The sequence below is a fragment of the Neorhizobium galegae genome, assembly GCF_021391675.1.
GTDB lineage: Bacteria > Pseudomonadota > Alphaproteobacteria > Rhizobiales > Rhizobiaceae > Neorhizobium > Neorhizobium galegae_B.
This window is the reverse complement of sequence record NZ_CP090095.1, coordinates 2,818,229-2,874,028: the sequence shown is the minus strand read 5'-3', so window position 1 is coordinate 2,874,028 and position 55,800 is coordinate 2,818,229. Positions and strand designations below refer to the sequence as shown.

Here is a 55,800-nt window from a genome sequence, read left to right as displayed (position 1 = left end):
CCTGGGCGGCAGCCGTCTTGGTGAGCGCATTGAAGAGAGTGGACTTGCCGACATTCGGCAGGCCCACGATACCGCATTTGAAACCCATGGGTCCGGACCCTGTATCTGAAGAAATTTCGTTGCTGTGGCTATGGGGGAAAGTGCCGGAGCGGTCAAGGCTTGGTCGGGATATTGCAAGGCGAGAGGGCCGGAGCCGTTGCCTTGCGGGCAGGGCCGTTTGGCCTTATTTTAGCGGAGAAGGAGTTCCGGCCATGACCGTTTTCACCGTGACGAAAGAGGGCGAGGTAACGCTGACGAGCGATGTGCTGAAAGGTCTCGGCATTCATCCGGGCGACCGGGTCGCCGTCGTCGAGCGACCGGGCGGACGGCTCGAATTGTCGCCGGTGAAGGAAGCCGTTGCGACGGCGGGTCAGGAGACCGGCGGTTTGGAGAAGTTCTTCGGCAGTTTGAAGAACGAACACAACATTCACGCCACGCTGGAAGAAATCCAGGAAGCCATCGAGGCCGGTTGGGCCGGGGAAGTACGGTTCGACGATGATCGTTGATACGAACGTGCTCGTTCGGGCATGGGCTGACGATCAGGAGCGGCAATCCCTGGAGGCGCGCTCGCAGTTTGCGACAGCCGAAAAGGTTTTCGTTTCGAATGTCGCACTCTGCGAATTCGTCTGGGTCGCCCGGCAAGTCTATCGGCGGAAGTGCATGGAGATCGCACAAGCCATCCGCCTGCTGATTGCGGACGAACATATCGTCATCGATCGCGAGGCAGTCGAGGCAGGCCTCGCCTTTCTCGATGCCGGCGGGGATTTCGCTGATGGCGTGATTGAGTTCGAAGGCCGGAGACTGGGTGGCGATACGTTTGTGAGTTTCGACAAGCGTGCGGTAGCGCTCATCCAGGCAAAGGGTCGCAAGGGCATATTGCTTGACGCCGATTGATCCGCCATTCACCGAGCAGTTGCTTGAAAAACCTCGGTTGCGGTGCGATATAGCCGGCATGTTCTCCCGATAGGATTGCATTGTCAGGAGAGGCCGATGGCCGAAGACACCACCGTAAAACCGAAGACGAAAACCAAGACCAAGCTGGAGCGGCCGAAGCTCTACAAGGTCCTGCTGGTCAACGACGACTATACGCCGCGCGAATTCGTGACCATGGTGCTGAAGGCCGTGTTCCGGATGAGCGAGGAAACGGGTTACCGCGTGATGCTGACCGCGCACCGGATGGGGCTGGCGGTCGTCGTCGTCTGTACCAAGGACATCGCCGAGACCAAGGCTAAGGAAGCGGTCGACCTTGCCAAGGAGGCAGGCTTCCCGCTGATGTTCATCACCGAGCCCGAGGAATAGGTTATTTCCTCTTTTTCCCGGCCTTCACGCCGAGCGCTTCGGCGCTGATCCAGAACACCGCATCCTGCGATTCTGCCGTCTCCAGCCACAGGAAGTCGAGGTCGGGGAATTCCTCTTCGAGGATTTCGCGGCCCGAGCCGATTTCGCAGATCATCCCGCCCTCGGGATTGAGATGCGCCGGCGCTTCCGCCAGCAGCCGGCGGACGAGGTCGAGACCGTCGACGCCGCCGTCGAAGGCCATGGCCGGTTCAGAGCGGAATTCCTCCGGAAAACCTTCCATCGCCTGGTGGTCGACATAGGGCGGATTGGTGATGATCAGGTCGTATTTTTTGCTTCCGATCGGCGCGAAGAGGTCGCCGTTGAAAAGCGTGAGCTGATCTTCGACGGCATGTTCCGTAACGTTGAGCTTGGCCACTTCGAGCGCATCGGGGGAGAGGTCCACCGCATCAACTGCCGCATTCGGGAAGAATTTCGCGGCGAGGATGGCAAGGCAGCCGGAGCCGGTGCAGATGTCGACGGCGCTTTCGACGCTTAGCGGATCGGGCAGGAAGGTGGAGCCGTTTTCACCCAGATATTCACTGAACAGGATTTCGCCGATATGGGAGCGGGGCACGATGACCCGTTCATCGACCAGGAAGCGGACGCCTTGGATATAGGCGTGGCCAGTCAGGTAGGATGTGGGTTTGCGGGTCGTCACGCGGGCGTCGATCCGCTGGGCCAGCAGCCGCCGTTCGGCCGGCAGCAGGCGTGCGTCGAGAAACGGATCGAGCGCGTCGATCGGCAGGTCGAGTGAGTCGAGGACCAGGAAGGCGGCGTCGTCGCTTGCCGTCGTCGTGCCGTGGCCGTAGCTGAGGTTTGCGGCGCTGAACCGGGAGATGGCATAACGCCAGTAGTCGCGAAGGGTGACGAGTTCGCCGGTGATGTCATCCATGTTCGGGGCTTGGTTCATGTGAGCTTCCCTTTTCGATCGGCCTCCCATAGCCGCTCCGAAAGCGGTGCGCCACCCCCTTGACCGGAGCGATACCGGGCTATCTAGGTGCGGCGGATCTGGAAGCCGGTCTTGTTTTGAAGAAAACCGCAGCCTTCGTAGAAGCGCAGCGTTGCCGGGTCCGTCGAGCCGGTCAGGAGCATGACCTTGTAGCAGCCGTCATTCCAGGCCTGGTCGATGGCCCTGCGGATGAGGGCGCCGGCATAACCGCGCTTGCGGTGTTCCGCATGGGTGACGACGTTTTCGATCAGCGCATAGGGCGCGCCCTTGCGGGTGAGGTTCGGTAGGACGATCAGCGTCACCGTGGCCGCAGCTCGCCCGTCTGCGAAGCCGATCAACACGGTCATGCCGGGCTGGGCGAGAATTGCGGCGAAACGCTCCCGGGCCAGCGACGGCTCCGGGTCCGGATCGTGGTTCAGGTGGTGATAGAGTTCGATCAGGTCGGCAAGGTCGCCATCGCGGGCCGGGCGAATGACGAAGTCGGCAGAGGGCATCGACACTATTCGCCCTTGCCGCCGAACATCTTCTTGAGCATTTCGGCCATCGGGCCTGACGTCGGAAGGTTCGGCTTGCCGCCGCTGCGGGCCTGATGGATATGCGATTGCCCGGTCGGTTTGGCGACGGGCTTCTTTTCAGGCTTCGGCCCATCCTTTGAGGGCTTTTCCTCGTCCGGCTTGCCGCCGACGGCGAGCGCCAGCTTGTTCATCAGCTGCGAATCTTCCGCCTTCACCAGCATTTCGGCATTGTCGGCGAGCGCGTCGAGAAGAGGGGCGAGCCAGGTCTGGTCGACCTTGGCGAAATCGCCCAGCACATGGTTGTGAACGAGCTCCTTCGATCCCGGATGGCCGATGCCGAGGCGAAGCCTGCGGTATTCGCGACCGCAATGGGCGTCGAGCGACTTGACGCCGTTATGGCCGCCATGGCCGCCGCCGGTCTTGATGCGGGCCCTGGCCGCAGGCAGATCGAGTTCGTCGTAGATGGCGATGAGGTTTTCCGGCCCGAGCTTGTAGAAGCGCATGGCCTCGCCGACCGCTTCGCCCGAGAGGTTCATGAAGGTCTGCGGCTTGATCAGCAGCACCTTTTCGCCGGCGAGCTCGCCTTCCGAGATGAGCGCCTTGAACTTCTTCGACCAGGGCGAAAAGCCGGGACGGCGCTGGATCGCGTCCACCGCCATGAAGCCGATATTGTGGCGGTTGCCCGCATATTGGGAACCGGGATTGCCGAGGCCGGCGATGATGAGCATGGAGACGTCCATCCTTGACTGCTGGCTTTCACCACCGCGAAACGCCGCCAAAGTCAACCGGTTTCAACGCCCAAACCTCTATTGAGGCTCGCCGATGCCATAGCGCTTCAGAATTACAGTCTGGATGCCGTCCTTGATGAGGCGGTCGAGGCCCGCCTGCATCCTGGCGATCAGTTCGTCGGGCACATCCGGATTGCACGCAATGCCGAGATGCTGTTCGGTGAACAGGATGACCTTTTCGATCGGCGTTCCGTCCGTCTTCAGCTTCTGATAGACGCCTTCCGACATGGGCATCATGTCGATACGGTCCTGCAGCAGTTTTCGGAGCGTCGTATCGACGTTGGCGCTGAGATCGATCTTCGGGAAACCGGAACTCTTCAGAAGTCCCTCGGTATAGTCGGCGCGATGGGTGCCGACCGTGTACTGCTTGGCCTCCTCCAGGGTGGTCGCCGCGACCTTCGAACCCGCATGGCGCACGAGAACGCTGCGGTCGACGAAAAGAGGCACGACCCATTTGAAACGCGGCTCGCGTTCCGGCGTGCGGGCGGCGGCGAAGACGCAGTGCATGGATTGCGTCTCGGCCATGGCGATGGCGCGGGCCCATGGCATGATCTCCAGCGTGTAGGGCGTGCCCGCGTCCTGCATGATGATGTCTACCTGGTCGATGCCGGCGCCGCGGTAGTTGCCGCCGGGCTCCTGGTAGCTGAAGGGCGGGTAGGACTCGGTCGAAAAGACGACGGTCTGCTGGGCATGGGCGCCACAAGCGAGGCTGAGGCTGGCAAGAAGCGGCACTGCGATTTTCATCTGTCCACCTTCCAAACGCGCATGTTGTCATTTCTGACCCAGCATCTGGTCCCGCGGTGAGGGCTTGTCAGCTCGCCATGGACTCGATTTCGGCCTGCCGGGCGGATAGGGCCGAGAGCAGTTCGGAGATTTCGCGTGGCTTCGAGAAGAGGTAGCCCTGGGCGTAGTCGATGCCCATTTGCTGCAGCAATAAGCGCTGTTCTTCCGTCTCGACGCCTTCCGCGACGACCTTGCAGTTCATCTTGTGAGAAATAGCACTGATGCCTTCGACAAGCATCCTGTTCTTGCTGCCTATGTCACCTGTCTGTTCGGTGAGCGAGCGGATGAAGGACTGGTCGATCTTGACGATATCGACCGGAAAGCGGCTCATATAGCTCAGCGACGAATAACCGGTACCGAAATCGTCAAGCGCGATGCGGCAGCCGAAGCGATGGATCTCGTTGAGGATGGTGCGGATCTCGGGATTGTCGTGCATCAGCACGGCTTCGGTGATTTCCACCACGAAGCGCGACGGATCGATGCCGTAGCGGCCGAGCAGACCGGCAAGGCGGGCCGGCAGGCCGGGCTCGAATTGCAGCGGCGAGAAATTGACCGCGACATAGGTCTCGCCCATGCCGGGCAGGCGTGAGACGCGGGCAAGGTTGGCCATCGCGTCTTCCAGGATGAGGTTGCCGATCTGGCCGATCGAGCCGGTCTCCTCGGCAACGCAGATGATGCCGGCCGGCGACATCAGCCCCTTGCGGGGATGGCGCATCCGCATCAGCGCTTCGAAGCCTGAGGGAATGCCGGTCTCGATGTCGACGATCGGCTGGAAATGTGCCTCGAACCAGCTTGCGGCGATGGCGACTTCGATATCGCTCTCGATCTCGGCCCGTTCCCGCGTCTGGTCCAGAATCGCGGGATCGTAGACCTGCGCGCCGTTCTTGCCGTCGCGCTTGCGGGCGTACATCGCCATGTCCGATTTCTGCAGCAGTTCGGCGGCACTGGTGGCATGGCTCGGATAGAAGGCAAGCCCGATACTGGCGCTCAACCGCACGCCGGTGCCCTGAATGCGGAAGGGAACCTCGAACATGTCGACGATCTTCTGGCTGAGTTCGGTCGCGCGGCGCTCGGCGCCGTCCCCGGTGATCAGGATGGCGAATTCGTCGCCGCCGAGGCGGGAGGCGGTATCGGTATCCTGCAGCATCGGCTTCGTCCGTTCGACGAACTGGCAGAGCACGGCGTCGCCGGCGGCATGGCCGAGATTGTCGTTGATCGCCTTGAAGCGGTCGAGGTCGACGAATAGGCAGGCGACCTCGGTGCGCGCCTTGTCGGCCTCGGCGATCTTCTGGTCGAGCGTCGCCTCGAAACCCTGACGGTTCAGGAGCCCGGTCAGATGGTCGGAGATGGCCTGCTGACGGTTGCGCAGTTCCGATTGCCTCAGTTCCGTGACGTCCGTCATGACGCTCAGCGAGCCGGGAATGCTGCCGGCGGCCATGCCGAGTTCGATTTCGACGATCAGCACGTCCATCAGGCGGCCGTCGGCGCAGAGGAACCGGACGGTGGCTTCGATCGCGAGGCCGGTCAATTTCGCCTGCTGCTTGCGCCTTGCATAGATCTGGCGGTCCGCAGGCGCGACGAGCTCGGAAAAGGGATGGCCGATGACGTCGTCACGGCGATAGCCGGTCGCGAGCAGCCAATAGTCGCTGACGGCGGCGATCTGGTCGCCTGAGGTCAGCGAGAACAGCATGGCCGGCGTCAGGTTGTAGATTTCCGTGGTCTGCTGGTGGGCACGCTTCAGTTCGCGCTCTTCGCGCTCCAGCAGCGTCTGCATTTCGTTGAAGCTCTTCGCCAGCCGCCCCATTTCATCGTTCGAGCGCCAGTCGACATGGTGGCGCGAACCCAGCCTGCGGGTCGCCTCGATGGCTGCGGTCAACCGCATCAGCGGCTTGATGACCATGACGCGGTTGCCGAGTATCGCTGCGCCGAAGACCGTCAGGATGGTGATGATGAAGATGGAGATGAAAGCCATTTCCATCTGGTGCAAGGCGGAGAACCAACCGAGCTTCGGCACATAGACGGTGATGCTGCCGACATTGCGGGTGCCCTGCTGTGATTTGTAGAAGATCGGCTCGGAGATGGCTTCAAGGCCGCGGAAATCGGCCGGATTGACGTCGACTTCGGAAATATTCAGCTTGCCCGTATTGTCGCTGATCTGCACGCCGTTGATAGCCGGATCGGCGACGAGCATCGATGCGACCTGATGGATGCTGTCGGTGTCGAGATCCCAGAGCGGCTTGCCGAGCGCCTGGGAGTTGGTCACCAGTACGACATTGACGTGTTCGCTGAGGTTCTTGGCGGCCTGCTGGGAGGAAAGCGCCAGAAACAGCGTGAACAAGGGCGCGACGACGACCAGAAGGGCGCCTGAAATAATCGCAATAAAACGACTCTCAACGGAATGAGTCATCCGTCTTCCCCGCATTCATCGTCTGGCTGACGCCGGACTTTCCCCGTCATGCTGAAGTAGCGTCCATCGTTTCACCTATTCATTAAACTTCACTGAAACGACAATGCCAAGATTCGAACGAATTACGGAAGCAGCGTTACTAAACTGTATTCGACAAGCAATAAAAAAACCCGCTTTCTTGCGAAAGCGGGTCCCATTTCAAGAATTTCGGCCTGGTTATTCAGCAGAAGCCGGTTCTTCCTCGGTAACGCCTGCAGCCGGGGCGACGATCGTCGCGATGGTGAAGTCGCGGTCGCCGATGACCGGACGTGCGCCAGCCGGCAGCTTGACGGCGGAGATGTGGAGGCTGTCGCCGATCTTCGCGCCCGTCAGGTCGACGGTCAGGAATTCCGGAATGTCGTTGGCCGGGCAAAGCAGCTCGACTGCGTGACGGACGATGTTGAGAACGCCGCCGACCTTGATGCCCGGGGACTTCTCTTCGTTGACGAAGTGAACCGGAACTTCAACGGAAACTTCCGTGTTGCCCGAGACGCGCAGAAAATCCACGTGCATGGTGAAGTCGCGGACCGGATCGAGCTGATAGTCCTTCGGCAGGACCTGGATCTTCTCGCCGTTGACTTCGATCGTGGCAACCGTGGTCATGAAACCGCCGGCATGGATGCGCTTCGTCACTTCGTTGGTCGACAGAGCGATCGCGAGGGGGGACTGCTTGTCACCATAGATGACAGCAGGAATGAAACCGTTGCGGCGAAGTTCACGGGAGGACCCCTTACCTACCCGTTCGCGCGCCTCGGCCTTGAGCTCGTATGATGCGTGGCTCATGGCATATCCTTTCGAGGTTGTTTGGAGAGTTTTCCGCAAGCGATGTCGGCTCGCGTCAAACTGAAGGGCATCATCCGATGCGCTTCATCCGCGTTGCCTCCAAGGGTGTCTACGCGGACCGGCGCGCTATAATACAACGAGCAAGGATGTGCAAGCTTTTCGGCCTGGAAACAAAGGGCCTGCGCTTGACTTAGCCGGTTCGTCTTCCACATTGGTGCCGGTTGAACGAGGGAAGGGCTTGATTCATGAAACGAACTTTGATCGCGGCCAGCCTGATGGCTGCGTCCTGCGTATATCCGGTTGCGGCGGCTGAGATCAACGACAAGGGTGCCCGCACCCTCAAGGAAAGCCTCATCCACTTCCTGCCGGATACGGTCAAGTCCACGGGCTTCCTGACCGTCAAGCCGGCCGGCGAACGCTACGAGATCAGCTACGATTTCGCCAAACTCCTCAAGTCCATCAACAAGAAAGACTTCACTGTTTCCGGCCTGAGGCCGTATTCGGTCTTCGCCGCGCCGCTCGACAACGGCCAGTGGAAATTCAACAGCGACAGCGACATGAATTTCACCGTCAAGGGCAAGATGCCCGACGGCAAGCCGACGAACATCAGCTACTCCGTCACCGACATGGTGTTTTCCGGCATTTTCGATCCGGCGATCAGCTATCTGCGCTCGGGCGAGGCGACCTCCGGCCCGATCCGCATGGTCTCGAAGAGCGGCAAGGAAGAGGTCGAGGCGAGCTTTGCCGGCATGAATTATTCACTGGCGTCCACGGCGAGTGCGGCAGCCGGCGGCACGGATTTTACCGGCAAGGGCTCGTTCCTGCGCTTCTACGAACGGGTTGCGACGCCGGAAACCCCGCCGATACAGATCCGCGCCGAAAGCCTCGATTTCGATGTCGGCGTCCAGGGCGTGATGGCCGAGAAGATCCGTACTCTCGTCGCGTTCATGCTGGAACTCGTCAAGGATGAAAAGCCGTCGCAGGCCGAGATCGCCAAGCTCAAGGATCTCATCCGCGGCGCAATGCCGTTCTTCACGGCGCTTTCCGAAAAGATCAGCTTCAACCAGTTCACCGTGGCAAGTCCGCTCGGCGATTTCGGCGTCAACAAGCTCGACTACCTGTTCACGATGAGCGAGCCCGCCGCAGCAACCCGGATCGGCTTCGGGGCGCGCGTCGAGAACATCTCCACGCCTGCCGGCATCATCCCCCCGCTCTACGCTCAACTGGTGCCCGATATGGCGGAAGTTGAGGTCGGGATCGCCGACCTCAACTTCCAGCGTTTCATCGACACCTTGATGGAAATGGACTTTTCGAAACCCGTTCCGCTGCCGGAAGCGGAGGGCGAGCGCCTTGGCAAGGCCTTTCTCGACGACGGACAGCTGACTATCGATTTCCCGCGGGTCGCCGCGAAATCCGCTCTCTACGACATCGAAGCCTCCGGCAAGGTCAAGGGTTATCCGGAGGAGAAGGAGCGCTATACGCTCGAAACCTCGATCCTTGCCCGCGATGTCGACAAGCTGATCCAGTATTTCCAGGCCGCCGCCAAGAGCGACCCCGAATTCAACCAGGCTTCGTTCGCTTTGATGATGGCGAAGGGCATGGCGAAGACGGAACCGGATGGCCGCCTGCGCTGGGACATCAAGTTCGAGGACGGCAAGAGCTTCAGCGTCAACGGACAGCCGATCCAATGATCTGACGACCTGTCCACACCTTCTTGTGCCGGCTTTACGTTTGCCAGTCAGCCGGCATTTACCATCCCAAGGAACGTTTCGAACATGTTTCGATGCTAGAACTTTTCAATCAAGATAGTTGAAAAGTATCAGGCAATCATGTTTCGCGTTTTTTCCTGCATCTTCGTCGAGCACGATCTTCGCTATATCGCCTGCGCGGTATTGATCTGCGTGATCGGATCCTTCCTGACCATCCGGCTTTTTTCCAGAGCCCGGCGTGGCGGCGGGCTCGAAAAGGTCATCTGGCTTTTCCTCACGGGCTTCATCGGCGGTTCGACCACCTGGACGACGCACTTCCTCGCGATGCTCGGTTATCTCGGAGGCGGGCAGGCGGGATATGACCCGACCCAGACGCTTCTGTCTTTCATGATCGCGGTGGCGAGCGCCACGATCGGCTTCGGTGTTGCAAGCTATGGCGGCCGGTCCCTGCTCGCGGAGGCCGGCGGCGTCGTCATGGGGCTCGGTATCGCTGCGATGCATTACACGGGCATGGCCGCCTACGAGGTGCAGGGCGTCATCGACTGGAACCAGTCCTATGTTGCCGCCTCGCTCATCTTTGCCGCCGTTTTCGGCGCTCTGGTGACCAATCGCGTCGCGCACCCGGCGACGCGGTTCTGCAAGTACGGTTCGGTTCTGGCGATGATCCTTGCGATCGCCACGACCCATTTCACCGCCATGGGGGCGATCGAGGTCGTTCTTGATCCGAATGCCGTCCTGCCGAATGAGGTCGTCCCACCGGTGGTGCTTGGGTTCGCCGTGCTGTCGCTGATGCTGATCCTGCTGGCGCTGACGGCAGCCACCTATCTGATCGATGCCCGCGTGACCAAGGCTGCCGTCGAGCAGTATCGCCACCTTTCCCTGCACGACGCTTTGACCGGTCTTGCCAATCGCGCCGCGTTCAACGAGCAACTTGCGGAGATCGCATCGCGACCGGCGGATCTGACTAACCGCATCGCAGTTCTCTCGCTCGATCTCAATCGCTTCAAGGAAATAAACGACGTCCATGGCCACGCCGCTGGCGATGAGGTGCTGCGCACGATCGGCAGTAGGCTTGCCGAGGCGGCAGGTGAGGGCGAATTCATCGCCCGTGTCGGGGGCGACGAATTCGTCGCGCTGAAACACATGTACTACCGGCGCTCCGACGCGATGCTGCTCGCCGGCCGGCTGCTTGCGGAAGTCTGTAAGCCGGTCGAATGGAACGGCAATACGCTCACCGTCGGTTCGAGCGTCGGGATTGCGCTCTATCCGGGGGACGCAAAGACGGTCGACGATCTCGTGGCCCAGGCGGACGTCGCCATGTATCGCGCCAAACAGTCGGGCGACAATGCCATCCGCTTTTACGACTCTTCGATGGACCAGGCGGCTCGCGAACGCAACGCGCTCGCCATGGACATGCGTTCCGGGCTCGTGGCGGGCCAGTTCGAACTCTACTACCAGCTCCAGAACGATACGTTCACCGGCGAGGTCATCGGTTTCGAGGTGCTGTTGCGCTGGAACCATCCGGTCCGCGGACTGGTGTCTCCCAACGAGTTCATCCCGATCGCCGAGCGCACCGGCTTCATCGTCGAGCTCGGCGAATGGGTGCTCCGGAGCGCCTGCGCGGAGGCGGCGACCTGGAAAAACCCGTTCGGCTTCGCCGTCAACGTCGCCGGCCAGCAGCTTGCCGATCCGAAATTCCCGAACAAGGTCCGCGACATCCTCAAGGAGACGGGGCTGGATGCGGAGAGGCTCGAGCTGGAGATCACTGAGTCCGGCATCATCGCCGATCATCAGCGGGCGCTGCAGACCGTTCGCCACTTGAAGAGCCTCGGAGTGAAGATCGCCATGGACGACTATGGCACGGGTTATTCGTCGCTTTCGACGCTGATGTCCTTCCCTTTCGACAAGATCAAGATCGACCGCACCTTCGTGGACGGGCTTTCGGACAATTCACAGTCGGCGGCGATCGTCCGCTCGACCCTCATCCTTGCCTCGAGCCTCCACATACCGGTGCTTGCCGAAGGGGTGGAGACGGATGCGCATATGGCCTTCCTGCGCAAGGAGGGCTGTAAGCAGGTGCAGGGATACCTTTTTGGTAGACCTGGCCCGAGGGCGCTGATCGAGCATCTCGTCAATGGCGAGGCCGGCGGCGAAATCCGATCGGCGGCGGCCGTCAAAGTCGCCTGACCTCGGCGTCAGCGCCGGGGTTCGCCGCCGGGGGCATAGACCGTCTTCTGCTCGAAACGGAACTTGTGGCCGCACTGGCCGCAGCGGATCATGTATTTGCGCGGATCGGTCGAGGCGAATTCCGTCAGGAAGCCTTTCGGCAGCTCGTCGATGCGAAAATCGCGATTGCCCTGCCGCCTGTCGTCGGTCTCGGAAACCTCGGCGAAACCGACATTGCCGCACTGGGAACATTCGAGCTTTCGGGAATAACGGTCGCGAGCGGCCATGCTTGTCTCCTTCTTCGGGGGGCCTTCTAGCCGAAGCTCTGGCACAAAGCAAAACGCCGGAACCAGGTTCCGGCGTTTTCCGTCGACGATTTACAGTTACTTCAAGCAGGCCCTCTAGCGGCGGCACTCGCCGGACGCGACGACGCTGAAGCCGGCGTTTGCCGCTTCGCATGCGTTCGGGAAAGTCTGGGTGCGTCCGCCCTGCTGGCCGCAAACGGGACGGTACTCTCGCGTGCAGAAGCGGGGTTCCTCGGGTCTTCCGGGACGGCCAGGCTGGTTCCAGTCCGGGCGGTCGGGCCTGTCGGGACGATCGGGCCTGCCGGGTCGGTTCCAGTCCGGGCGGTCGGGTCGTTGCGGGCGGTCCCAGTCGGGACGGTCTGGCCGACCGGGGCGGTCCGGAGTTCCCGGGCGATCCCAATCGGGGCGATCAGGCCTCTGGGGACGGTTCCAGTCCGGCCGCGGCCGTTCCGGCGGATAATAGCCGCCCGGCCCGCTGCCTCCGTCGACGCAGGCCGACAGCAGCGGAATTAAAAGGAAGATGGCCAGTCTCTTCGAGAGGCCAATAAAGGAAAACATCGCGACTCATCCTCTGTTTGCGTTCGGAGGTGAGTCTATCCAAATACTGGTGGCAGAAGAAGGTCAGTCGAACAGGCTGGAGACGGAGGATTCCATCGCCGTGCGGTTGATCGCCTCTCCGAGCAGGTTGGCGGTGGTGATGACCCGGATATTGTGCGCCGACTGGACGGCCGTGGTCGGCTGGATCGAGTCGGTGATCACCAGTTCCTTCAGCTTGGAAGCGGCGATGCGGGCGACCGCGCCGCCGGAGAGCACGCCGTGGGTGATGTAGGCGGTGACGCTGGTGGCGCCATTTTTCAGAAGCGCTTCGGCCGCGTTGCAGAGAGTACCGCCGGAATCGACGATATCGTCGATCAGCAGGCAGTCCTTGCCGGAGATGTCGCCGATGACGTTCATCACCTCGGACTCGCCGGCGCGCTCGCGGCGCTTGTCGACGATCGCCAGCTGACAGTCGATGCGCTTGGCGAGCGCACGCGCTCGAACCACGCCGCCGACGTCGGGCGAAACGACCATGACGTTGTTGAGGTCGTAATGTTCTTTCACGTCGCGTGCCAGCACCGGCACTGCGAAGAGATTGTCGGTGGGGATGTCGAAAAAGCCCTGGATCTGGCCTGCATGCAGGTCGAGCGTCAGGACGCGGTCGGCGCCGGCCTCGGTGATCAGGTTGGCGACAAGCTTTGCCGAGATCGGGGTGCGCGGGCCGGCCTTGCGGTCCTGGCGGGCGTAGCCGAAATAGGGGAGGACAGCGGTGATGCGCTTGGCGGAGGACCGCCGGAACGCATCGATCATGATCAGCAGTTCCATCAGGTGGTCGTTGGTCGGGAATGACGTGGACTGGATGATGAATACATCCTCGCCACGCACGTTTTCCTGAATTTCAACGAAGATTTCCTGGTCTGCAAATCGCCTGACACTGGCTTTTCCGACTGGAACATTCAGATAGCTGCAGATCGCGTCGGCGAGATGCCGGTTCGAATTGCCTGCGAAAACCTTCATTGCGGTCCGCCTGTTTTGAAGCTGGATGCGGGCCTTTTACCGCCGCGGCCTTCGAATGCAAGTGCGTTTCGCACCCGCTCACTCTTTTTTATGAAGAAACTGTGACCCGTGGCTTTTGAGGTTCAGTCCAGGATCGGCCGGCCAGACAGCTCAGCCCTGGGATTGGCGCCAGGCCACATACTCCTGGATCGTCTTGGCGGCGATGGTCTCCATGGTCGAAGCGGGGACCGACGTCCACGGGTCCTGGCCGCTGCCGGGCACACTTTCCTGCCCCTGCATGCGGTGCAGCCGGGCGCCGGAACCATCGAGGATATCCCAGACATAGACGATGGTGACCTTGCCGCTGTCGGAGAAGGCGGAGAAATAGCCTTTCAGGATATGCTCGGTGCTGCTGTCGCTCGACGGCCGGATCGTCAGGCCGTTGGCGCGGGCCTGAGTGCCGAGCTGGCGGGACAGCGGCGTCACCGCCTGGACCGGAGCGCCGATGATCGGCAGGAAGCGGACCGTCGGCCCGGACGCGGGCGGCAGCGAGGCGCTCTGCTGCCGGGGCGGAGCGGCCGCCGTTGCCGGCTGCTGCATGGTCTGCTGCTGGTCCTGGCCTCCCCCCTGGCCCTGCCATTGCGGCGGCGGGCCGGAGGAGGAGGGCGATACGGTGTTGCCGGATTCCAGCGCCCGGGCCTGGGCTTCGAGCGTGTTCTGAGGACCGGACTGATAGCCGCCGCTGCTGTTGTAGGTTTCCGGCTGTGCCGAGCGGGCCATGCGGTCGGTTTCCGCCTGGGTCACGGGCGAGGAGGTTCTTGCACCTCCACCGCCGACATTCGCCTGCGGCGTCAATGCTTCCGTCGTATTGCAGGAGGCAAGCACAACCGCCAGCAGGGTAGCGGACAGCAGTGTTCCGAAAAGCCGCATACCCGTCTCCTGCCGCAGATTCCTCAGGCAGAAGCTTAAAGTTCGCTCCCAAACTGTCAATCGCCTGATTTTTCGAGCTTTCAGCGCTGAATGAGCTCCAAAGGATGGCGGGAAAGTGGCTGCGGATCGCCTTCGGTCGTCAGGTAGGTGTGGCCGAGGGTCATGGCGGCGCCGCTGTCGGAATCCATGATGATCATGTGCACGAACAGCGTCATGTCCGGCAGAATTTCCTGCGGATTGCCGAAGTGGAACATCTGGTGCTCCATCCAGGAGGGCGAGAACCGCGCGCCGAGCGAATAACCGCAGGCGTTGAGGCGATGGCGCGACAGGCCGCGCTCGTCGAGAATGCGGGCATGGGTGTCGAAGACGTCGCCGAAAGTCTGACCGGGGTGCAGAACCTCCTCGATCGCGGTGATGGTTTCCAGGCAGGCTTTGTGGAGCTCGCGGTGGCGCGGCGACGGTTCGCCGACAATGACCGTGCGCATCATTGCCGCGTGGTAATGCGCCGCCGTACCCGCCCACTCGAGCGTCAGCTGGTCGGTCGCGTCGAGCTTGCGGCGGCCTGCCTTGTATCGGCAGAGCAGCGCATCGGCGCCGGAGCCGATGATGAATTCGTTGGCGGGATAATCGCCGCCGCCGAGAAAGACCGCGCCCTGCATGGCGGCGAGGATTTCCGCCTCGTCGCCGCCGGCCTTGATCAGTGGCAGCGCCGCGTCGAGCGCGTCGTCGGCAAGCTCGGCGGCACGGCGGGCAAAGGCGATTTCGGCCTGGCTTTTGACAAGGCGCAGCGTGCTGACCAGATAGGAGGCGTCGCTGATCTGGCCGAAGGTGGCGAGCTGGTTGTCGAGCAGGCGAGCGACGCGGCCGGTCATGCCGTGGGTATCGTATTCGACGCCGATCTTGGCGCCGAGCAGGTCCATGTCGCTCAACAGGTTCTTGAGGTCGAGGGTGGGATCGGCATTCACCCGATCGACCCAGACGACGATGTTCTCGACGATCGAGGTGTGGCGGGCCTGGCGCAGGTCGGCCGAGCGGGTGAGAAGCGTCATCGCCCCATCCGCCTTGACGATCAGGGTCTGGAAAAAGCAGTAGCCGAACGTGTCGTAGCCGGTCAGCCAGTACATGCTTTCCTGGGCGAAGATCAAAAGCGCATCCAGCTTGTCGGCGCGCATCTTCTCCGTCAGCCGCGTCAGCCGGTCGGCGTATTCGCTCCTCTCGAAATGCAGGGCCATATCAATTCTCCCGAAGTGCGATTGCTGAAATCTGGCGGCCGTAATCCGGCTCTTTGGCATGGGTGGTGCGGCGGTAGGAATAGAACCGTTCCGCATCCGGATAGGTATCGAGACCGAGGCTTTCGGCCCGCACGCCTGATGCCGTCAGCCGCCGGATGGTCAGCGACGGCAGGTCGAACATGGAATGCCCCGCATTCGATGACGGCGTGAAGAAGGCCTCGTAGGAGGGATCGTAGCCCAGGAACCGTTCAACGAATTCCGGTCCGACCTCGTAGCTTTCCGGACCGATCGAGGGGCCGAGGACGGCGGTGATGTTTTCGCGCGCCGCACCCAACGAGACCATTGCCTCGATGGTGTTTTCGAGCACGCCGGTCAACGCACCCTTCCAGCCGGCATGGGCAGCGCCGATCACGCCGTTCTCGCCGTCGGCAAACAGGATCGGGCCGCAATCGGCCGCCAGCACCCCGAGCGCCACGCCCGGCACGCTCGTCACCATCGCGTCGACCTTCGGCCGTTCGCCTGCATAGGTCTCGTCGACCACGAAGACGTCGGGCGAATGGATCTGGTGCACGGTCGCGAGCTTTTCGAGGGGCAGGCTGAACCAGGCAGCGACCCGGGTGCGATTCTCGACCACTTTTTCGCGGTCATCGTCCGAGCCGACGCCGACATTCAGACCGGCATAGAGGCCTTCCGAAACGCCGCCTTTGCGGGTGAAGAAACCGTGGCGGATACGGGCGCCGGCCCTGTCGTTCAACAGGGGGCTCTCGATCGGCTCCGGCAAGGGTATGTCCTGCATCGGCGTTGTCTATCCCGTTGATTTGAAGAGGTTTTGGGCGTGTTCTCAAGGCCTGCCCACTGCTTCGATCTAGGGCGAGAGTGGCGCAAGAAAAGGGCGGATGTCAATCGGTTGATGAATTGACGGCCGCTGTTTACTCCACCGCGCGAAACGGCATCAGCTTCAATGCCGGGCTCGATACCGCGATGACTTTGAAGAGTTCGCCCATCTTGCCGGCACCTTCGCCGGCCAGCCGATCGACGGCGGCGGCGATCAGGCGCTGCTCGGTGGGCTCCTTGTCCTTGGCAAGCGCGGTCGCCCGCTCGGCAAGGCCGAGGCCGAACAGGAAGTCGCCCTGGCGCAGGCCGCCGTTCAGATGAACGCCCGTGGAGACGGCAATGCGCGCGAGGTCCTCGAAATCGACATGGCTGGTGAGATCCGCTTCGCCGGGATTTTCGAGCGGCGGATCGTAGTCATGGTGGCGTACCGCCTGCAGCGTGTCGCCGAAACCGGTGACCAGATGGCCGTAGTCGATGATCAGGGCCGTGCCGCCGAAGGTCCTCAAGCGTTCGCACAGCGTCAGCATCACCGCCTGGCGGGCCGGCGACAGTTCGAAGACCGTGCCGTCGGGAATGCCGGCGAGGGGCGAGGGAAGGAGCTGCGGGTCGAGCGTCGCGACGCCGGCGGCAAAGCCGAGTTCATCTTCGGCGTTAAGACCAACGAGACGTTCGCGAAAACCGGTCGGTGTCTTGACGAACTGGCGGATCGGGATCGCATCGAACAATTCGTTGGCGGCGATCAGCGTGAAACCTTCCGGGACTTCCTCGAAACTGTCATGCCAGGAAATCTTGGTCGAAAAAGCCTCGAGCGTGATGCGCTGGACGCCGCGCAGGCGCTCGCTGGTCTCGACCAAATGCACATGCAGGTCTTCAAAAAACCGGGGCGCGATGCGTTTGATCACCCGCAGCATGTCGGTCATCATCGTGCCGCGGCCGGGGCCGATCTCCACCAGCCTGACGCCGGTCGGCGTGCCATGCTGCTGCCAGGCATGGACCATGAAGACGCCGACCATCTCGCCGAACAACTGGCTGATCTCCGGCGCAGTGATAAAATCACCGTGGCGGCCGAAAGGCTCGCGGGTGCGATAGTAGCCGTATTCCGGATCGGCGAGGCACAGCGCGAAATAGTCGGTCACGCTGATTGGGCCGTTGGTGCGGATCAAGGTCTTGATCTTTTCGGTGAGGGGGGTGCTCAACGCATGCCTCCCCTCAAGCCTTCGCCGCGGACGTTACCGCCGTGCGGGCGCGGAGAATGGCCCAGACACCCGCCGCGATCATCGGCAGAGACAGCACCATGCCCATGGTCAGCCAATTGGTGCCGAGCAGATAACCGAGCTGCGCATCCGGCTCGCGGAAGAATTCCACGAAGATGCGGCAGAGCGCGTAACCGACGACGAAGGTGCCGGCGATGGTACCCGGCACCTTCAGCGCCTTGAAACGGAAGATCAGCAGGGCAAGCACGAGGACGAGCACGATACCTTCGAGGCCGGCTTCGTAGAGCTGGCTCGGATGGCGGGAGAACGGCCCGCCGGTCGGGAAGACGACGGCCCAGGGCGCGCTGCTGAGGCGCCCCCAGAGTTCGCCGTTGATGAAATTGGCGATGCGGCCGAAGAACAGGCCGAAGGGCACGACCGCGGCGACCGTGTCGAACATGCTCCAGACGGGAATGGCGTTGCGGCGGGCGAAGATGATCATCGCCACCGTCGCGCCGATGAAGCCGCCATGGAAGGACATGCCGCCGTTCCAGATCTCCACCGCGCGGATGGGGTTCGCGGCCACGGCCCCCATGTCGTAGAACAGGATATAGCCGATGCGGCCGCCAAGCACGATGCCGGCTGCGACCCAGACGAGGAAGTCGTCGAGCTGGGCAGCCGTGATCGGCGACTGGCCGTCTTTCCACAGCGAGCCGTTCGCCGCCAGCCGCCGCGCATAGAACCAGCCGAGCATGATGCCGGCGACATAGGCGAGCCCATACCAATGGACCGCCAACGGGCCGATGGAGAAGGCCACCGGATCGATATTCGGGAACGGCATCAGAGCGAAAAGATGAAGCGCTTCGTACAAATTACAATGTTCTCATACAAACCGAATTGTCGCGGAACATGGCGGTGCGCTCATCGCCGGTCAAGGCGAATCTCGGCGATTGCCCCTTTAACCCCAGTGAAGTTCAGCGATTGCCAGGAACCTCAGTTGTCCTTCATCTGTATCAACTGAATAAGGTTTCCGCAGGTATCGTCGAGCACCACCATACGGACAGGGCCGGCATCCATCGATTTGTCCGAGACGGGGCGACCGGTACATCGGATGATGCTTGCAAGCGGCACGCACAGGCCCTACTTGATCCCTATGGACATTCGCCGGCCCGGATTGCCGGCCAGACGATATGGGAGTTCAGAACCATGGCAACCGGTACGAACCGCATTCTCGACGATTTCGCGCGGCTGATGACCGATGCCGCCGGCGCCGCGCAAGGGGTGCGCAAGGAGGTCGAAACGGCTTTCCACGCCCAGGCCGAACGCTTCCTCAACAACATGGACATCGTCAAGCGCGAGGAATTCGAAGCCGTCCGCGAAATGGCCGCCCGCGCGCGCGACGAGAACGAGGCGCTGAAGGCGCGGATCGAAGCGCTGGAAGCGAAGCTTTCGGGGCAGTGATCTGCGTTTCCCGGGGATGATCTACCTCTCTCCCGTGAAATCTAACACTGAGCTTGTCAGCTAAGATGCTGTTTTTTTCTTGCTCTCCCCAAGAGGGGAGGAAAGCGGCGTACCCAATACCTTCCCCGCCCTCCCAACCCATGCCTACAATCCGCTTGCTTCCGTCGCCGGAGTGTTTCGCGAGACGTTCGCGGGCAGGCGGAGGCCGGCGCCCTGGTTGGACCTGTAACGTGCAGGAAAGGTCAGGGAGGTGAAAGCCATGGAGGGTGCGCTGAAAGGCAAGCCTTCCTATCAAGCCTCCCCCTGGCCACCGGGCCGGGTTCGGATTAGCCGTGCAAGTGGCAGGATTTCCCGAAAGGAAATCGCGAACGAAGCCACGCAGTGGGGCGAGGTGATCACCTGTAGGGGCCGGAAGCCTCGAAAAGACGCCGAAGGCCACGCGAATGCGGAGCCACACATATCAAACAAAATGAGGTTCCGCATTCGTGTGGGCTCTCCCATCGTACCGTGCCGACCAGATTTTCGGCGCGGGCGGAGGTGTTGAAACGAAAAAAATGACGCCCTGTGGACACATTCAAAAAAGCCAGTGTCCAGAGTCGCTTATGACTCCGTTCTGATCTCCGCTGCGAACATGATTGGAGTTTTGCCCATGTAAAAACCGAGGGAGGGGCTGGCAGCCGGACTCCGTCTAGGTACACTGATTTTAAAGGATGATTCGAAACGGCTTGGTAAGCTCCAGACAGGGTGACTGCGTTATTCTGGAAGCGTCGGATGATCATCGACAGTGTTGTTCCCGGTTAGTGTTCGCGTGTTTTTGGCGTTTTACCGCACGAATTCGCATTCATTCCGGTCAAGAAGGTGCCGCATGACGCTTATGGAAATGGAAATCGAACGCCAGTCGAATCCGGTCGATATGATCGAATTCGTTGCTGCCTCGAACGATTGGACGTTCGAACGGTCGGGTGAAGACGAAATCGCCATGACCGTGGAAGGCCGCTGGACGGACTACCATGTTTCCTTCTCCTGGATGGAGGAGTTCGAAGCGCTGCATCTCGCCTGCGCTTTCGACATCAAGATTCCCGATGCCCGCGTCAACGAAGTCATCCGCCTGCTGAGCCACGTCAACGGTCAGGTGCTGATGGGACATTTCGACGTGTGGCGCCAGGAAGACGTCGTCATCTTCCGGCAGTCGCTGCTGCTGGCGGGCGGTGCCGAACCCAACAACCAGCAGGTCGAAGTGCTGCTTTCGAGCGCGCTCGAAGCCTGCGAATCCTATTACCAGGCGTTCCAGTTTGTCGTATGGTCGGGCATGGAGGCGAAAGCCGCCATGGAAGCCGTTCTGTTCGAAACCGTGGGCGAATGCTGATGGCCTTGGATCACTTGGGATCCATCATTCTGATCGGCGCCGGCAATATGGGCGGCGCCATGCTGTCCGGCTGGCTGAAGAAGGGCGTACCCGGCGCGTCCGTGACGGTCATCGACCCGTCGCCCTCGGACGCCATGAAGACGATGATGTCCGAGGCTGGCGCGCGTCATTTTGCGTCGGTGCCCGATGGTGCTTCCGCCGACATCCTGTTTCTTGCCGTCAAGCCGCAGCTCATGGATGCGGTCCTGCCGCCTCTGAAGCCTGTCGTGGGGCCCGGCACGGCGGTGGTTTCGGTCGCTGCCGGCAAGACACTCGCCTATCTCGAAAAACATCTCGGCGAGGCGGCCATGGTGCGCGCCATGCCGAACACGCCGGCAATGATCGGCCGCGGCGTTACCGGCGCCTATGCCAATCCAAAGGTTACCGACGCCCAGCGCGAAGCGGTGCAATCCCTGCTCAAGGTCAGCGGGCCGGTGGAATGGGTTTCAAGCGAAGCGGATATCGATGCGGTGACCGCCGTTTCCGGCAGCGGTCCGGCCTATGTGTTCTATCTCGTGGAGTGCATGGCGGAAGCGGGCCGCAAAGCAGGCCTGCCGGCGGACCTCGCCATGCGGCTCGCGCGGGAAACTGTCTCGGGGGCTGGCGAGCTCCTTCACCAGTCCCCCGATGACGCGTCCAGGCTTCGTCAAAACGTCACGTCTCCGAACGGCACGACCGCCGCAGCACTTGCCGTACTGATGGCAGACGACGGCATGCAGCCCCTGTTCGACAAGGCGATCGCCGCCGCCCGCAGCAGAGCCGAAGAACTCGGCGCCTGAGTAAATTCGAATGGCTGAAGACATCACCTATGGCGACTTCGAAAGAGTCGATATCCGCGTCGGCACGATCATTGAGGTCGAGCCGTTTCCGGAAGCCCGCAAGCCAGCGTTCAAGCTGAAGATCGATTTCGGTCCGGAAATCGGCATCAGGAAATCCTCGGCGCAGATCACCGTGCATTATACGCCGGAAACGCTGGTCGGCCGGCAGGTGCTCGGCGTCGTCAATTTCCCGCCGCGGCAGATCGGCCCGTTCCGCTCGGAAGTGCTGACCCTCGGCTTCGAGGACGAAAACGGTGCGATCGTGCTGGCTGACGTCGAGCAGCCGGTGCCGAACGGCCGGAAGCTGATGTAGCCCGAGCGCTGATGCGCTGGGCAGATCGTCAGTGAATATCGCGGCTTTTGACGTCGGTCAGATCGAACGACCGGAATTCCGCCTCGAAGCCTTCGCGCTGCGGCGAGCAGAAGGTCATGCCGACGGAGAGGTCGGCGAGCTCGGGTGGGAAGAACGCGAGCCGCGCCATTCGCCAATCCGGCTGCGTGTCGGTTCGGTACTGGACGAAGAGGGCGTCGCCCATGCGGGTGACGCGGACGGAGATTTCCTCGAAATCGTCGGTGAGGCGGAAAGCGGACCAGTCGGAGTGGCCGTTGGTCACCACCACGCTGAAATGGCGGGCGCCATCGGTGAATTCGACACCGCATTTCATCCAGTGTTTTTCGTCATGGCGGATCATCAGGCCCGCCTGGTCGTAGAGCGCCTCGTAGCGGCCGACGAAGGAAGTTTCGGCGATGAAGTCGCCGCTTCGGGGCCCTATGGAGGAAGTGGCCGCTGTCGCGGTGAAAGCCGTAATAGGTGCCCTGCCAGAAGTCGGTCTCGAAGCCGGAGCGGGCGACCAGGCTGCCATTCTCCTCACGGCTTTCCGGCGGCGGGTTCAGCCAGGTCATGTGGGAAAGGTCGATCGGCATCGGTTCCTCGAAAGATCAGGCGGGGACGCGCACGACGGCGCGCAAGCCGCCGCGGGGGCTGTCGGCGAGCGTGACGTTGCCGCCATGGGCGCGGGCGATGTCACGGGCGATCGCAAGGCCGAGGCCGGTGCCGGACGCATTGAGGTTGCGGGCCTCGTCCAGGCGGTAGAACGGCTTGAAGACGTCCTCGCGCGATTGCGGCGGAATGCCCGGACCGTCGTCGTCGAGCGTCAACGTCAGCCACTTGGCGCTATGCCGTGCATCCACATGGAGCGTCTTGGCGTAACGCTCGCTGTTGGACACGAGGTTGCCGACAAGCCGGGCGAAGGCATTCGGCCGCACCGCGATCTCGTCCTCGCCGTCGATCTCGTAGGTCATGGTCTTGCCGTGCAGCGCGAAGTCCGACTGGAGCTTTTCAAGCAGCTCGCTCAACCGCAGTTCGCCGAAATCTTCTTCCGCTTCGCCCTTGGCGAAGGCGAGATAACCTTCCAGCATCGATTGCATGTCGTCGGCATCCTGGCCCATGCCGGCCAGTTCCGGCTTGTCGCCGGCAAGCGCCAGCTGCAGCTTGAACCGGGTGAGGATGGTCCTCAAGTCGTGGCTGATGCCTGCGAGCATGGCGGTGCGCTGTTCCATCTGCCGCTCGATGCGCTCGCGCATCTGGATGAAGGCAAGGCCGGCGCGGCGGATCTCGTCAGCGCCGCGGGGAGCGAAACCGTCGGTCTTCTGTCCCTTGCCGAAGCTTTCGGCAGCACGCGCGAGCGTCAGGATCGGCCGAATCTGGCCGCGCAGGAAAAGGATGGAAATGATCACCAGCACGACGGCGGCGCCGATCATCCAGACGAGGAAGATATGGGTGTTGGAGGCATAGGTGGAACCGCGGCGGACGAAGACGCGCAGCACCCTGGTATCGAACTTGATACGGATCTCGACAAGCCGGCTGTCTCCGATCGTGTCGATCCAGAAGGGCATCTGGATCTGGCGGGTGATCTGTTCGGCGAGAATGTCGTCGAGGATGGCGAAGAAGGGGCGGGGGCGGGGCGGCGGCAGCTGGCCGTTTTCCTCGACGGCGATGGTGAGGTTCAGCGCGTCATTGGCGATGCGGCTCACCACGTCGTAGTTGCTGTCCTGCGGGTAGGCCTGGATCACCTCGATAATGCCGGCGATGTCACGGACGGTGCCTTCCGACAGGCGTTCGGTCACCATGCGCCAGTGCCGTTCCATGAAGACGGAGGCGACGATGCCCTGCAGCAGCAGCATCGGCAGGATGACGATCAGAAGCGAACGGGTGTAGAGGCCGGTCGGCAGGCGGCGGCGCAGCCAGCGGGTCATCGGGCGCCAGCCCGGCAAGGTGAGCCGGTCCATGTCGCGCTTCAGAGGGTCGAAAAGTGCCATTCTGCCTTCAGCCTGTGCCGGTCTCTTCCCGGCTAATCGATACTCAGCCTGTATCCGATGCCGCGCACCGTCTGGAGATAGACGGGGTTGGCCGGATCCTCCTCGATCTTACGCCGCAAACGATTGATCTGCACGTCGATCGTGCGTTCGCCGACTTCGGCATCGTCGCCGATCAGCTCGTGGCGGGGAATGGTGTCGCCGGCGCGCAGCGCGAAGAGCAGCATGATCTCCTGTTCGCGATCCGTCAGCCTTATGGTCTCGGCGGCCTTGCGCAATTCCTTGCGCGGGATCGAGAAGGTGAAGGGGCCGAACATGATCTGCTCGATTTTCGGCGTATCGGGCGAGGTGCTGCGGCGCAGGATGTTGTTGATGCGCAGCACCAGTTCGCGCGGATCGAAGGGTTTCGACAGATAGTCGTCGGCGCCGGCTTCGAGACCGGCGATACGGGATTCCGATTCGGCGCGGGCCGTCAGCAGGATCACCGGAACCGTCTTCTTCTGGTAGAGCGACTGGGTGAGCGAAATGCCGGATTCGCCGGGCATCATCACGTCGAGAATGATGAGGTCGAAATGCAGGCCTTCGAGCTTGCGGCGGGCTTCCGCGGCGTCGCCCGCGACGGTGACGCGAAAACCCTGTTCCATCAGGTAGCGGTTCAGAAGATCGCGGATGCGCGTGTCGTCATCGACGACGAGAAGATGAGGTGCATCATCGGAAGGGGGCGGTGTCGTCATCTCAAAGGTCCCACTTAATCCAAGTCGCTGTCGATAGGCTCGAGGCTTTCGTCGCGGCCGCGCATGCGGCGCAGGAATTCCTTGACCGAGGCCCGCGTGTCCGGGGTCAGCTCCTCCATGGCGCGAGCGATACGGCGCGATTGCGGCTCGGAAAGGGCGAGCGCCAGTTCACGGCCGGCAAGCGTCGGGTAGAGCCTGCGCTGGCGGCGATCCTTGGCGCCGGCCATCTGGCGAATATAACCCGATTCGATCAGCTGCTTGAGAACGCGCGCAAGGCTCTGCTTGGTGATCTGCAGCGTATCGAGCAGGTCGGTGACCATCATCCCCGGCTGGCGGCAGACGAAATAGACGACGCGATGGTGGGCGCGGCCCATGCCGATCTTGGCGAGGATCGCATCCGGGTCGGACACGAAATCGCGGTAGGCGAAGAAAAGCAGTTCGATGGTCTCGAAGTCGATCTGGGCTTCGTCGACTGCCGGCATTGTCGGCATGACCTTCTTGACGGCTTTTCCCGTCGATGCGCGCGACACTCGCGTTTCCTTTCCCTTTTTGGCTGCTTGCCCCAGGGTCCGAAGATCTTGGGGCCGAAGCTCTTATTGCCGATCTCGCACTGTAACCTGCCGCACGTCATAAAGCGCGATCAGGCTGAACAATCAACAGCATTTGTTGGGAAGGGCGGGTGCTGCGAGCCACGGAGAAGGGCGCTGCCGAACAGCGCCCTTTCACGGTGGAGCTCAATCGTAGATGTGGACGATACGGCGGGTGCCGGGATCGACAAGAACCGGGCGGTCGTTGACGACGACGTAATCGTAATCGTAGTCCGGCACTTGCTGGATCACGACCTCGGGGGGCAACGTCGCGCCGATCGCCACTTCGTTGCGGACATAGACCGGCCGGACCGGGTGCTCCTCGATGTAGCTGATGACGGTTTCCGGCGGTTCGACGGCCTCGACCGCACCGACCGGGCCGAGCAGGACATCCCCCGGACCCGGAACGGCGGCGGGCGGAGCGACGCTTGCGGTCGTCTCATAGGTGACGGACGGTACTTCATACTGGGTGCGGTATTCCTCGACCGCGACCGCCGAGCCGTTGTGGCGGATCGTCAGGTATTCCGCATAGACCCAGCCGCGCATGCCGTTGACGTCGATGCGGCACCATTTGCTCCCCTGGAGGCAACCGTCCATCATGGCGGGGCTGCCGCGGGTGGCCATCCCGATCTCGGGATAGTTCTGGCCGGGACCTGAGCGGACGATGATGTCAGAGGCGGTGGTGGTGGTCATCTGCGCCTGGGCGGGCAAGGCAAGCGCCGAAAGGACGGCGCCGAGGCCAAGCCACTTCAATTCCGGGCATTTCAACCAAGTCGTCATGGATTTTCTCCTCATGTTGACTGGCAGGGTAACACCCGCATGTCCGGGTGGTTCCGCCGAATGCGGGCGGATTCTGCAAGCTGTGGCGGGGGTGCCACAGCTAGAATGGGGTACGGAACCTTTGTGCCGCCAACCCATTGTCCCCGCCATAAGCACCGGAGAAACCCATGACGAACCCGAGCGTGACCGCCCAGACCTTCACCGCCCAGACCTTCAGCGCACTGCCGCCGATCAGGATGGAAACATCCGGCGCGGCCAATCCGCTCAGAAGCGTGCTGGTGACCGTTTTCGTGCTGAAGATCGCGATTGCGGCCTTCCTAATCGCCACCGTATCGCTAGCGCCGCCGGTTTCCGCCAACGCGCATTACACGACCCTTGCCTCGAATTGATCTTTTCGGCTGAAATGCCCTCCGTTTATCGGTATATCCCGGCAAGCATCATCGTTCAGGCCGAGGCATCATGGGCAAGTTACAGGCCGGTATCATTCCGGTTACACCATTCCAGCAGAACTGCACGATCCTCTTCGACGAGGAGACCAAGCAGGGCGTTGTCGTCGATCCGGGCGGCGACGTGCCGACCATCCTTCAGGTCATCAAGGAAAACGGTATTACGGCCACGGAAATCTGGCTGACGCACGGGCACATCGACCATGCGGGCGGCGCCGACGAATTGCGCGAGGCGCTCGGCATCCAGGTGATCGGCCCCCACGAGGCGGACCTGCCGCTGCTGCAGCGCCTGGAGACGCAGGCGGAAAAATTCGGGGTCAAGATGGAGGTGCGCAACGTCTTGCCGGACCGCTGGCTCAACGAAGGAGACAAGGTTTCGTTCGGCGAGCATGTTTTCGAGATCTTCCATTGCCCCGGACATGCGCCCGGGCACGTGATCTATTACAACCGTGCCCAGGGTTTCGCGCATCTCGGCGACGTGCTGTTCAACGGCTCGATCGGGCGCACGGACCTGCCGGGCGGAGATCACGATACGCTGCTCGCTTCGATCCGCGACAAGGTTCTGCCGCTCGGGGACGAGGTCGGGTTCATCTGCGGCCACGGGCCGGGCAGTCGGATCGGCGACGAACGGCGCACAAATCCATTCCTGCGCGGCCTCGGCGGATCGAAGCCGCAACACACCTCGGTTTAAAAAAACCCGGCATCTCTGCCGGGCTTCAACTCGAAATGGCAAGCCTCTGGAGGCTTAGCCGGCGATCTGCAGATTGACGGCCTTGGGGCCTTTGCCGCGACGATCCGGTTCCGTGTCGAAGCTTACTTTCTGGTTTTCAGACAATCCGGACAGGCCAGAAGCCTGTACGGCAGAGATATGCACAAAGATATCGGCGCCACCATTGTCAGGCTTGATAAAGCCGAAGCCTTTGTCGGTATTGAAGAATTTTACAGTGCCAGTCTCGGCCATGCAGCAGGTCCTTTTCTCTCTGTCCGTGTTCAGCGGCGGACAGCATCACAGTGTAGCCCCTAAGGGCGGCGGCAGGCAGCTTTAAGAAAGGGTCCCTGTCTTTACCGCGATGACCGGCAGGAATTGCTTTGAAATCTCCGCCCCCGGCCTACCGCCCGAAGTCTTAGCGCCTTCGGAGCGCGTCATTATAGGTCTTCCCATGCTCGTAAATTGCCCGAACTTGCACAGAGTGCTGTGTTTATTGAAAATTGGCAAGAAAAAGTTTTTTGAATTGTCGCCACAATGGCAAATTACAAATCGCGGGAACCCCCGGAAAATGCGGGCTTTGAGCCTTTCCTGATGGTGCGGCAATGCGATTCCATCGCTGGCAATGCTTTGCTAACCTTCTCCTGTACCGTTTTGGGGCAAATGGCGCGAAAAGAAAAATTTTTGCCGCTCATGTCTCTGAATGAGGTCGGAGCGCATTCCGGTCCGATATTGCAGACGAAAGCGATACGCATCCCCAGCGTGAAATCCGCGGTCTGCTGGTACTACTCGCCGCTGGATTGCCGGCGGCCAAAAGCGCGGACAGGCCTTGCGAATACCGGTTTGGCCAAGGCCGGAGGAGGTAGCGCTGCGGCGGCCCGGCTGACGCCGAGCGTGTTTTCGTTGCCGGTTGTCTGGAGTGGCGCGAAGTCGGCCAGGCTTTCCGGAAAGCTCTCGTTGAATGTCGTCGGAGCGAGTTCGGGCCGCGCCAGGGCATAACCCTGCATCAGCGGCACGCCGAGCTCTTCGCAGAGATCCACCTGCCAAAGCTCTTCGAGCCCTTCGAAGATCGGTTCGATACCATCGTCGAGCATCTGTCGGACGATGACGCGCAGCAGCGCGTAACCGGCAGAATTGTCGAGGAAGTCGCGCACCCAGGAAGCCTCGAACTTCACGTAGTCCGGTTTGATGCGCTTCAGCCGGTCAAGATCGGAATCGCGGGCGCCATAGTCGTCGATCGCGATGCGGAAACCGACCGCCTGCATGTGCTCGGTGAAGGCGACTACAATATCGTCGGATGCGCCGGATCTTTCGGAGATTTCGCAGACGATCCGATCAGGCGCGAGACCAGCCTCATGGCTGGCGACCTTGATGCGATCGACTTCCTGGCGCATTTCCTGCGGCGTGCGGAAGAGGCCGGGGTGGAACTTGACGAAGATCCCGGCGCGGGACCGGTTCAGCCGACCGGTGTTCAAGATGTGAATGGTGCGCAGGATGCTATCGACATCGGCCATGTCGACCGGTGAAACGAGCGGAAAGAATTCGGCCGGCGAGACCGGTTCGCTGTCGCGGGAGGCACGCAGCAGGCCCTCGAAAGCTTCGATTTCAAGGCCGGTTTCCGGGCCTGAGCGAAAGATCGGCTGCAGCGCGGATTGCAGCAGGAAAGGACCGTAGACGGTGGAGAACGACCCGTTGTCGCTGCGAACCAGATTGGCGAAGATGCTTCTCGGCGTCATGCCCGTGCCCGTCGATTTCCGTTATCCATCCCTCCCGGTTGTAGCAGCCAAGGGTTACGCGGCTGTAAACAAGGTTTCGAAGGTTTTAATCAGCTTCTTTCATGGCTCGCATTCAAGCTTTGTGCTTGAAACGGCGTCATAGTTTAGACATAGAGCGTACGGGCGGTTTTCGGCGCGCGATGCCGCCGTGTTCAACAGCTCTTCAGGACGAAGATTATGGCCTTTCTTGCCGACGCACTTTCCCGCGTAAAGCCCTCTGCCACCATCGCCGTTTCCCAGAAAGCCCGCGACCTCAAAGCAAAGGGCCGCGACGTGATCGGGCTCGGCGCAGGCGAGCCGGATTTCGATACGCCGGACAACATCAAGAAAGCCGCCATCGACGCGATCAATCGCGGCGAGACCAAATACCCGCCGGTTTCCGGTATTCCACAGCTTCGCGAGGCAATCTCCAAGAAGTTCAAGCGCGAGAACAATCTCGACTACACGCCGGCCCAGACGATCGTCGGCACCGGCGGAAAGCAGATTCTTTTCAACGCCTTCATGGCGACCTTGAATCCCGGCGATGAAGTGATCATCACCGCGCCCTACTGGGTTTCCTATCCGGAGATGGTTGCCATCTGCGGCGGCACTTCGGTGATCATCAAGGCGAGCCAGGAAAACAACTTCAAGGTGACCGCCGCCGATCTCGAAAAGGCGATCACGCCGAAGACCAAGTGGTTCCTGTTCAACTCGCCGTCCAACCCGTCGGGTGCCGCCTATAGCCATGATGAACTGAAGGCGCTGACCGACGTGCTCGTCAAGCACGAGCATGTCTGGGTGCTGACCGACGACATGTACGAGCACCTGACCTATGGCGACTTCAAGTTCGTCTCGCCGGCGGAAGTGGAGCCGAAGCTCTACAACCGGACGCTGACGATGAACGGCGTTTCCAAGGCCTATGCGATGACCGGCTGGCGTATCGGTTACGCGGCCGGCCCGCTCGAACTGATCAAGGCGATGGACATGATCCAGGGCCAGCAGACGTCCGGTGCCTGCACGATCGCCCAATGGGCTTCGGTCGAGGCGCTCAACGGGCCGCAGGATTTCATTCCGCAGAACAAGAAGATCTTCGAAGGCCGCCGCGACCTGGTGGTCTCGATGCTGAACCAGGCGAAGGGCATCGTCTGCCCGTCTCCGGAAGGTGCCTTCTACGTCTATCCATCCTGCGCCGGCCTGATCGGCAAGACCGCGCCCTCGGGCAAGGTCATGGAGACCGACGAGGATTTCGTCACCGAACTTCTAGAAACCGAAGGCGTCGCGGTCGTCCACGGCTCGGCCTTTGGCCTCGGCCCCAACTTCCGCATTTCCTACGCGGCTTCGGGAAGAACAGCTCGAAGAAGCCTGCAAGCGCATCCAGCGCTTCTGCGCCAACTGCAAGTAACTGGCTTCACTCAATCAGCAGAAGCCCGCCGGTGACGGCGGGCTTTTCTGTTTCGAGCACTTGCGTTGACGATGACAGCAACCGGACGTACATTTCGGGCATGAAAACCGTATCAATCCGCGAAGCTCAGGACCGTCTCGACGAATTTGCCCAGGATGTGGAGCAGGGCGAGACCGTGACCGTGACACGGGACGGGAAGCCGGTGTTTGATATCGTGCCGCATCAAGAGTTGCCGAAGAAGAAAGGCGGGATTGATTTGGATGCAATCCAGGCTCATCTTCGTGCTCGGGGTATTACCAATCCAGTTCCATATATTGCGGATGATTTCGACGATCCGCTGCCGGAAGATTTCCTGTTGAGGCCGCTGCCTTGAGCAAGTCGTGTCTTCTCGACACGCATATCATCCTGGCTATTTTGCGTGCCGATACGCGTCAACGTTTCCCAAACATAAGCAAGCTGATTAGCGCCGCGGATTTCTCCGGTTTCGTGAGTGTCGCCAGCCTCTGGGAGATCGCCATCAAGTCCCGCCTAGGAAAGCTTGATCCGGGCGTGCCGCTTGAAGACATGCAGATCGTTCTGGAAGGCGCGGGCCTCACCATCCTGCGCATCGATATCCCGCATGTCATCACCGCCGCAGAGCCGGAGCCGGAAACACGCGACCCCTTCGATCGGCTTCTGCTAGCGCAATGCCAGGTCGAAGGGCTGCAACTGGTGACGATCGACCGGGCGCTTGTCGGACATCACCTCGCATTCAAATTCTAGGTGAGGGGGCGGTGGAGCGCCGCCCGCCGAATTGCCCCATCAGCTCTTGGTCAGTTTCACGATCGTCGACTCTCCGCCGCCGCGTTGTTCGGTAACCGCATAGACGGCGCCGTCGGGGCCGACCTTGACGTCGCGGATGCGGGCGCCGAGCGGTACGCGTTCCTCATAGGCCACCTTGTCGCCGTCCATGTGGACGACCACGATGCCCTGGGCGACGAGGCCGCCGATCAGGAAGGAATTCTTCCATTCCGGAATGGCGTCGCCGTCGTAATAGGCCATGCCGGACGGGGCAATGACCGGGTCCCAGAAATAGACCGGCTGTTCGGTCTCCTTCATGGCGGTGATGCCCTTGCCGATCGGCCTGCCGCTATAGTCGATGCCGTAGGTGACCTCCGGCCAGCCGTAATTCTTGCCGGCTTCCGGGCGGTTCAGTTCGTCGCCGCCGCGCGGTCCGTGCTCGACGGTCCAGAGACGGCCCTGTCCGTCGAGGGTGGCGGACTGCAGGTTGCGGTGGCCGAGCGACCAGATTTCCGGCAGGGCGCCCTGCCGGTTGACGAACGGATTGTCGGGCAGGGCCTTGCCGTTCACGTCGATGCGAAAGACCTTGCCGAGGCCGCTCGCGATGTCCTGGGCCTGCACGCGTGGCTGTGGATCGGAACGCTCGCCGACGGTCACGTAGAGTTCCTTGTTCGGGCCGAAGACCAGGCGTGAGCCGAAATGCTTGTTGCCGTCATAGCTCGGCATCTGGCGGAAGATGACTTCGAGATTTTCCAGCCTGCCGCCGCCTCGGGCGTCCGGGACGAGCCTGGCCGAAGCGACCGAGGTGCCGTTGCCGTCATCCCGCTGTTCGGAGAAGGAAAAGAAGATCGTGCCGGAGGTCGCAAAGTCCGGGGCAAGCGCCACGTCGAGCAGACCGCCCTGGCCGCCGGAAAGCACGTTCGGTACGCCCTCGATTTTCGGCCCGGCCTCGCCTTCGTCCGAGATGATGTGCATGGCGCCCTGCTTGGCCGTCACCAGCATCCGGCCGTCGGGCAGAAACTCCATAGCCCAGAGATGCGGCAGGCCGTCGGCAACCACCTCCTGGGCGATCTTCGGCATCCGGGCGGGCTGCGGCGCGCGCGTCTGGTTGGCGAATGCGGGTTTCTGGTCGCGGGCGTTCGGCGTTTTGGTTTCTGCGGGTTGACCGGCGTTCTGAGCTGGAACGGGGCCGGCCAACAAGGCAAGCGAGAGGGCCGAACCGGTCACGAGAAGACTGAGGCGTTTCATCATGGACTCCCTTTCAATGGGGCGGATTACCCGCCGAGGCCTGCAACGACACTCCCGCGCGGCGAAGGAGTATCTGGCAATGGCCTTCATCTAGGGCGTTCATCGGCAAGCGCCGTACACAGTTCGTTCAAGATTATTTTATTGACGGGTCGCGAACAAAAGCCCGCCGGTGAGAGCGGGCTTCGTGCGTTCGGACGAGGTTGCGGATCAGTCGGCGAGGTCAGCCGGAACCTTGCCGCCGTTTTCGGCGAGTTTCTTCATCAGCGCCTTGTGCAGCCAGACGTTCATTGTCGCGGAGTCGTTGGTATCGCCGCTATAGTGCAGCTCGGCGGCCAGTTCCTTGCGGGCCGTAAGGCTGGAATCGAGATCGAGCGCCTTCATCAGGTCGACGATCGACTTGCGCCAATCGAGCTTCTGGCCGCTTTTCTTGACGGCGGCGTCGAGTATGGGCGTGATGTCGACGGCGCCCGACGGGGAAGGGGCCGACGGCGTTGCCGAAGGGATGGGCGTCGGATTGGACGCCGGGGCGGCGGACGCCGAAACCGGAGCGGCCGGTTTCAGAGGTTCGGCGGCCGGTGCTGCTTCATCTGCGCCCCAAATTGCATTCTTAATCTTGTCGAAAATACCCATTGTTCCAGTCTCCCTCGGGTTAAATCCGAATAGGAACCTAAGCTAGAACAACGATTTCTCAAGTGGCGGCCGCGGGTTATTCGACCCGCGGCCCACGAATATCAGATCAGGCCGTGCCCCAGATGGCTTCGGCGGTCTGGACGACGAGTTCGAGCTTGCGCTTCTGGTCGTCCTCGGTGATCGAGTTGCCTTCCTCGGTCGAGGCGAAACCGCATTGCGGCGCGATGCCGAGCTGGTCGATATCGACGAACTTGGAGGCTTCGTCGAAGTGGCGACGGAGGCTGTCGAGGGTTTCGAGCTCACCGGTCTTGGTGGTGATGAAGCCAGGATAGACGCGCTGCTTCGAACCCTTCTGGAGCAGGCTCAGCGGCTGCAGGCCGCCGGAACGCTCGGTGTCGTATTCCATGAAGAACATGTCGACGCCGGTCTTGTTGAAGATGGCGTCGGCCGCCGCATCATAACCGCCTTCGGCCGCCCAGGTAGAGCGGAAGTTGCCGCGGCACATATGCATGCCGATCAGCATGTCCTTCGGACGGTCCTTGATCGCTTCATGCATGGTCAATGCGTATTTCTCGATCAACCAGTCCGGATCGTAGCCTTCCTCGCGCTTCATCGCGCGCTGCTTCTCGTCGCCGAGATAGGCGAAGTAGATGTCGTCCATCTGCAGGTAGCGGCACCCGGCCTCGTAGAACTTTTGCACGGCCTTGGCATAGGTGCGGGCGAGAGCTGCGAAGAGCGCTTCCTGGTCCTGGTATTCCGGATAGGTCACGTCGGCGCGGGCGGTGCGGTAATGGGCGACGCTCGGGCCGGGGATGGAGATCTTCGGCGTCACCTTGGTGTTGGCGGCGAGGAACTTGAAGTGTTCCAGATGCGGATGATCATCCGGGAAGTCGAGCTTGCCGTTGATGGTCGGAAAGGTCGGCGGCAGTTTGACGCCGTGGAAGGTGACGCCCTTGTGGGCTTCGCGGGTGACGAATTCCATGCCGTCGAGCAGGCCGAGGAAGTCGTAGTGCCAGAAATGGCGACGGGCTTCGCCGTCGGTCACGACCTTCAGGCCGACGCTTTCCTGCAGCTTGACGAGTTCCCGAATGCCTTCGTCTTCGACGGCCTTCAATTCGTCTGCGGAAATGCTCTTGTCTTCATAGAACTTCTTGCGGGCTTCCTTGACGGAAGCGGGACGCAGCAGCGAACCGACGTGGTCGGCTCTGTAGGGAGGTGTAGACATTTGAAATCTCCTTCATGCGCAACACGGTGATCGCGCCCATTGCTGGACGGCCGGCTGGGAAACCGGCCTTCGCCGCGGCGGACACGACCATATTTCAGACATTGATTCAACCTCTTCCCGATCCGATTCCGTTGTCGCGCGCAAGCCTTTGATGTGGAATCTCTTTTGCCTAGAGGCCCAGCGCCGTCAGCATCACGAAGGTGGCGAAAAGAACGAAATGGGTCATGCCTTCGATGGCGTTGGTCTGCCCGTCGTTGAGGTTGATCGCGGCGGCGATCAGGGTGACGGCGACCATGACGGTCTGAACCGGGGTCATTGCCATGACGAAGGGCTGGCCGCTGTAGAGCGCGATGCTCTCCATCACGGGCACGGTGAGGATGACGGTCGAGAGCGAGGCTCCCATGGCGATGTTGACGACGGACTGCATGCGGTTGCGCAGTGCCGCGCGCAGTGCGGTCAGGATTTCGGGCGCTGCGGAAATCGCCGCAACCACGACAGCCATCAATGTCAGCGGTGCGCCGCTGCCCTCCAGCCCGGCATTCATGAGGGTGGACATGAATTCGGCGAGGAAGCCGATGATCAGGACGCCGACAAGGATGATGCCGATCGAGATCGTCGCGGATTCGTGTTCGGCTTCCTCTTTCGGCGTTTCGCCGCCGGTTGCCGGCTTGGCGCGCGGATAGGTGTAGCTGAAGAAATAGCTGTGCGGACCGACCTGCATCTTCAGGAAGACCGCATAGAGCGCGATCATCGCGCAGATCGTGAAGGCGGAATAATAATGCCAGCGGTCGCCGGGAATGAACTCCGGGACGATCATGGAAATGCTCATGGCCGTCAGGATCATCACGCTGTAGGTGCGGCTGGAATCGTCGTTGTAGGGCTGCTCGCCATGGCGCAGGCCGCCGAGCAGGGCGGCGAGGCCAAGGATGCCGTTGATGTCCAGCATGACCGCCGCATAGATCGTGTCGCGCACCAGGGTGGGCGAGCTGGTATTGCCCATCATGATGGCGAGGATCAGCACTTCGACCGCCACTGCCGACAGCGTCAGGATCATCGTGCCGTAGGGGTCGCCAACCTTGCGGGCGAGCACTTCGGCATGGTGGGCGACGCGGGTGGAGGCGAGGATGATGATGCCGATCAGGACGGCGGCGGCGATCAGCGAAGCCGTCTTGCCGGCCTGGAGCACGGAATGTTCGACGGAATAGGCGACGAAGCCTGCGGCCAGCGCAACGATGAGAAATCTTTCCTGCTTCAGCAGAGACAACAAACCCACATTCCACTCCTGACCTTGGTCCATGACAATCCAAGGCGGCAACCTGCGGCGTCAAGCAAGGTTCCGTTTTCGCCTCGAGGATTTGCGGTCGGCGGCCTTTGATGCCATAATTTACGACGTGATTTGCGATGTGGCTTGGAACTTCGTGGCACCTTTTTCAATTTCTCACCCCGGTGCCGCGACAGGATAAGGATCCGAATGGATCGAGGCAGCCGTGAAAGACAGGAGGGAGTATGACCAAGGTTACCTATAAAGTCGTGCCGCATGACGGCGGCTGGGCCTATCGCCAGGGCGACGTCTATTCGGAAACTTTTCCCAGCCATTCCGACGCCTTGCAGGCGGCGCGCATCGTTGCGGCCGAGCAGCAGGTGGGCGGAGAGCCGGAAGAGATCAGCTGGCAGGATGAAAAGGGCATCTGGCACAACGAATACAGCGAGGGTGGCGACCGGCCCGAGGCGGAGGTCATGGATGGCGACGAGGGGGCTGACGCCCGCTAGGTGCGGGGTGCGCCAAGGACACTAACGCGGCCGCGGTTTGAGCGCGCTCCTGTCGTCTCAGCGGAGCCCAAGGCAAGCGCGTCGAGCCGTTTCGATCGATATCAACGATGAGGATCTGAACGACCACAAACGGAGGCCGATCCCGGTGCGCATGGCAGCGATACGACCGATGTTTTTTATGTGGCCGTGCCGGCCCTGCTGGCCAGATCGACTGTGTCGGTAATTCATCGTTCTTTAAATTACGGTTGTTAATATTAGTGTATTCTTACCGAAAGCTAAGTCTGACGACGTAGCCTAGTCAATCCAAAGGAGATTGCATGCGCAGGCCACAAGTTAAGACGACGCTGATCCTTATCAACGTGTCATTCGCAGCTATCTTCCTTCTGTTTGCGGTTTTCTCTCTTCGAAGTGTTCAGCAGGTAAACGAGGACACTGCGGCGATCGCCAAGAACTGGCTCCCGAGCGTTTCGGTAACCCGTAATATTCTCTTCGAACTTGAGCGCATGAAATTCGCATACGCCAATCATATTATGTCGATCAGCGACGAAGCAATTGCCGCGGCGGAAAAACAGATCTCCGCCCAACAGTCTCGGCAAAAGAATGCCATTGAAGCATATCGTCCGCTCATTTCCTCCCCTCGGGAGGCAGAGCTGCTTGCCGAGATCGAGAAGCTTGCCGCCAACTACGACAGAGCTGCGCAGCCAATGCTCGAGAAGTCGCGCAAGAATGACAACGACGACGCCAAGGCTATCTTCTACAAAGAGATGGAGCCAATTGTCGAAAAGGCGGAGGGGTCAGCCAGCGAGCTCCTGGGCATCAACGTGAAGGGCTCCGAGGCATCCTACGAAAGCAGCCAATCGACGTACTCGTCAATTTTCTGGACTACTTCGATCTTGGCGACGGTGGTTCTCACCATCGTTGCAGGCGCCATTTCGTATGTTGCGGTCGAGATCGCACGCCCAATCAGAAACATCACGAAATCCATGACGGTGTTGGCTGCCGGGGATACGGATTCGGATATTCCCTATTCGGAGCGCGCCGACGAGATCGGCTCTATGGCCGGTGCCGTTGAGGTCTTCCGGCAGACCGCCCTGGCGAAAATCGCGGCTGACGAGGAAAGGGAAACAACTCGGGCGGTATCCGAAGCCGAGCGGCTGGGCCGTGAGCATGCAGACCGGGCTCGGGCCGCGGCCATGCTACAGGCGACCAAGGGGTTGGCGACGGGGCTGGACCAATTGGCCCACGGCGATCTCACGGTTCAGATCAGCGAAACGTTCGATCGTGATTTCGAGGGGTTGCGTCGGGATTTCAACGGCGCCGCCACTCAACTGCGCGAGACTTTCGCCAAAGTGTCAGGGGTTGCCGTCAGTATGGACAGCGGTTCGAGTGAGATCGCCAACAGCGCAAACGATCTTGCCAGACGCACCGAGCAACAGGCCTCCGCCCTTGAGCAGACGGCGGCGGCCCTCGATGAAATTACGGCGAATGTCGCCTCCGCTTCCAAACGCGCCGAGGAGGCGCGCAGCGTCGCCGTTGACGCCAATGCCGGTGCGGCGACATCCGGCGAAATTGTCAGCCAGGCCGTTCAGGCCATGAGCCGGATCGAGCAATCATCCGATCAGATCTCCAGCATCATCGGCGTGATCGACGAGATTGCCTTCCAAACCAATTTGCTCGCTCTCAACGCCGGCGTAGAGGCTGCGCGCGCGGGGGAGGCAGGCAAGGGATTTGCCGTTGTGGCACAGGAAGTCCGAGAGCTGGCACAGCGCTCCGCCCGGGCCGCCAAGGAAATAAAAGCCCTTATTCAGACGTCCACCGGAGAGGTGGCGCGCGGGGTCGAACTCGTCTCAAAGACTGGCGAAGCGTTGAAAAAGATTGGCGGTCTGATTGTCACGATGAACCAACACGTCGATGCGATCGCCATGTCCGCTCGCGAACAATCGTTGGGGTTGGCCGAAATCAATACCGCGGTTAACAGCCTGGACCATACGACGCAACAGAACGCGGCGATGGTCGAAGAGACAAGTGCGGCGTCTGCATCTCTTGCGAACGAGAGCTCTACGCTGCGGCAGCTCCTCGGTCAGTTCAGGATCAGTGACGGGACCCAGAGCCAGGCATATGCTCTTCGGAAGGCTGGATGACGCCCTCCTTTGTCGCGTTCGCATCGCGTATCTCGGGCCGACATTTGCGTGCCCGTTTCAACTTTCGGCGCGACATATAGAGCGGCGCCGCCGTGATGTTTCTGAAGATCGCCATGTGGGCAGCAAGAGAAGGGGCCGCCAGTGGGCGCGGCCCCTTCTCTGTTTCAATCAGGCGACCGCTTCGAGCGCCGGGTAGTCGGTATAGCCCTTGGCGCCGCCGCCGTAGAAGGTGGACTTGTCGGCCTCGTTGAGCGGCGCATTGTCCTTGAAGCGCTGGACGAGATCCGGGTTGGCGAGGAAGTGCTTGCCGAAGGCGACAGCGTCGGCATAACCGCTTTCGACGGCCTTGGAGGCGCTTTCGCGGTCATAACCGTTGTTGACGAGCCAGCCGCCCTTGCCGCCGGCCTTGCGGTAGATATCCTTCAGTTCCTGGTAATCGAAGGGCTTGTCGCCCTGGAAAAAGGCGCGGTCGCCGCCGGTGGCACCTTCGATCACGTGGATGAAGGAGAGGCCGCGCGGTCCGAGCTGCTCGACGACATAGTTGAAGACGGCCTGCGGATCGGGATCGCTGACGCCGTTGGCCGGTGTTACCGGCGACAGGCGGATGCCGACGCGACCGGCGCCGATTTCCTTGGTCACCGCATCGACGACTTCCACCAGGAACCGTACCCGATTCTCGATCGAGCCGCCGTATTCGTCCGTGCGCTGGTTGGCGCCCGACCTCAGGAACTGGTCGATCAGATAGCCGTTGGCGCCGTGGATTTCGATGCCGTCGAAACCGGCGTCGATCGCGGCGCGGGCGCCCTTGGCGAAATCACTGACGATTCCGGCGATTTCCGCATGTTCGAGCGCGCGGGGAGCGGACGTATCGACGAAGGCGCCGCTGCCATCCGGATTGGTGATATAGGTCTTGCCGCCGGCCGGAATGGCCGAGGGAGCAACCGGAGCGCCGCCGTTCGGCTGCAGCGAGACGTGCGAGACGCGGCCGACATGCCAGATCTGGGTGACGATCTTGCCGCCCTTGCGGTGAACGGCATCCGTCACCTTCTTCCAGCCTTCGATCGCCTGCGGCAGATAAAGGCCCGGTACGTCCGCATAACCCTGGCCCTGCTGGCTGACCGGCGTGCCTTCGGTGACAATCAGCCCGGCAGTGGCGCGCTGTTCGTAATAGGTGACGTTGAGGTCGTTGGGGATCGCCTTCGGCGAGCGGTTGCGTGTCAGGGGAGCCATGACGACGCGGTTGGCAAGTTCGATGTCGCCGAACCTGGTCGGATCAAAAATACTGGCCATTGGAAATTCCTTATGCTGTTGGGAGGAGAGGCGGGGGATCAGAGGGTCGATCTGAGATCGTCGAGGAAGGCCGCGATGGTTTTTTCGTCGCGGTGGTAGAATGCCCATTGGCCGACCCGGTCGATTTTCACCAGGCGGGCTTTCTCAAGCGTCGAAAGATGCGCCGAGACCGTGGATTGGGAGAGGCCGCAGCGTTTTTCGAACTGGCTGGCGCAGATGCCCATTTCGAGCGGGTGCGCCTGATCGCAAAAATGACGTTCCGGCTCCTTCATCCATTCCAGGAATTCGACCCGGACCGGATGCGCCAGCGCTTTCAGAATTTCCGTCTTGTCCATGATGAGGATCCAATATCGGAGTTTCTCGATATATAGATCGTCGGAAGACGATTTAAAGGGAGCGGTTTGCGCAGGAATGGGAGATTGTAAAAAAATGGGCCGCCGGATCGCTCCGAGGCCCAATAATTGTGAAGGTCAAAACCTCCAGAGGGGAACAGCCGGCACAGACGACAGGGACGTCGCCGAAGCGCGCCAGCTGAACTCAATATGGGGAGGCGGGTTTCGCTCGACAAGGGTCTGGATGGGATATTGAACAGAAGTTTTGACGCGGATTGTGACGGTGGAAACCGGTGAATGAGCCGCGACAGAATTCAGCGCAAAAAAAGAGGGCCACTGGATCGCTCCAGGGCCCTATAAGTGTGAAGGTCAAAAAAACCTCCAGAGGGGAACAGCTGCTGCGGCGGAACTGGGAGGAAAAGCCGCCATGTGCATCAGCTGTGTGCGATATGGTGGTTTTTTGTGCAGTGAACAATACTCTTTTGTGCAGGACAGCCATGCGTGAGGCGCAACGCTCTAATTTAATGCGCTCAGTGGTTACATATCAGGCGGCCGCAGAGCCCCCAAAACCCTCGGAATTATAGGGTTTTTCGGGGCATCCAGTTCGGCCCCGCGCCGGTCAGAAGCTCCAGTTGCGGGCCTTGCCGACCACGAAATCGCGGAAGACTTTCAGCTTCGCGGCGTTCTTCATTTCATCCGGATAGCAGAAATAGGTATCGAAGGAGGGGATGTCGGCATTGATAGCCAGCTGAATCAGTCCGGGATCGCGGCCGACGATATAGTCCGGCAAGCATGCGATGCCGATTCCCAGGAGGCAGGCGCGCTTGATCGACGTCTGGCTGTTGATCTGCAGATGCGGCGTGCGGGTATTGTCCGACGACCGGCCCGCGTATTCCAGCCAGTTGACGTCGAGCAGGTAGTTCGGCGCCGGCTCCCCGAAGGTGATGATGCGATGTTGGTCGAGATCCTCGACGGATTGCGGCTCGCCGTAACGGTTGATGTAGGAGGGTGCCGCATAGACGTGCATGTGCACGGTGAAGAGCTTGCGCTGGATGAGGTCGGACTGCACCGGCTGACGAAGCCGGATGGCGCAATCCGCATGGCGCATGTTGACGTCCACTTCCTCGTTGTCGAGGATCAACTGGATCGACATTTCCGGATAGAGCTGCAGGAATTCCTGCACCTTGTCGGTGAGCCAGCCCTGGCCGAGGCCGACGGTCGTCGTCACGCGCAGCTTGCCGGACGGCTTTTCCGTCGTCTCGGTGAGCTGCATCTTCACCGTTTCGAGCTTCAGGAGCACATCGTGGGCAGTGCGATAGAGAAGTTCGCCCTGTTCGGTGAGGATCAGGCCGCGTGCGTGGCGATGGAAGAGTTTTACCCCGACATCCTGTTCCAGTGCGCTGACCTGGCGGCTGATCGCCGACTGGGAAAGATGCAGCTTGTCGGCCGCATGGGTGAAGGATCCTGCCTCCGCCGCCGCGTGGAAAATGCGCAGTTTATCCCAGTCGAGCGGCACACCCATCGTTCAACGTCACTCCGCGGCTATGGCAACCGGCTGGATGCCGGAAAGGTAACGTTCGGCCTCGAGCGCTGCCATGCAGCCCATGCCGGCGGCGGTGATCGCCTGGCGAAAAGTGTCGTCCGTCACGTCGCCGGCGGCAAACACGCCGGGCACGTCGGTGGCAGTTGAATCGGGAGCTGTCCACAGATAGCCGTTCGGCTTCATCTTCAATTTGCCCTGGAACAGTTCTGTCGCCGGCGCATGGCCGATCGCCACGAAGACGCCATGGATCGGGAAGTCGGTAACTGTACCGGTCTGGGTGTTGCGCAGCTTGACGCCCTCGACGGACGGCGGCATCGGCGCCTTGGCCGGCTTGCCGGTGATCTCGGCGATTTCGGTGTTCCACAACACGTTGACATTCGAGCGCTGGGAGAGGCGTTCAGACAAGATCTTTTCCGAGCGGAACGAGTCACGGCGGTGCACGACCGTCACCGACTTGGCGATGTTCGACAGGTAGAGCGCTTCCTCGACGGCCGAATTGCCGCCGCCGACCACGATCACGTCCTTGTTGCGATAGAAGAAGCCGTCGCAGGTGGCGCAGGCGGAGACGCCAAAGCCCTGGAACTGCTGTTCGGTTTCGATGCCGAGCCATTTTGCCTTGGCGCCGGTCGAGATGATGATCGTCTCGGCGGTCCAGACGGCTCCCGAATCGGTGCGCACGGTGAAGGGGCGATGGTTGAGCTCGACTTCGGTGACGAGGTCATTGACGATCTCGGCGCCCACATGGGTCGCCTGTTTCAGCATCTGCTCCATCAGCCAGGGACCCTGGATCGGATCGCCGAAGCCCGGATAGTTCTCGACATCCGTGGTGATCATCAGCTGGCCGCCCTGTTCCATGCCGGCGATCAGAACCGGCTTCAGCATGGCGCGCGCCGCATAGATGGCGGCGGTATAGCCAGCCGGGCCGGAGCCGATGATCAGGACCTCGGTATGACGGGAGGACATGGGTTATTTCCTTTCAAAGACCGGTCGACGTTTCGTTGCCCCTCATATAGGTGGTCGATGTCCGGTCTGCCGCTTTAGAAGCGCCATGTAAGATCGATCCATGCAGCAATGCAAGGGCAGCCTTGCACTAACAACAGATCAGTTGGCATGGAAACGGAAGCCAAGCGCCTCAAGACATATTCTTGCGTAAAATTCCTCTTGCGATAAAAGCACTGCAGAATGAAGGGGACCTATGTGCTTCGCGCCGATCTTGATGCCATCGACCTAAAAATCCTGCGGGAATTGCAACGTGACGGGCGCATGACCAATGTCGAGCTCGCAGAACGCGTCGGCATTTCCGCCCCGCCCTGCCTGCGCCGCGTGCGCAAGCTCGAGGAAGCCGGTATCATCGAAGGCTATCACGCGCTTCTCAACGCCCCGAAACTCGGCGTGGATCTCGTCGCCTTCTGCATGGTCGGGCTGAAGCGGCAGTCGGACGCGGACCTCAAGGCCTTCGCTGCGAAGGTGCAGCAATGGCCGATGGTGCGGGAGGCCTGGATGGTCAACGGCGACAGCGATTTCCTGCTGCGCTGCGCGGCCCAGAACCTCACCGTCTTCCAGGACTTCGTCATCGAGGTACTGACCGCCGACCAGCATGTGGACACGGTGCGCACCATGCTGACCATTCGACAGGTGAAGCAGCTGGGTCTGGTCGAGATTTGAAGCGCACCGGCGCCGGCGGGCGCCTAGTCACTTGCTCCCGGCAGGCCGAAACCGCTTCTTGTGAATGAATGCGATCAGCTTGTCCTCCATCAGGCGGCGCTGCTTGGCGAACGCGTAGAACCATTTCCGCTTGTTGGTTTTTCTGGCGCGGCCGGAGCTCGCGAGGATTTCGCTTGCGGCATCCGTGGTGGTGACGGGCGAGGGCCAGAAGGAATAACCGTGGCCGGTTCGGGTCAGCCAGTGGCGGAAATAATTGTCGACCGGCGCGAACATCTTTTTGTGCTCCTCGATGAAGAGCCGGGCGCCTTCGCGTGACCAGACGATCGCGCTCGTCGTCATCGGGAAGTAATGGGCGGCCACCAGTTCGCAGTCGTGGCCGCCGATGCCGTAGCGGGAGAGAGGGGTGGCGATCTTGAGTTTGTTGTTGCCGATATTGATCAGCCGCCAGTCGGGATCGGCCTTCTCGAGATCGGGGAGGGCCGCTTCGAGCAGTTCGACCGGGTTGCAGAGCGGCAACGCGTCGTCTTCCAGAACCAGCGCATAACGGGCGTCGGACTTCAGGAAATGTTCGGCGACCTTCAGGTGGCTGCGGTAGCAGCCGATTTCGCCGCCGACGAGGGTGCGGCCCATATAACTCTGGGCGCGCTCGGCGTCGTAGTCCGGGATCGTCGCGAGATCGAACTTGCGGCCGTCGACGGCGGAGATCCGCTCGAAGACGATACCGAAGGCTGAAAGACGGTCGCTGATGGTCTGCAGGCGGTCATTGCTGCCATCCAGATTGATGACATAGGTCTCAAGCGATTGCATATTTCCCTTTTTCGGCAAGGAGGCGCAGCAGCATTTCGCCTGCTATAGCCGCCCCCGTCGCCGGTAGACTTGTGATAGTCGAAGCTTTTCGAATGTTGCTATATCGCGGCCGGATGGTTTTTGGAACAAGCGTCGTTTTAGTCCCGACAATATCGTCCGCGCAGGTGCTGAAGAGTTGAGGCGCCATATCCGGGACAGGTCCGGCATTCCCGGGACAACTGTTTTTGTCTCCTTCGCGCAGGTTTTTCAACCGCAACAGGGAGGCAGAGCTTCCTTCGGATGCCGATTTCGGTATACAGCGGCTTAAAGAAAACGGCAGGACAACGATTTATGCGGGTTCATCAGTATATTTTCGGCAAGGACGGCGGGGCGGAGAAATTCTTCGTGCATCTGGTCGGCGCTCTCGACCGCCGTGGGGTCGATCAGACGGTCGTGATGCGCTGGAACCGCCGCTGGAAGCCGGATGTCGAGGCCCATGCCAAGGTGATCGAGAGCAATTTCCGCAACCTGTCGATCGATCGCATCCTTCTGCCGATGAAGGTGCTGTCCATGGCAAAGCGGGACAAGGCCGACGCGATCATCTCCTGGTCCACCCGCGGCGCCCGCTTGATGCCGGACTACAAGGGGGGTATCAAGCTCTCCCGTCTCGGCGACTACCCCACCCATCTCGGCTATTTCAAGAACTCCGACATTCTCGTCTGCAATACGCCGGGCATTGCCGACCATGTGCGCAACAATCTCGGCTGGACCCGCGGCGTCGAGGTGATCTCGAACTTCACCGACACGTCGATCGTGGCACCGATCTCAAGGTCGGTTGCCGATACGCCGGACGGCGTGCCGCTGATCATGACGATGGGCCGTTTCGTCAAACGCAAGCGTTTCCACCTGCTGATCGAGGCGATGACGGCGGTGCCGGACGCCTATCTGTGGATCGCCGGCGACGGCGAGGAGCGGGAAGCGCTGGAAGCGGTCATGCGCGAGCACAAGATGGAGAACCGGGTACGGTTCCTCGGCTGGCACAAGGATACACGGCCATATCTTGCCGCCGCAGACATCTTCATCATGCCGTCCAGCCACGAGCCGCTCGGCAACGTCATTTTCGAGGCCTGGGCGCAGAGCAAGCCGGTGATTTCCTCGCGTTCGGAAGGTCCTTCCTGGTTCGTACAGCACGGCGAAAACGGCCTGCTCGTCGATATCGACGATGTCGCCGGTTATTCGCGCGCCATCAATCAGGTGATCGCAGATCCTCAGCTGGCGGCGAGCCTTGGCGAAAAGGGCAGGGCGACGCTGGTGGGGCAGTTTTCGGAAGAGGCGGTGGCGAGCGCCTATATCGACCTTTTCAAGCGGAAGCCGTGATCCGGTAGATATTGCCGAGCAGCTTTGCTTCGCCTTCGATGCTGAAATTTTCGAGCGCGTGGGCGCGCGAGCGGGCCGAGGCGGCCTTGCGGCGGGCTTCGTTGTCCATGAAGGCGGCCGCTGCCTCTGCCATCGCATCGACGCTGTCGCGGGCGATGATCAGGCCGGTCTCTTCGTCGCCCGTCACCAGCAGTTCCGGGAAGGCGCCGACATCGGTCGCAATCACCGGGACTGCGGTCGCCATGGCTTCCAGCGGCGTCAGCCCGAAACCTTCCCAGCGCTGCGGCGCGATGAAGAGGTCGAGGGCGCGATACCATTCGTTGATATCGGTGTGTTCGCCGACGAACAGGATGCGGTCAGCAAGGCCGGCGGCCGCGACCTTCTTCTTCAGCCCGTCCTCGAAATCCACATGCGGACCGGTGGCGCGACCGGCGACGATCGCCGACCAGTCCTTGCGGCCGGCGAGCACGCGGATCATTGAATCCACAAAGAGATCGGTGCCCTTCTGGCGCCGCACGCGGCCGAAACAGCCGACGATCTTCTGTGCCGGATCGAGACCGCGGGCGCGCTTGGCGTCGGCCGTGTCCGAGGGCGGCGAGAAGCGGGTGGTGTCGATGCCATGCAGCACGACGGTGTTCTTGACCGTCAGATAATCCGCCGTCTTGCCGCTGGTGGCGATGACGGCGTCCATCTTCGAGACCAGCCATTTCGTCCAGCCGGTATGGCGGCGCTGGGAGGCCGAGGTGAAGACGATCTTCATCGGCATGCGCAACACGTCGCGCATGAAAATCGCCGGCAGCATCTCGATATTGCGGCGCGCATGCCAGATCCGGCACCGCTTGCCGCGCGGCGGCGACCAGAGGCGGAACAAGTCGCGATAGCGGACATGGGCCAAGTCGGCGGGCAGGCCGGGGCCAAGGGCCGCGACCTTCTGGCCGAGCGATCTCTGGACGGGCACGAGCTGGATGATCGTCGACGTGACGCCGGAGAGGCGCCGCTTGAAATTCGGCGCGATCACTTCGACGTCACGGATATCGATGATGGCGGGATCGCCGTTTTTGCCCACGGGCCTATCAGCCCCAGGAAATGGCGAGGATGGCGTAGGCCTTGGAGCCGCCGGGGGCGACCACTTCGATGGAATCGCCCTTTTCCTTGCCGATCATGGCGCGGGCGATCGGCGACGAGATGGAGATGCGGCCGGCCTTCACGTCGGCTTCCTGGTCGCCGACGATCTGGTAGATCTTTTCCTCGTCGGTATCCTCGTCGATGAGCTTCACGGTCGCGCCGAACTTGATCTTCGAGCCGGACATCTTGGAGAGGTCGATGACCTCAGCGCGAGCCGTCAGATCTTCGAGCTCGGTGACGCGGCCTTCGTTATGGCTCTGGGCCTCCTTGGCGGCATGGTATTCTGCATTTTCCGAAAGGTCGCCATGGGCGCGCGCTTCCGCGATTGCCTCGATGATACGGGGACGCTCCTCCTGCTGACGCCAGCGCAGCTCCTCTTGCAGCTTGGAAAAACCACTCTGCGTCATCGGTACCTTTTCAACCATTTCCTTGTCCTTCAGGCGCATGCCCGCGGATACCGCGGACACAAAAAGAAACAGGTTCCGGAGCGAAACTTCGGAACCATCGTAAAATCAGAATGTAGGTCACTATAACAGAATTTCGACAGCGAGCGCTAGGAATTTCGAAACCCTGTCGATGTGCCCCTCCCTCAGCATGTGGATACAAGCGGCACCATTTGTCAATGACTTGACGAGCTGAAAAAGAACATTTAGTGAACATTCTAATGAAGAAGTCGCTGAAAGAACGCCTGGCGATCCTTTCGGATGCCGCCAAATACGATGCATCCTGTGCCTCCAGCGGAACTGTGAAGCGGGACTCTTCCGCGACAGGCGGGCTTGGCTCGACGGAGGGTTCGGGCATCTGCCATGCCTATGCGCCGGACGGGCGCTGCATATCGCTCCTGAAGATCCTGCTCACCAATTTCTGCATCTACGACTGTGCCTATTGCATCAACCGGTCGTCCAGCAATGTGGAGCGAGCCCGCTTCACGCCGGAGGAGGTGATCTGGCTGACGCTGGAATTCTACCGCCGCAACTATATCGAAGGCCTGTTCCTCTCCTCCGGCATCATCCGCTCTTCCGACCACACGATGGAGGAGATGGTGCGGATCGCCAGGGAGCTCAGGACCACCCACGGGTTCAGCGGCTATATCCATCTGAAGAGCATTCCTGAGGCTTCTGCGCATCTGATCGAGGAGGCGGGGCTTTATGCCGACAGGCTGTCGATCAATATCGAGCTGCCGACCGATAGCGGCATCAGCCGGTTCGCGCCGGAAAAGCGGCCGAACAACATCCGCCGCTCGATGGGCAAGCTCAGGCTGAAGATCGAGGAGATGGCCGAGCCGACGCTGCAGACGAAACGCAAGAAGACGTTCGCGCCGGCCGGGCAGAGCACGCAGATGATCGTCGGTGCCGATGGCGCCAGCGACGCGACCATTCTCGGCACCAGCGCCCGGCTCTACGGGAGCTACGGCTTGAAACGGGTCTATTATTCCGCCTTCAGCCCGATCCCGGATTCGTCAAAGACGCTGCCGCTGATCAAGCCGCCACTGATGCGCGAGCACCGGCTCTACCAGGCGGACTGGCTCTACCGGTTCTACGGCTTCGAGATCGGCGAAATCACGGCGACGCAGGTAGACGGCATGCTCGATCTCGATCTGGACCCGAAGCTTGCCTGGGCGCTCGGCCATCGCGAACGGTTCCCGGTGGACGTCAACCGGGCGGAGAAGGAGATGCTGCTGAGGGTGCCGGGTTTCGGCACCAAGACAGTCAAAGGCATTCTCTCAGCGCGGCGATTCGGGCGGCTGCGGCTCGACGATCTGAAGCGGCTCGGCGTATCGCTGAGGAAGGTGCAGCCGTTCATCACGGCGGAGGGCTGGACGCCGCACCGGCTGGTCGACCGGACAGACTTGCGGGCGATGTTCGAGCCGAAGCCCGAGCAATTGTCATTGTTATGAGGTACCGTTTTTCGCTGCGGGGCAGGGGCGATCTCACCGAGTGGCGCGATGCCGCCCGCGCCTTCCTGATGGCCGGGATCGTGCCCGAATATGTCGAATGGCGGACGATGGACGATGCCGACGGGCTGTTCGGTTTCGACGAGAACCATCTGCCGCCGCCGCATCCGGACTGCGAGCCGATGACGGTGCCGCCCGCCTTCATACGGATGGCAGAGGCGGTGCTCTGCCATTCCGACCCGACACGGTTTGCGCTGCTCTACCGCATGCTGTTCCGGATGATGCATGGCGGGGTGATTCATGGCCGGCACCTGCTGCAGATGGCGACCGATCCGGACGTGGTTGCGGCAAGCCGCATGGCGAAATCGGTCGGCCGCGACTATCACAAGATGACCGCCTTCGTGCGTTTCAAGGAACTGCCGCTCAAGGAAGGCACGGCCGGGCGACGGCGCTTCATCTCCTGGTTCGAGCCGGATCATTTCATCGTCGCCCGGGTGGCGCCTTTCTTCCAGCGGCGTTTCACCGACATGGACTGGCTGATCCTGACGCCGATGGGCTCGGCCTCCTGGGACGGCGAGACGCTGCGCACGACGGACGAGCCGGCGGAGAAGCCCGATCTGCGTGACGAGACCGACGAGCTGTGGCGCACTTACTACGCCTCGATCTTCAATCCGGCGCGGCTGAAGGTGAAAATGATGACCACGGAGATGCCGAAGAAATACTGGAAGAACCTGCCGGAAACGGAGCTCATTCCGGGGCTGATCGCCAATGCCGAGGCCAATGTCATCGACATGGCGCGCAAGGCGGCGAGCGAACCCTTGCCCTTCCATCACCGCATCCAGGAGGCGGCCGCCAGGGCACCGGCGGAGCCCATGGCTGCTGCCGGTACGCTTGCTGCGCTGAAGCAGGAGGCGCGGCATTGCACGCGCTGCGACATCCATTGCCTCGCGACCCAGACGGTGTTCGGCGACGGTCCGCCGGACGCGCGGGTGATGTTCGTCGGCGAGCAGCCGGGCGACCAGGAAGACTTGGCGGGAAAACCCTTCGTCGGGCCGGCGGGAAAACTGTTCAACGACGTGATCGGCGAGGTCGGCATCGACCGGCGGTCGCTTTATATCACCAATGCGGTGAAGCACTTCAAATACGAGCCGCGCGGCAAGCGTCGCATCCACCAGAAACCGAATATGGGCGAGGTGCGGCAATGCCGCTGGTGGCTGACCCAGGAACTGGAACTGGTGAAGCCGAAACTGGTGGTGGCGATGGGCGCGACGGCTCTGTTTGCGCTGACCGACATGCGCCAGAAGCTGGAGGATGTCAGGGGCGAGCCCATTGCCATGGAGGAGGGGCGCATGCTGTTCGTGACCGTGCACCCATCCTATCTCCTGCGCATTCCCGATGAGGGCAGGAAGGCGGAGGAGCTTGCCCGGTTCAGGGAAGACATGCGCCGGATCAAGCGTTTGGCGGCGTGAGCGGAGAGAATGATTCAGGCGGTTAGGGGACGTAGGTCGGCGCTTTCGGCAGGTTGGGCGGATCATAATCGCCGGTGCTCTTACGGGTGCCAACCGATTCATGGATGAGGGCCTCTTGCGGGATCAAGCGCGGATCGACGCACGGGATATAATAACCCGTCGCTGCATGACGTTTCCGCCACGAGGTTTTCGGAACCTTGCGCGGGATGCACTCCACGAGACGCCATCCCCAGTTCATCGAATCGTGCAGCGGGGCGAACCGATCGAGCGCGGCGTAATCGTTCTTTTCCCCTTCTCCGAGAACGATCTTGTCGATGACATCGTCCTTGTAGTGGAGACCCGTCGGCCGGGTCTCGCGGATCATCCAGTCCAGTGGAATCTTGATCTGGCCGCTTTCCTTTTCCGGGAAGCCGCCACCGACATCGCAGTGGAATCCTGAGAACCAAACCTCCTTGGCGTTCTGGGGTCCCTTTGGCGCAGCAAAGGGGTTGCCGCGATAGACTTGGCCGGGGGTCCAAAGTTCCGGCCTGAACATGGTGCGCCGCTCGTCGATCGCGAGAGCGTGGCGCACCCACTCGACGCTGGGATTGCTGTGCGTGAAAGGGTGAGTTTTCAGCTGTAGCCGTCCGCGGCCGGTCTCGATCATCGAGGCAACCGTATCGAACAGACCGAGAAGCTTTATCGGCGGCCGGTCATTGTCGAGCATCCGCTCATAGAGGCGCATGCCGGCAAACGGCGAGGCTTCACCTGTGCCTGCTGCCGAGGACTGCGGGATATCCTTGTAGGTTCTGTAGGCGTAGTCGAGGAGATTGAGATAAAGCGGGGAGATCAGCCCGAAGGCATGGATGAAGCCCGCCAGCACCCTGGCGGTGTAGGCGCCGCGACTGAAGCCGAACAGGTAGATGCGGTCGCGGTCCGGGTGGCGGCCGTTCTCGACCGGGCCGCAGTCATAGTTGTCGACGAGAAAGCGATAGGCTTCCTTGACGTTGTGGTCGAGGCCCCAGCCGGTCGCAAGGCCCAGCACTTCGCTCGCATTCCGGGCGAGTGAAGACCAGTGTTCGTCGGCACCGAATGTTCCGACGCCGGGATCGTAATACACGATCTGCCGTTCCGATCGCTCCAGCGTTCCGAACAGCCGGAGGATGTTGGTGCGGCTGGCCTTGATTTCGTTGGACGTGCCGTCCAGCAAAATGACGATGTTCTTGCTCATGGATCATTCCCCCGAGTGCCCCTTGATACGGTAGCATTCGGGAGAATAAATTTCAACCTATGGTCGATTTCGGCAGCCTGGACCCGTCTAGGTCCGTTTGATCAGAAATAGCTCTGCAGCGGGCGGACTTCGAGGTTGCCGGCCTTGAGCGCCTTGATCGCCATGGCGGCGGCTTCGGCGCCGGCCATGGTGGTGTAATAGGGCACCTTCTGCATCAGCGTCGCGCGGCGGAGCGATTTGGAGTCCGAGATCGCCTTGTTGCTGTCGGTCGTGTTGATGACCAGCTGGACCTGGCGGTTGCGGATCGCATCCTCGATATGCGGGCGGCCTTCCAGCACCTTGTTGATGCGGGTTGCGGAAATGCCCTGTTCGGCGAGGAAGCGGGCGGTACCGCCCGTTGCCAGAACCTTGAAGCCGATATCGGTCAGGATGCGGATTGCCGGAAGCACGCGGATCTTGTCCTCGTCGCGGACCGAGACGAAGACCGTTCCGTCGCGCGGCAGTTCGACGCTGGCGCCGAGCTGCGACTTGGCGAAGGCCAGCGCGAAATCCGTGTCGAGGCCGATGACTTCACCGGTCGAGCGCATTTCCGGGCCGAGCAGGATGTCGACGCCGGGGAAGCGGGCGAACGGGAAGACGGCTTCCTTGACGGCGATATGCTTCAGGTTGCGCGGATCGGGCTTGGTGCCGTAGGCGGCAAAGGTCGCGTCGAGCTTTTCGCCGGCCATGACGCGGGCGGCAATCTTGGCGATCGGCGCACCGATGGTTTTTGCGACGAAAGGCACGGTGCGCGAGGCGCGCGGATTGACTTCGAGAACGTAGACCGTGCCATCCTTGATGGCGAACTGGACGTTCATCAGGCCGACGACATGCAGCGCCTTGGCCATGGCCTTCGCCTGACGTTCCAGCTCGTCGATCATCTCGTTGGAAAGCGTGCGCGGCGGCAGCGAGCAGGCGCTGTCGCCCGAATGGATGCCGGCTTCCTCGATATGTTCCATGATGCCGGCGACATAGACGTCGGTGCCGTCGCAGACACAGTCCACGTCGACTTCGATCGCATTGCTCAGATAGCTGTCGAACAGAAGCGGGTTCTTGCCGAGCAGCGTATTGATCTGGCCGGTCTTGTCGTTCGGGTAACGCTGCTTGATGTCTTCCGGCACCAGGCCCGGCACCGTGTCGAGCAGGTAGCTCTGCAGCATCGATTCCGAATGGATGATCTGCATGGCGCGGCCGCCGAGCACGTAGGACGGGCGCACGACCAGCGGGAAGCCGATTTCGGAGGCGACAAGGCGGGCCTGTTCGACCGAGTAGGCGATGCCGTTGTTCGGCTGGTTGAGGTCGAGCTTCATCAGAAGCTTCTGGAAGCGGTCGCGGTCTTCGGCAAGGTCGATCATGTCGGGCGCGGTGCCGAGGATCGGGATGCCGTTCTTTTCGAGCGCCTCGGCGAGCTTCAGCGGCGTCTGGCCGCCGAACTGGACGATGACGCCGACCACTTCGCCCTTTTCCTGCTCGGCGCGCAGGATCTCGATCACGTCTTCGGCTGTCAGCGGCTCGAAATAGAGCCGGTCCGAGGTGTCGTAGTCGGTCGAGACGGTTTCCGGGTTGCAGTTGATCATGATCGCTTCGTAACCGGCGTCCTTTAGTGCGAAGGCGGCATGGCAGCAGCAATAGTCGAACTCGATGCCCTGGCCGATGCGGTTCGGACCGCCGCCGAGGATGACGACTTTCTTGGCGGTCGACACTTCGGCTTCGGAGCGCAGCTCGCCGACGAACGGCGTTTCATAGGTCGAATACATGTAGGCGGTCGGCGAGGCGAATTCGGCAGCGCAGGTGTCGATGCGCTTGAAGACCGGGCGGACGTTCAGGCTGTTGCGCAGTTCGGCCACTTCCTTCGGGCGCTTCTTGGTGAGGCTGGCGAGGCGGGCATCGGAAAAGCCCATGGCCTTCAGCATGCGCAGGTTCTCGGCATCGTTCGGCAGGCCGTGCTCGCGGATGCGGGCTTCCATGTCGGTGATGCCCTTGAGCTGGGCGATGAACCACGGATCGATCTTGCAGGCCTCGTGGACTTCACCTTCGGTGAGGCCGAGGCGCAGCGCCTGGGCGACCATGCGCAACCGGTCCGGCGTCGGCGTGCCGATCGCGGCGCGGATCGCATTCTTGGAATTCTCGCCGTCCTCGAAGCCGGGGATTTCGATCTCGTCGAGGCCGGTCAGGCCGGTTTCGAGGCCGCGCAGCGCCTTCTGCAGCGATTCGGCAAAGGTGCGGCCGATCGCCATGACTTCGCCGACCGACTTCATCGCGGTGGTCAGGATCGGCGAGGCGCCGGGGAATTTCTCGAAGGCGAAACGCGGGATCTTGGTGACGACGTAGTCGATCGACGGTTCGAACGAGGCGGGCGTCGCGCCGCCGGTGATGTCGTTGTCGAGTTCGTCCAGCGTATAGCCGATCGCGAGCTTGGCGGCGACCTTGGCGATCGGGAAGCCGGTGGCCTTCGATGCGAGCGCCGACGAGCGCGAGACGCGCGGGTTCATCTCGATGACGACGAGACGGCCGTCCTTCGGGTTGACGGCGAACTGCACGTTTGAGCCGCCGGTCTCGACGCCGATCTCGCGCAGCACCGCGATCGAGGCGTTGCGCATCATCTGGTATTCCTTGTCGGTCAGCGTCAGAGCCGGCGCGACAGTGATCGAATCGCCCGTGTGGACGCCCATCGGATCGATGTTCTCGATCGAGCAGATGATGATGCAGTTGTCCGCTTTGTCGCGGATCACCTCCATCTCGTATTCCTTCCAGCCGAGCACCGACTCTTCGATCAGCACTTCGGTGGTCGGCGAGGCATCGAGGCCGCCGGAAACGATCTCGAAGAATTCCGAGCGGTTGTAGGCAATGCCGCCGCCGGTACCGCCCATGGTGAAGGACGGGCGGATGATGGCGGGCAGGCCGACCACGTCGATCGCCTGGGCGGCAATCGCCATGGCGTGGCTGATATAACGCTGCTTGCGGTCGGTCTCGCCAAGGTTCCACTGGTTTTCGAGCTCGTCGAGTGCCTTGTCGAGTTCGGCACCCGTCAGGCTTTCCTTTACCCGGTTGCGCTCGATCTCATGGGTCTTGCGGTCGGCATCCTTGATGTCGGTGGCGTTGGCCAGCATCGACTTCGGGGTTTCAAGGCCGATGCGCGCCATGGCTTCGCGGAACAGGGCGCGGTCTTCGGCCATGTCGATGGCGGCCGGCTTGGCGCCAATCATCTCGACATTGTAGCGGTCGAGCACGCCCATGCGCTTCAGTGACAGCGCGGTGTTGAGGGCCGTCTGGCCGCCCATGGTCGGCAGCAGCGCGTCCGGGCGTTCCTTGGCGATGATCTTGGCGACGACTTCGGGGGTGATCGGTTCGACATAGGTGGCGTCGGCAAGGCCCGGGTCGGTCATGATCGTCGCCGGATTGGAATTGACCAGGATGACCCGGTAGCCTTCTTCCTTCAGCGCCTTGCAGGCCTGGGTGCCTGAATAGTCGAACTCGCATGCCTGGCCGATGACGATCGGACCCGCGCCGATGATGAGGATCGATTTCAAATCTTGGCGCTTGGGCATGGGGTATCTTTCCGCTTTTTTCCTGCGCGGAAAACCGGCGCGGTGTGGAATACCACCGGTCGGGTCGCGCGCGCATGTCTTTTCAGGCTAGACGCGGCTTATAGGCAAATGTTGTTGGGAACGGAACCCCATAAATCGCCAAATCGACAGGAAAACGGAGGATGACAGGAAATCCTCAAATCGACATTTCCGCTTTCGCAAACATTAAGGTTTCTTGGCAGCATTCGTCGAACAAGGGTTTCGACGATGCAAGACGACCTTCAAAAACTGCGCATTGCGCTTTTTGCCACGACTGCTGCGCCCTATGCACTCATATGGGCGATCGTCCTGTTGACCGGTTTCCGGCTGGATTACTCGTCTCTTTGGAGGTTTATGTTTATCGCCTTGTCCATATTGGCTGTCTTTTCTCCTTATTGCTCGTGGCGGCGCTTGTTTGTCCTCAGAAACATCGTTGAGACTCTTTGCTGTGGGCTGCTCCTGATCATTCCTTCCGTGATATCGACTTATCTGGCGATCAGGGTCGGAATGCCAATGGTGGACGATCAGCTGGTCGCTATGGACGCCATGCTACCCATCGACTGGCGTTCCTTTATCGCCGTCGTCGATGCTCATGGCTGGATTGCCCACAGCCTCGGCTACGCATATCAATCCTTCGCGTTGCAGCTTCTTGGTTTGCCTGTTCTGCTTTGCGTATTGGGAAAGCCCGAGCGAGGCTACAGGATGGTGATGGCGTATGCGGCCATCTGTTTCCTATCCAGCCTGATTTCGATTTGGTTTCCCGCGCTCGGAACCTACAAGATATACGGCGTCGCCGCCGACAGCCTTCAAAATATCAATGCGCATTTCGGCTATTTCTTTCTGGAGCAGTTCCATGCAGTCAGGGAGAATGGCGATTTCATTTTTTCGCTTGATCACGCCGCTGGAATTCTAACATTCCCTTCCGTTCACGCCGCCGTTGCAGCGCTTTGCGCATGGGCGGCTTGGGAGATTCGGCTTATCCGCTATCCCATACTCGTCCTCAATATCGGTATGGCGATCTCGGCTGTCTCGCATGCAAACCACTACTTCGTCGATATCATCGCAGGCGTTATGGTTGCCGTGGTCTGCATCGCCGTCGTGGGCGTTGTCACCCGGAGCCCGCGTCTGGCCACCGCCTCCCGAATGGCAGTGACCGCTTAGCGCGAGAGGCCGCCGAACCGCGCGCGCACCGCATCGGCATAGGTCCGGCTCACCGGTATTTCCGCGCCGTCCTTCATGATCAGCACAAGCCTGCTGCCGTCGCGTTTCAGTGTTTCGACATGGGCATCTGCCACCCAATGGGAGCGGTGCACCTGCAGGCCGGGCGTGGGCCCAAGTTCCTTCAGGGCGTCGGCGAAACGCAGGAGGACCAGTTCGTGGCCGCGGGTGGTGACCACGTCGGTATAGTGATCCTCGACTGAAAGCCGCAGGATTGCGCCGCGGTTCTGGGGTTTCAGCCGGGCGAGGATCTCAGGTTCGGATACGGGCCAAGCGGCCGGCACCGCGGCAGGAGGTGGTGCAGGCGGGGCTGGCGCGGAAATCTCGGCGATCTGCCGGTGCATGGCCGTGTAGGTCAGAAGACAGAAGAGGGCGCAGAGCGGCAGCGCGAGCAGCGCCCGGTGGAAGCCGGTTTCCATCTCGGCCCAGCGGCCGAAGAAGGCGAAATCGATGGCGCCGAGCGCGAAGCCGATCGGCAGGGCCGCGACCAGCGAACCAATCATCATGCGTGCGAGCGTGTGGTTGAGGTGTTCTCGCAGC

54 protein-coding genes and 3 pseudogenes (2 of these 57 only partly in view) are annotated in these 55,800 nt (G+C 61.3%); 21 read left to right on the top strand and 36 right to left on the bottom strand.

Features of this window, described 5'->3' with window-relative positions; translation table 11 throughout:
* Positions 1-88 carry the beginning of a redox-regulated ATPase YchF gene (ychF, locus tag LZK81_RS14255; RefSeq protein WP_233953690.1) on the bottom strand. It extends 1,016 nt beyond the left edge of the window, so 88 of the gene's 1,104 nt are visible here — the first part of the coding sequence; the start codon lies at positions 86-88; the stop codon falls past the left edge of the window.
* 163 nt (positions 89-251) lie between these two features.
* Here ychF and LZK81_RS14250 point away from each other — a divergent pair, with 163 nt between their 5' ends.
* The 3 genes from LZK81_RS14250 (at position 252) to clpS (ending at position 1,338) form a co-directional block, all read left to right on the top strand.
* The gene (locus LZK81_RS14250; protein ID WP_046603852.1) at positions 252-545 is read left to right on the top strand and encodes an AbrB/MazE/SpoVT family DNA-binding domain-containing protein; all 294 of its coding nucleotides are present in this window, start codon (positions 252-254) and stop codon (positions 543-545) included.
* The gene (locus tag LZK81_RS14245; protein WP_046603853.1) at positions 535-933 is read left to right on the top strand and encodes a type II toxin-antitoxin system VapC family toxin; all 399 of its coding nucleotides are present in this window, start codon (positions 535-537) and stop codon (positions 931-933) included. Before LZK81_RS14250 ends, LZK81_RS14245 begins: the two co-directional genes overlap by 11 nt.
* A gap of 96 nt (positions 934-1,029) precedes the next feature.
* Positions 1,030-1,338, top strand: a complete 309-nt coding sequence (gene clpS / locus LZK81_RS14240) for an ATP-dependent Clp protease adapter ClpS (protein WP_007758880.1) — start codon at positions 1,030-1,032, stop codon at positions 1,336-1,338.
* Position 1,339: 1 nt separating this feature from the next.
* Here the strand turns inward: clpS and prmB are convergent, their stop codons facing one another.
* The 6 genes from prmB to LZK81_RS14210 all read right to left on the bottom strand — a co-directional run bounded on the left by prmB (position 1,340) and on the right by LZK81_RS14210 (position 7,641).
* A complete protein-coding gene (gene prmB, locus LZK81_RS14235) occupies positions 1,340-2,287 on the bottom strand; it encodes a 50S ribosomal protein L3 N(5)-glutamine methyltransferase (protein ID WP_233953689.1) in 948 nt (315 codons plus the stop codon).
* 83 nt (positions 2,288-2,370) lie between these two features.
* Positions 2,371-2,820 (bottom strand): GNAT family N-acetyltransferase, encoded by a 450-nt coding sequence (locus LZK81_RS14230; RefSeq protein WP_233953688.1) that lies wholly within the window; start codon positions 2,818-2,820, stop codon positions 2,371-2,373.
* Between the two features lie 5 nt (positions 2,821-2,825).
* The gene (gene pth / locus LZK81_RS14225) at positions 2,826-3,569 is read right to left on the bottom strand and encodes an aminoacyl-tRNA hydrolase (protein ID WP_233953687.1); all 744 of its coding nucleotides are present in this window, start codon (positions 3,567-3,569) and stop codon (positions 2,826-2,828) included.
* A 78-nt stretch (positions 3,570-3,647) separates the two neighbouring features.
* Positions 3,648-4,373 (bottom strand): substrate-binding periplasmic protein, encoded by a 726-nt coding sequence (locus tag LZK81_RS14220; protein WP_233953686.1) that lies wholly within the window; start codon positions 4,371-4,373, stop codon positions 3,648-3,650.
* A gap of 67 nt (positions 4,374-4,440) precedes the next feature.
* Entirely contained in the window at positions 4,441-6,819 is a 2,379-nt protein-coding gene (locus LZK81_RS14215; protein ID WP_046603857.1) for an EAL domain-containing protein, read from the bottom strand.
* Between the two features lie 216 nt (positions 6,820-7,035).
* Positions 7,036-7,641, bottom strand: a complete 606-nt coding sequence (locus LZK81_RS14210) for a 50S ribosomal protein L25/general stress protein Ctc (RefSeq protein WP_046603858.1) — start codon at positions 7,639-7,641, stop codon at positions 7,036-7,038.
* A gap of 245 nt (positions 7,642-7,886) precedes the next feature.
* Here LZK81_RS14210 and LZK81_RS14205 point away from each other — a divergent pair, with 245 nt between their 5' ends.
* Both LZK81_RS14205 and LZK81_RS14200 read left to right on the top strand, forming a co-directional pair.
* A complete protein-coding gene (locus tag LZK81_RS14205) occupies positions 7,887-9,332 on the top strand; it encodes a hypothetical protein (protein ID WP_233953685.1) in 1,446 nt (481 codons plus the stop codon).
* A gap of 138 nt (positions 9,333-9,470) precedes the next feature.
* Positions 9,471-11,537 (top strand): putative bifunctional diguanylate cyclase/phosphodiesterase, encoded by a 2,067-nt coding sequence (locus LZK81_RS14200; protein ID WP_233953684.1) that lies wholly within the window; start codon positions 9,471-9,473, stop codon positions 11,535-11,537.
* Between the two features lie 8 nt (positions 11,538-11,545).
* Here the strand turns inward: LZK81_RS14200 and LZK81_RS14195 are convergent, their stop codons facing one another.
* The 8 genes and pseudogenes from LZK81_RS14195 to lgt form a co-directional block, all read right to left on the bottom strand.
* Positions 11,546-11,803: a hypothetical protein gene (locus LZK81_RS14195; protein WP_046603861.1), complete on the bottom strand. Its 258-nt coding sequence runs from the start codon at positions 11,801-11,803 to the stop codon at positions 11,546-11,548.
* A gap of 114 nt (positions 11,804-11,917) precedes the next feature.
* Positions 11,918-12,019, bottom strand: a pseudogene (locus tag LZK81_RS14190) (hypothetical protein); the annotation flags it as partial.
* A gap of 423 nt (positions 12,020-12,442) precedes the next feature.
* Positions 12,443-13,375, bottom strand: a complete 933-nt coding sequence (locus LZK81_RS14185; RefSeq protein ID WP_046603862.1) for a ribose-phosphate pyrophosphokinase — start codon at positions 13,373-13,375, stop codon at positions 12,443-12,445.
* Between the two features lie 150 nt (positions 13,376-13,525).
* A complete protein-coding gene (locus tag LZK81_RS14180; protein ID WP_233953683.1) occupies positions 13,526-14,284 on the bottom strand; it encodes a hypothetical protein in 759 nt (252 codons plus the stop codon).
* Positions 14,285-14,364: 80 nt separating this feature from the next.
* On the bottom strand, positions 14,365-15,516 hold the full coding sequence (locus LZK81_RS14175) for a M24 family metallopeptidase (protein ID WP_233953682.1): 1,152 nt from the start codon (positions 15,514-15,516) through the stop codon (positions 14,365-14,367).
* A 1-nt stretch (position 15,517) separates the two neighbouring features.
* Positions 15,518-16,312, bottom strand: a complete 795-nt coding sequence (pgeF, locus tag LZK81_RS14170; protein ID WP_233953681.1) for a peptidoglycan editing factor PgeF — start codon at positions 16,310-16,312, stop codon at positions 15,518-15,520.
* 133 nt (positions 16,313-16,445) lie between these two features.
* Positions 16,446-17,546 (bottom strand): class I SAM-dependent methyltransferase, encoded by a 1,101-nt coding sequence (locus LZK81_RS14165; RefSeq protein WP_046628557.1) that lies wholly within the window; start codon positions 17,544-17,546, stop codon positions 16,446-16,448.
* Between the two features lie 13 nt (positions 17,547-17,559).
* The gene (gene lgt / locus LZK81_RS14160) at positions 17,560-18,384 is read right to left on the bottom strand and encodes a prolipoprotein diacylglyceryl transferase (RefSeq protein ID WP_046604128.1); all 825 of its coding nucleotides are present in this window, start codon (positions 18,382-18,384) and stop codon (positions 17,560-17,562) included.
* Between the two features lie 365 nt (positions 18,385-18,749).
* Between lgt and LZK81_RS14155 the strand changes: the two genes are divergently transcribed.
* From LZK81_RS14155 to LZK81_RS14140, 4 genes are all read left to right on the top strand, one after another.
* Positions 18,750-19,004 carry an accessory factor UbiK family protein gene (locus LZK81_RS14155; protein WP_233953679.1) on the top strand — a complete coding sequence of 85 codons (255 nt, stop codon included), beginning with the start codon at positions 18,750-18,752 and terminating at the stop codon, positions 19,002-19,004.
* An 865-nt stretch (positions 19,005-19,869) separates the two neighbouring features.
* Positions 19,870-20,370, top strand: coding sequence for a YbjN domain-containing protein (locus tag LZK81_RS14150; protein ID WP_046631097.1), 501 nt, complete (start codon positions 19,870-19,872; stop codon positions 20,368-20,370).
* Entirely contained in the window at positions 20,370-21,188 is an 819-nt protein-coding gene (gene proC, locus LZK81_RS14145; RefSeq protein ID WP_233953678.1) for a pyrroline-5-carboxylate reductase, read from the top strand. The genes LZK81_RS14150 and proC overlap by 1 nt, the downstream gene beginning before the upstream one ends.
* Positions 21,189-21,198: 10 nt before the next feature.
* Positions 21,199-21,540 carry a tRNA-binding protein gene (locus LZK81_RS14140; RefSeq protein WP_046603870.1) on the top strand — a complete coding sequence of 114 codons (342 nt, stop codon included), beginning with the start codon at positions 21,199-21,201 and terminating at the stop codon, positions 21,538-21,540.
* 28 nt (positions 21,541-21,568) lie between these two features.
* Here the strand turns inward: LZK81_RS14140 and LZK81_RS14135 are convergent.
* The 5 genes and pseudogenes from LZK81_RS14135 to LZK81_RS14115 all read right to left on the bottom strand — a co-directional run bounded on the left by LZK81_RS14135 (position 21,569) and on the right by LZK81_RS14115 (position 25,644).
* A pseudogene (locus LZK81_RS14135) lies at positions 21,569-22,151 on the bottom strand (DUF1349 domain-containing protein).
* 15 nt (positions 22,152-22,166) lie between these two features.
* Positions 22,167-23,546 carry an ATP-binding protein gene (locus LZK81_RS14130; RefSeq protein WP_233953677.1) on the bottom strand — a complete coding sequence of 460 codons (1,380 nt, stop codon included), beginning with the start codon at positions 23,544-23,546 and terminating at the stop codon, positions 22,167-22,169.
* A gap of 32 nt (positions 23,547-23,578) precedes the next feature.
* Positions 23,579-24,277 carry a response regulator gene (locus tag LZK81_RS14125; protein ID WP_046603873.1) on the bottom strand — a complete coding sequence of 233 codons (699 nt, stop codon included), beginning with the start codon at positions 24,275-24,277 and terminating at the stop codon, positions 23,579-23,581.
* A 14-nt stretch (positions 24,278-24,291) separates the two neighbouring features.
* Positions 24,292-24,768 (bottom strand): MarR family winged helix-turn-helix transcriptional regulator, encoded by a 477-nt coding sequence (locus LZK81_RS14120; protein ID WP_233956563.1) that lies wholly within the window; start codon positions 24,766-24,768, stop codon positions 24,292-24,294.
* 243 nt (positions 24,769-25,011) lie between these two features.
* Positions 25,012-25,644, bottom strand: a complete 633-nt coding sequence (locus LZK81_RS14115; RefSeq protein WP_046603875.1) for a DUF1236 domain-containing protein — start codon at positions 25,642-25,644, stop codon at positions 25,012-25,014.
* Positions 25,645-25,811: 167 nt separating this feature from the next.
* On the opposite strand from LZK81_RS14115, the gene LZK81_RS14110 reads away from it, so the two are divergent.
* Positions 25,812-26,033: a hypothetical protein gene (locus LZK81_RS14110; RefSeq protein WP_046609274.1), complete on the top strand. Its 222-nt coding sequence runs from the start codon at positions 25,812-25,814 to the stop codon at positions 26,031-26,033.
* A 70-nt stretch (positions 26,034-26,103) separates the two neighbouring features.
* The gene (locus LZK81_RS14105; protein ID WP_046609275.1) at positions 26,104-26,781 is read left to right on the top strand and encodes an MBL fold metallo-hydrolase; all 678 of its coding nucleotides are present in this window, start codon (positions 26,104-26,106) and stop codon (positions 26,779-26,781) included.
* A 54-nt stretch (positions 26,782-26,835) separates the two neighbouring features.
* On the opposite strand, the gene LZK81_RS14100 is transcribed toward LZK81_RS14105, so the two are convergent.
* Both LZK81_RS14100 and LZK81_RS14095 read right to left on the bottom strand, forming a co-directional pair.
* The gene (locus LZK81_RS14100; RefSeq protein ID WP_003494703.1) at positions 26,836-27,051 is read right to left on the bottom strand and encodes a cold-shock protein; all 216 of its coding nucleotides are present in this window, start codon (positions 27,049-27,051) and stop codon (positions 26,836-26,838) included.
* A 530-nt stretch (positions 27,052-27,581) separates the two neighbouring features.
* A complete protein-coding gene (locus tag LZK81_RS14095) occupies positions 27,582-28,532 on the bottom strand; it encodes an EAL domain-containing protein (RefSeq protein ID WP_233953676.1) in 951 nt (316 codons plus the stop codon).
* A 216-nt stretch (positions 28,533-28,748) separates the two neighbouring features.
* Here LZK81_RS14095 and LZK81_RS14090 point away from each other — a divergent pair.
* From LZK81_RS14090 to LZK81_RS14080, 3 genes and pseudogenes are all read left to right on the top strand, one after another.
* Positions 28,749-29,952: pseudogene (locus LZK81_RS14090) on the top strand (pyridoxal phosphate-dependent aminotransferase).
* Positions 29,953-30,052: 100 nt separating this feature from the next.
* On the top strand, positions 30,053-30,325 hold the full coding sequence (locus LZK81_RS14085) for a type II toxin-antitoxin system Phd/YefM family antitoxin (protein WP_046603880.1): 273 nt from the start codon (positions 30,053-30,055) through the stop codon (positions 30,323-30,325).
* Positions 30,322-30,714, top strand: coding sequence for a type II toxin-antitoxin system VapC family toxin (locus tag LZK81_RS14080; RefSeq protein WP_046603881.1), 393 nt, complete (start codon positions 30,322-30,324; stop codon positions 30,712-30,714). The genes LZK81_RS14085 and LZK81_RS14080 overlap by 4 nt, the downstream gene beginning before the upstream one ends.
* 39 nt (positions 30,715-30,753) lie before the next feature.
* On the opposite strand, the gene LZK81_RS14075 is transcribed toward LZK81_RS14080, so the two are convergent.
* The 4 genes from LZK81_RS14075 to LZK81_RS14060 form a co-directional block, all read right to left on the bottom strand.
* Positions 30,754-31,980 carry a PQQ-dependent sugar dehydrogenase gene (locus LZK81_RS14075; protein WP_233953675.1) on the bottom strand — a complete coding sequence of 409 codons (1,227 nt, stop codon included), beginning with the start codon at positions 31,978-31,980 and terminating at the stop codon, positions 30,754-30,756.
* Positions 31,981-32,187: 207 nt separating this feature from the next.
* A complete protein-coding gene (locus tag LZK81_RS14070) occupies positions 32,188-32,610 on the bottom strand; it encodes a DUF3597 domain-containing protein (protein WP_046603882.1) in 423 nt (140 codons plus the stop codon).
* Between the two features lie 106 nt (positions 32,611-32,716).
* The gene (locus LZK81_RS14065; protein ID WP_046603883.1) at positions 32,717-33,835 is read right to left on the bottom strand and encodes a 5-methyltetrahydropteroyltriglutamate--homocysteine S-methyltransferase; all 1,119 of its coding nucleotides are present in this window, start codon (positions 33,833-33,835) and stop codon (positions 32,717-32,719) included.
* A gap of 169 nt (positions 33,836-34,004) precedes the next feature.
* Complete coding sequence (locus tag LZK81_RS14060; RefSeq protein ID WP_418936441.1) at positions 34,005-35,132, bottom strand: calcium:proton antiporter; 1,128 nt, start codon at positions 35,130-35,132, stop codon at positions 34,005-34,007.
* Between the two features lie 209 nt (positions 35,133-35,341).
* Here LZK81_RS14060 and LZK81_RS14055 point away from each other — a divergent pair, with 209 nt between their 5' ends.
* Together LZK81_RS14055 and LZK81_RS14050 are read left to right on the top strand one after the other, a co-directional pair.
* Positions 35,342-35,605, top strand: coding sequence for a DUF2188 domain-containing protein (locus LZK81_RS14055; RefSeq protein ID WP_233953673.1), 264 nt, complete (start codon positions 35,342-35,344; stop codon positions 35,603-35,605).
* 317 nt (positions 35,606-35,922) lie between these two features.
* Positions 35,923-37,746: a methyl-accepting chemotaxis protein gene (locus LZK81_RS14050; RefSeq protein ID WP_233953672.1), complete on the top strand. Its 1,824-nt coding sequence runs from the start codon at positions 35,923-35,925 to the stop codon at positions 37,744-37,746.
* A gap of 168 nt (positions 37,747-37,914) precedes the next feature.
* On the opposite strand, the gene LZK81_RS14045 is transcribed toward LZK81_RS14050, so the two are convergent.
* The 4 genes from LZK81_RS14045 to trxB form a co-directional block, all read right to left on the bottom strand.
* Positions 37,915-39,036 (bottom strand): alkene reductase, encoded by a 1,122-nt coding sequence (locus LZK81_RS14045; protein ID WP_233953671.1) that lies wholly within the window; start codon positions 39,034-39,036, stop codon positions 37,915-37,917.
* A gap of 38 nt (positions 39,037-39,074) precedes the next feature.
* Positions 39,075-39,371, bottom strand: coding sequence for an ArsR/SmtB family transcription factor (locus LZK81_RS14040; RefSeq protein ID WP_046603889.1), 297 nt, complete (start codon positions 39,369-39,371; stop codon positions 39,075-39,077).
* A gap of 616 nt (positions 39,372-39,987) precedes the next feature.
* A complete protein-coding gene (locus tag LZK81_RS14035; protein WP_046633779.1) occupies positions 39,988-40,884 on the bottom strand; it encodes a LysR family transcriptional regulator VtlR in 897 nt (298 codons plus the stop codon).
* A 15-nt stretch (positions 40,885-40,899) separates the two neighbouring features.
* Positions 40,900-41,874, bottom strand: coding sequence for a thioredoxin-disulfide reductase (trxB, locus tag LZK81_RS14030; protein WP_046603890.1), 975 nt, complete (start codon positions 41,872-41,874; stop codon positions 40,900-40,902).
* A 219-nt stretch (positions 41,875-42,093) separates the two neighbouring features.
* On the opposite strand from trxB, the gene LZK81_RS14025 reads away from it, so the two are divergent.
* Positions 42,094-42,576 (top strand): Lrp/AsnC family transcriptional regulator, encoded by a 483-nt coding sequence (locus LZK81_RS14025; RefSeq protein ID WP_304655949.1) that lies wholly within the window; start codon positions 42,094-42,096, stop codon positions 42,574-42,576.
* A gap of 27 nt (positions 42,577-42,603) precedes the next feature.
* On the opposite strand, the gene LZK81_RS14020 is transcribed toward LZK81_RS14025, so the two are convergent.
* Positions 42,604-43,383: a glycosyltransferase family 25 protein gene (locus LZK81_RS14020; protein ID WP_233953670.1), complete on the bottom strand. Its 780-nt coding sequence runs from the start codon at positions 43,381-43,383 to the stop codon at positions 42,604-42,606.
* Between the two features lie 330 nt (positions 43,384-43,713).
* Between LZK81_RS14020 and LZK81_RS14015 the strand changes: the two genes are divergently transcribed.
* Positions 43,714-44,739 (top strand): glycosyltransferase, encoded by a 1,026-nt coding sequence (locus LZK81_RS14015; RefSeq protein WP_046609284.1) that lies wholly within the window; start codon positions 43,714-43,716, stop codon positions 44,737-44,739.
* On the opposite strand, the gene LZK81_RS14010 is transcribed toward LZK81_RS14015, so the two are convergent.
* Together LZK81_RS14010 and greA are read right to left on the bottom strand one after the other, a co-directional pair.
* On the bottom strand, positions 44,723-45,781 hold the full coding sequence (locus tag LZK81_RS14010) for a glycosyltransferase family 4 protein (protein ID WP_233956562.1): 1,059 nt from the start codon (positions 45,779-45,781) through the stop codon (positions 44,723-44,725). The genes LZK81_RS14015 and LZK81_RS14010 overlap by 17 nt on opposite strands.
* 31 nt (positions 45,782-45,812) lie before the next feature.
* Positions 45,813-46,289 (bottom strand): transcription elongation factor GreA, encoded by a 477-nt coding sequence (greA, locus tag LZK81_RS14005; protein WP_038593649.1) that lies wholly within the window; start codon positions 46,287-46,289, stop codon positions 45,813-45,815.
* A 239-nt stretch (positions 46,290-46,528) separates the two neighbouring features.
* On the opposite strand from greA, the gene LZK81_RS14000 reads away from it, so the two are divergent.
* Entirely contained in the window at positions 46,529-47,761 is a 1,233-nt protein-coding gene (locus tag LZK81_RS14000; protein WP_233956560.1) for a putative DNA modification/repair radical SAM protein, read from the top strand.
* Entirely contained in the window at positions 47,758-49,227 is a 1,470-nt protein-coding gene (locus LZK81_RS13995; protein WP_233953669.1) for a UdgX family uracil-DNA binding protein, read from the top strand. Before LZK81_RS14000 ends, LZK81_RS13995 begins: the two co-directional genes overlap by 4 nt.
* A 22-nt stretch (positions 49,228-49,249) precedes the next feature.
* Here the strand turns inward: LZK81_RS13995 and LZK81_RS13990 are convergent, their stop codons facing one another.
* Positions 49,250-50,437 carry a T6SS phospholipase effector Tle1-like catalytic domain-containing protein gene (locus LZK81_RS13990; protein WP_046603895.1) on the bottom strand — a complete coding sequence of 396 codons (1,188 nt, stop codon included), beginning with the start codon at positions 50,435-50,437 and terminating at the stop codon, positions 49,250-49,252.
* Between the two features lie 101 nt (positions 50,438-50,538).
* Positions 50,539-54,024, bottom strand: coding sequence for a carbamoyl-phosphate synthase large subunit (carB, locus tag LZK81_RS13985; protein WP_046603896.1), 3,486 nt, complete (start codon positions 54,022-54,024; stop codon positions 50,539-50,541).
* 246 nt (positions 54,025-54,270) lie between these two features.
* Between carB and LZK81_RS13980 the strand changes: the two genes are divergently transcribed.
* Positions 54,271-55,203, top strand: coding sequence for a phosphatase PAP2 family protein (locus LZK81_RS13980; protein ID WP_233953668.1), 933 nt, complete (start codon positions 54,271-54,273; stop codon positions 55,201-55,203).
* Here the strand turns inward: LZK81_RS13980 and LZK81_RS13975 are convergent.
* Positions 55,200-55,800 carry the 3' portion of a LytTR family DNA-binding domain-containing protein gene (locus LZK81_RS13975; protein ID WP_233953667.1) on the bottom strand. 224 nt of this gene lie beyond the right edge of the window, so 601 of the gene's 825 nt are visible here — the last part of the coding sequence; its start codon lies off the right edge, out of view — the gene reads right to left on this strand; the stop codon is at positions 55,200-55,202. The two genes, LZK81_RS13980 and LZK81_RS13975, sit on opposite strands and share 4 nt — an antisense overlap.

Coding starts and splice junctions, on each gene's coding strand:
- pgeF (WP_233953681.1), bottom strand. CDS start 16,312: ATGCAGGACATACCCTTGCCGGAGCCGATCGAGAGCCCCCTGTTGAAC.
- LZK81_RS14040 (WP_046603889.1), bottom strand. CDS start 39,371: ATGGACAAGACGGAAATTCTGAAAGCGCTGGCGCATCCGGTCCGGGTC.
- LZK81_RS14130 (WP_233953677.1), bottom strand. CDS start 23,546: ATGGCACTTTTCGACCCTCTGAAGCGCGACATGGACCGGCTCACCTTG.
- LZK81_RS14180 (WP_233953683.1), bottom strand. CDS start 14,284: ATGCGGCTTTTCGGAACACTGCTGTCCGCTACCCTGCTGGCGGTTGTG.
- LZK81_RS14120 (WP_233956563.1), bottom strand. CDS start 24,768: ATGCCGACAATGCCGGCAGTCGACGAAGCCCAGATCGACTTCGAGACC.
- LZK81_RS14220 (WP_233953686.1), bottom strand. CDS start 4,373: ATGAAAATCGCAGTGCCGCTTCTTGCCAGCCTCAGCCTCGCTTGTGGC.
- trxB (WP_046603890.1), bottom strand. CDS start 41,874: ATGTCCTCCCGTCATACCGAGGTCCTGATCATCGGCTCCGGCCCGGCT.
- LZK81_RS14115 (WP_046603875.1), bottom strand. CDS start 25,644: ATGACGACTTGGTTGAAATGCCCGGAATTGAAGTGGCTTGGCCTCGGC.
- LZK81_RS13995 (WP_233953669.1), top strand. CDS start 47,758: ATGAGGTACCGTTTTTCGCTGCGGGGCAGGGGCGATCTCACCGAGTGG.
- LZK81_RS14215 (WP_046603857.1), bottom strand. CDS start 6,819: ATGACTCATTCCGTTGAGAGTCGTTTTATTGCGATTATTTCAGGCGCC.
- LZK81_RS14150 (WP_046631097.1), top strand. CDS start 19,870: ATGACGCTTATGGAAATGGAAATCGAACGCCAGTCGAATCCGGTCGAT.
- LZK81_RS14055 (WP_233953673.1), top strand. CDS start 35,342: ATGACCAAGGTTACCTATAAAGTCGTGCCGCATGACGGCGGCTGGGCC.
- greA (WP_038593649.1), bottom strand. CDS start 46,289: ATGGTTGAAAAGGTACCGATGACGCAGAGTGGTTTTTCCAAGCTGCAA.
- LZK81_RS14210 (WP_046603858.1), bottom strand. CDS start 7,641: ATGAGCCACGCATCATACGAGCTCAAGGCCGAGGCGCGCGAACGGGTA.
- LZK81_RS14175 (WP_233953682.1), bottom strand. CDS start 15,516: ATGGCCCTGCATTTCGAGAGGAGCGAATACGCCGACCGGCTGACGCGG.
- LZK81_RS14185 (WP_046603862.1), bottom strand. CDS start 13,375: ATGAAGGTTTTCGCAGGCAATTCGAACCGGCATCTCGCCGACGCGATC.
- lgt (WP_046604128.1), bottom strand. CDS start 18,384: ATGCCGTTCCCGAATATCGATCCGGTGGCCTTCTCCATCGGCCCGTTG.
- LZK81_RS14200 (WP_233953684.1), top strand. CDS start 9,471: ATGTTTCGCGTTTTTTCCTGCATCTTCGTCGAGCACGATCTTCGCTAT.
- LZK81_RS14065 (WP_046603883.1), bottom strand. CDS start 33,835: ATGTCTACACCTCCCTACAGAGCCGACCACGTCGGTTCGCTGCTGCGT.
- LZK81_RS14050 (WP_233953672.1), top strand. CDS start 35,923: ATGCGCAGGCCACAAGTTAAGACGACGCTGATCCTTATCAACGTGTCA.
- LZK81_RS14105 (WP_046609275.1), top strand. CDS start 26,104: ATGGGCAAGTTACAGGCCGGTATCATTCCGGTTACACCATTCCAGCAG.
- LZK81_RS14155 (WP_233953679.1), top strand. CDS start 18,750: ATGGCAACCGGTACGAACCGCATTCTCGACGATTTCGCGCGGCTGATG.
- LZK81_RS13990 (WP_046603895.1), bottom strand. CDS start 50,437: ATGAGCAAGAACATCGTCATTTTGCTGGACGGCACGTCCAACGAAATC.
- LZK81_RS14060 (WP_418936441.1), bottom strand. CDS start 35,132: ATGGACCAAGGTCAGGAGTGGAATGTGGGTTTGTTGTCTCTGCTGAAG.
- LZK81_RS14230 (WP_233953688.1), bottom strand. CDS start 2,820: ATGCCCTCTGCCGACTTCGTCATTCGCCCGGCCCGCGATGGCGACCTT.
- LZK81_RS14095 (WP_233953676.1), bottom strand. CDS start 28,532: ATGACGCCGAGAAGCATCTTCGCCAATCTGGTTCGCAGCGACAACGGG.
- LZK81_RS14020 (WP_233953670.1), bottom strand. CDS start 43,383: ATGCAATCGCTTGAGACCTATGTCATCAATCTGGATGGCAGCAATGAC.
- LZK81_RS14125 (WP_046603873.1), bottom strand. CDS start 24,277: ATGACGACACCGCCCCCTTCCGATGATGCACCTCATCTTCTCGTCGTC.
- prmB (WP_233953689.1), bottom strand. CDS start 2,287: ATGAACCAAGCCCCGAACATGGATGACATCACCGGCGAACTCGTCACC.
- LZK81_RS14110 (WP_046609274.1), top strand. CDS start 25,812: ATGACGAACCCGAGCGTGACCGCCCAGACCTTCACCGCCCAGACCTTC.
- LZK81_RS14045 (WP_233953671.1), bottom strand. CDS start 39,036: ATGGCCAGTATTTTTGATCCGACCAGGTTCGGCGACATCGAACTTGCC.
- LZK81_RS14085 (WP_046603880.1), top strand. CDS start 30,053: ATGAAAACCGTATCAATCCGCGAAGCTCAGGACCGTCTCGACGAATTT.
- LZK81_RS14100 (WP_003494703.1), bottom strand. CDS start 27,051: ATGGCCGAGACTGGCACTGTAAAATTCTTCAATACCGACAAAGGCTTC.
- clpS (WP_007758880.1), top strand. CDS start 1,030: ATGGCCGAAGACACCACCGTAAAACCGAAGACGAAAACCAAGACCAAG.
- LZK81_RS14205 (WP_233953685.1), top strand. CDS start 7,887: ATGAAACGAACTTTGATCGCGGCCAGCCTGATGGCTGCGTCCTGCGTA.
- LZK81_RS14245 (WP_046603853.1), top strand. CDS start 535: ATGATCGTTGATACGAACGTGCTCGTTCGGGCATGGGCTGACGATCAG.
- carB (WP_046603896.1), bottom strand. CDS start 54,024: ATGCCCAAGCGCCAAGATTTGAAATCGATCCTCATCATCGGCGCGGGT.
- proC (WP_233953678.1), top strand. CDS start 20,370: ATGGCCTTGGATCACTTGGGATCCATCATTCTGATCGGCGCCGGCAAT.
- LZK81_RS14070 (WP_046603882.1), bottom strand. CDS start 32,610: ATGGGTATTTTCGACAAGATTAAGAATGCAATTTGGGGCGCAGATGAA.
- LZK81_RS14250 (WP_046603852.1), top strand. CDS start 252: ATGACCGTTTTCACCGTGACGAAAGAGGGCGAGGTAACGCTGACGAGC.
- LZK81_RS14015 (WP_046609284.1), top strand. CDS start 43,714: ATGCGGGTTCATCAGTATATTTTCGGCAAGGACGGCGGGGCGGAGAAA.
- LZK81_RS14025 (WP_304655949.1), top strand. CDS start 42,094: ATGAAGGGGACCTATGTGCTTCGCGCCGATCTTGATGCCATCGACCTA.
- LZK81_RS13980 (WP_233953668.1), top strand. CDS start 54,271: ATGCAAGACGACCTTCAAAAACTGCGCATTGCGCTTTTTGCCACGACT.
- LZK81_RS14195 (WP_046603861.1), bottom strand. CDS start 11,803: ATGGCCGCTCGCGACCGTTATTCCCGAAAGCTCGAATGTTCCCAGTGC.
- LZK81_RS14000 (WP_233956560.1), top strand. CDS start 46,529: ATGAAGAAGTCGCTGAAAGAACGCCTGGCGATCCTTTCGGATGCCGCC.
- pth (WP_233953687.1), bottom strand. CDS start 3,569: ATGCTCATCATCGCCGGCCTCGGCAATCCCGGTTCCCAATATGCGGGC.
- LZK81_RS14140 (WP_046603870.1), top strand. CDS start 21,199: ATGGCTGAAGACATCACCTATGGCGACTTCGAAAGAGTCGATATCCGC.
- LZK81_RS14075 (WP_233953675.1), bottom strand. CDS start 31,980: ATGAAACGCCTCAGTCTTCTCGTGACCGGTTCGGCCCTCTCGCTTGCC.